This window comes from Gordonia sp. NPDC003376, assembly GCF_053589235.1.
This window is the reverse complement of sequence record NZ_JBSFRM010000018.1, coordinates 57672-115342: the sequence shown is the minus strand read 5'-3', so window position 1 is coordinate 115342 and position 57671 is coordinate 57672. Positions and strand designations below refer to the sequence as shown.

48 protein-coding genes and 1 pseudogene (2 of these 49 cut by a window edge) are annotated in these 57671 nt (G+C 69.1%); 35 read left to right on the top strand and 14 right to left on the bottom strand.

Features of this window, described 5'->3' with window-relative positions:
• Positions 1 to 471 carry the 3' portion of an ATP phosphoribosyltransferase gene (gene hisG, locus ACWDUA_RS17860; RefSeq protein WP_449752337.1) on the top strand. 375 nt of this gene lie to the left of the window's left edge, so 471 of the gene's 846 nt are visible here — the last part of the coding sequence; the start codon falls outside the window, past its left edge; its stop codon occupies positions 469 to 471.
• Between the two features lie 40 nt (positions 472 to 511).
• Here the strand turns inward: hisG and ACWDUA_RS17855 are convergent, their stop codons facing one another.
• On the bottom strand, positions 512 to 1366 hold the full coding sequence (locus ACWDUA_RS17855; RefSeq protein WP_449752336.1) for a thioesterase family protein: 855 nt from the start codon (positions 1364 to 1366) through the stop codon (positions 512 to 514).
• A gap of 233 nt (positions 1367 to 1599) precedes the next feature.
• On the opposite strand from ACWDUA_RS17855, the gene ACWDUA_RS17850 reads away from it, so the two are divergent.
• Complete coding sequence (locus ACWDUA_RS17850) at positions 1600 to 3204, top strand: PE-PPE domain-containing protein (RefSeq protein ID WP_449752335.1); 1605 nt, start codon at positions 1600 to 1602, stop codon at positions 3202 to 3204.
• 97 nt (positions 3205 to 3301) lie between these two features.
• Here the strand turns inward: ACWDUA_RS17850 and ACWDUA_RS17845 are convergent, their stop codons facing one another.
• Positions 3302 to 4204: a RecB family exonuclease gene (locus ACWDUA_RS17845; protein ID WP_449752334.1), complete on the bottom strand. Its 903-nt coding sequence runs from the start codon at positions 4202 to 4204 to the stop codon at positions 3302 to 3304.
• Positions 4205 to 4317: 113 nt separating this feature from the next.
• On the opposite strand from ACWDUA_RS17845, the gene ACWDUA_RS17840 reads away from it, so the two are divergent.
• The 3 genes from ACWDUA_RS17840 (at position 4318) to ACWDUA_RS17830 (ending at position 9735) form a co-directional block, all read left to right on the top strand.
• On the top strand, positions 4318 to 5148 hold the full coding sequence (locus tag ACWDUA_RS17840) for a tRNA (adenine-N1)-methyltransferase (RefSeq protein ID WP_449752333.1): 831 nt from the start codon (positions 4318 to 4320) through the stop codon (positions 5146 to 5148).
• A 184-nt stretch (positions 5149 to 5332) separates the two neighbouring features.
• Positions 5333 to 7111, top strand: a complete 1779-nt coding sequence (gene arc, locus ACWDUA_RS17835; protein WP_449752332.1) for a proteasome ATPase — start codon at positions 5333 to 5335, stop codon at positions 7109 to 7111.
• Positions 7112 to 7191: 80 nt separating this feature from the next.
• Positions 7192 to 9735 (top strand): FHA domain-containing protein, encoded by a 2544-nt coding sequence (locus ACWDUA_RS17830; RefSeq protein ID WP_449752347.1) that lies wholly within the window; start codon positions 7192 to 7194, stop codon positions 9733 to 9735.
• Between the two features lie 86 nt (positions 9736 to 9821).
• Here ACWDUA_RS17830 and glgP read toward each other — a convergent pair whose 3' ends face one another.
• Complete coding sequence (gene glgP, locus ACWDUA_RS17825) at positions 9822 to 12374, bottom strand: alpha-glucan family phosphorylase (protein WP_449752331.1); 2553 nt, start codon at positions 12372 to 12374, stop codon at positions 9822 to 9824.
• A 93-nt stretch (positions 12375 to 12467) separates the two neighbouring features.
• Here glgP and dop point away from each other — a divergent pair, with 93 nt between their 5' ends.
• The 11 genes from dop (at position 12468) to ACWDUA_RS17770 (ending at position 24727) form a co-directional block, all read left to right on the top strand.
• Positions 12468 to 13967 carry a depupylase/deamidase Dop gene (dop, locus tag ACWDUA_RS17820; protein ID WP_449752330.1) on the top strand — a complete coding sequence of 500 codons (1500 nt, stop codon included), beginning with the start codon at positions 12468 to 12470 and terminating at the stop codon, positions 13965 to 13967.
• 200 nt (positions 13968 to 14167) lie between these two features.
• Positions 14168 to 14359: a ubiquitin-like protein Pup gene (locus ACWDUA_RS17815; protein ID WP_449752329.1), complete on the top strand. Its 192-nt coding sequence runs from the start codon at positions 14168 to 14170 to the stop codon at positions 14357 to 14359.
• Positions 14356 to 15231 carry a proteasome subunit beta gene (gene prcB / locus ACWDUA_RS17810; RefSeq protein ID WP_449752328.1) on the top strand — a complete coding sequence of 292 codons (876 nt, stop codon included), beginning with the start codon at positions 14356 to 14358 and terminating at the stop codon, positions 15229 to 15231. Before ACWDUA_RS17815 ends, prcB begins: the two co-directional genes overlap by 4 nt.
• Positions 15228 to 16037 carry a proteasome subunit alpha gene (prcA, locus tag ACWDUA_RS17805; RefSeq protein WP_449752327.1) on the top strand — a complete coding sequence of 270 codons (810 nt, stop codon included), beginning with the start codon at positions 15228 to 15230 and terminating at the stop codon, positions 16035 to 16037. The genes prcB and prcA overlap by 4 nt, the downstream gene beginning before the upstream one ends.
• A gap of 88 nt (positions 16038 to 16125) precedes the next feature.
• Entirely contained in the window at positions 16126 to 17484 is a 1359-nt protein-coding gene (pafA, locus tag ACWDUA_RS17800; RefSeq protein ID WP_449752326.1) for a Pup--protein ligase, read from the top strand.
• Between the two features lie 17 nt (positions 17485 to 17501).
• Positions 17502 to 18515: a helix-turn-helix transcriptional regulator gene (locus ACWDUA_RS17795; protein WP_449752325.1), complete on the top strand. Its 1014-nt coding sequence runs from the start codon at positions 17502 to 17504 to the stop codon at positions 18513 to 18515.
• Positions 18515 to 19498 (top strand): helix-turn-helix transcriptional regulator, encoded by a 984-nt coding sequence (locus ACWDUA_RS17790; RefSeq protein WP_449752324.1) that lies wholly within the window; start codon positions 18515 to 18517, stop codon positions 19496 to 19498. Before ACWDUA_RS17795 ends, ACWDUA_RS17790 begins: the two co-directional genes overlap by 1 nt.
• Before the next feature lie 25 nt (positions 19499 to 19523).
• The gene (gene tatA, locus ACWDUA_RS17785) at positions 19524 to 19781 is read left to right on the top strand and encodes a Sec-independent protein translocase subunit TatA (protein ID WP_449752323.1); all 258 of its coding nucleotides are present in this window, start codon (positions 19524 to 19526) and stop codon (positions 19779 to 19781) included.
• 10 nt (positions 19782 to 19791) lie between these two features.
• Positions 19792 to 20757 carry a twin-arginine translocase subunit TatC gene (gene tatC / locus ACWDUA_RS17780; RefSeq protein ID WP_449752322.1) on the top strand — a complete coding sequence of 322 codons (966 nt, stop codon included), beginning with the start codon at positions 19792 to 19794 and terminating at the stop codon, positions 20755 to 20757.
• Between the two features lie 99 nt (positions 20758 to 20856).
• Entirely contained in the window at positions 20857 to 23685 is a 2829-nt protein-coding gene (locus ACWDUA_RS17775; RefSeq protein ID WP_449752321.1) for a DEAD/DEAH box helicase, read from the top strand.
• Between the two features lie 157 nt (positions 23686 to 23842).
• Positions 23843 to 24727: a DUF4333 domain-containing protein gene (locus ACWDUA_RS17770; RefSeq protein WP_449752320.1), complete on the top strand. Its 885-nt coding sequence runs from the start codon at positions 23843 to 23845 to the stop codon at positions 24725 to 24727.
• 51 nt (positions 24728 to 24778) lie between these two features.
• On the opposite strand, the gene ACWDUA_RS17765 is transcribed toward ACWDUA_RS17770, so the two are convergent.
• Positions 24779 to 25744: a 5'-3' exonuclease gene (locus ACWDUA_RS17765; protein ID WP_449752346.1), complete on the bottom strand. Its 966-nt coding sequence runs from the start codon at positions 25742 to 25744 to the stop codon at positions 24779 to 24781.
• Positions 25745 to 25851: 107 nt separating this feature from the next.
• On the opposite strand from ACWDUA_RS17765, the gene ACWDUA_RS17760 reads away from it, so the two are divergent.
• Positions 25852 to 26970: a M24 family metallopeptidase gene (locus tag ACWDUA_RS17760; protein WP_449752319.1), complete on the top strand. Its 1119-nt coding sequence runs from the start codon at positions 25852 to 25854 to the stop codon at positions 26968 to 26970.
• A 35-nt stretch (positions 26971 to 27005) separates the two neighbouring features.
• Here the strand turns inward: ACWDUA_RS17760 and ACWDUA_RS17755 are convergent, their stop codons facing one another.
• Positions 27006 to 27407 carry a PPOX class F420-dependent oxidoreductase gene (locus ACWDUA_RS17755; RefSeq protein WP_449752318.1) on the bottom strand — a complete coding sequence of 134 codons (402 nt, stop codon included), beginning with the start codon at positions 27405 to 27407 and terminating at the stop codon, positions 27006 to 27008.
• Positions 27408 to 27453: 46 nt separating this feature from the next.
• Here ACWDUA_RS17755 and ACWDUA_RS17750 point away from each other — a divergent pair, with 46 nt between their 5' ends.
• Genes ACWDUA_RS17750 through ACWDUA_RS17735 form a run of 4 tightly spaced genes read left to right on the top strand, consistent with a single transcriptional unit; the run spans position 27454 to position 31080 of the window.
• Complete coding sequence (locus ACWDUA_RS17750) at positions 27454 to 28224, top strand: SDR family NAD(P)-dependent oxidoreductase (RefSeq protein ID WP_449752317.1); 771 nt, start codon at positions 27454 to 27456, stop codon at positions 28222 to 28224.
• The gene (gene cbiE / locus ACWDUA_RS17745) at positions 28221 to 29567 is read left to right on the top strand and encodes a precorrin-6y C5,15-methyltransferase (decarboxylating) subunit CbiE (protein WP_449752316.1); all 1347 of its coding nucleotides are present in this window, start codon (positions 28221 to 28223) and stop codon (positions 29565 to 29567) included. The genes ACWDUA_RS17750 and cbiE overlap by 4 nt, the downstream gene beginning before the upstream one ends.
• Positions 29564 to 30343, top strand: a complete 780-nt coding sequence (locus ACWDUA_RS17740; RefSeq protein WP_449752315.1) for a cobalt-precorrin-4/precorrin-4 C(11)-methyltransferase — start codon at positions 29564 to 29566, stop codon at positions 30341 to 30343. Before cbiE ends, ACWDUA_RS17740 begins: the two co-directional genes overlap by 4 nt.
• A complete protein-coding gene (locus tag ACWDUA_RS17735) occupies positions 30340 to 31080 on the top strand; it encodes a cobalt-precorrin-6A reductase (RefSeq protein WP_449752314.1) in 741 nt (246 codons plus the stop codon). Before ACWDUA_RS17740 ends, ACWDUA_RS17735 begins: the two co-directional genes overlap by 4 nt.
• A 638-nt stretch (positions 31081 to 31718) precedes the next feature.
• On the opposite strand, the gene cobJ is transcribed toward ACWDUA_RS17735, so the two are convergent.
• From cobJ to cobG, 3 genes are read right to left on the bottom strand one after another with little or no spacing between them, the layout of a single operon-like run.
• A complete protein-coding gene (gene cobJ, locus ACWDUA_RS17730) occupies positions 31719 to 33290 on the bottom strand; it encodes a precorrin-3B C(17)-methyltransferase (RefSeq protein WP_449752313.1) in 1572 nt (523 codons plus the stop codon).
• A 2-nt stretch (positions 33291 to 33292) separates the two neighbouring features.
• A complete protein-coding gene (locus tag ACWDUA_RS17725) occupies positions 33293 to 33916 on the bottom strand; it encodes a precorrin-8X methylmutase (protein ID WP_449752312.1) in 624 nt (207 codons plus the stop codon).
• Between the two features lie 54 nt (positions 33917 to 33970).
• Entirely contained in the window at positions 33971 to 35134 is a 1164-nt protein-coding gene (cobG, locus tag ACWDUA_RS17720; RefSeq protein ID WP_449752311.1) for a precorrin-3B synthase, read from the bottom strand.
• 251 nt (positions 35135 to 35385) lie between these two features.
• Between cobG and cobN the strand changes: the two genes are divergently transcribed.
• The 5 genes from cobN to ACWDUA_RS17695 all read left to right on the top strand — a co-directional run bounded on the left by cobN (position 35386) and on the right by ACWDUA_RS17695 (position 43766).
• A complete protein-coding gene (gene cobN / locus ACWDUA_RS17715) occupies positions 35386 to 39018 on the top strand; it encodes a cobaltochelatase subunit CobN (protein ID WP_449752310.1) in 3633 nt (1210 codons plus the stop codon).
• A gap of 83 nt (positions 39019 to 39101) precedes the next feature.
• Positions 39102 to 39620 carry an FxsA family protein gene (locus ACWDUA_RS17710; protein WP_449752309.1) on the top strand — a complete coding sequence of 173 codons (519 nt, stop codon included), beginning with the start codon at positions 39102 to 39104 and terminating at the stop codon, positions 39618 to 39620.
• Between the two features lie 36 nt (positions 39621 to 39656).
• Complete coding sequence (locus ACWDUA_RS17705) at positions 39657 to 41282, top strand: amidohydrolase (protein WP_449752308.1); 1626 nt, start codon at positions 39657 to 39659, stop codon at positions 41280 to 41282.
• Positions 41283 to 41386: 104 nt separating this feature from the next.
• A complete protein-coding gene (lnt, locus tag ACWDUA_RS17700) occupies positions 41387 to 42976 on the top strand; it encodes an apolipoprotein N-acyltransferase (protein ID WP_449752345.1) in 1590 nt (529 codons plus the stop codon).
• Positions 42963 to 43766, top strand: coding sequence for a polyprenol monophosphomannose synthase (locus ACWDUA_RS17695; protein WP_449752307.1), 804 nt, complete (start codon positions 42963 to 42965; stop codon positions 43764 to 43766). The genes lnt and ACWDUA_RS17695 overlap by 14 nt, the downstream gene beginning before the upstream one ends.
• A gap of 95 nt (positions 43767 to 43861) precedes the next feature.
• On the opposite strand, the gene ACWDUA_RS17690 is transcribed toward ACWDUA_RS17695, so the two are convergent.
• On the bottom strand, positions 43862 to 44206 hold the full coding sequence (locus tag ACWDUA_RS17690; RefSeq protein WP_449752306.1) for an RNA polymerase-binding protein RbpA: 345 nt from the start codon (positions 44204 to 44206) through the stop codon (positions 43862 to 43864).
• Positions 44207 to 44404: 198 nt separating this feature from the next.
• Here ACWDUA_RS17690 and ACWDUA_RS17685 point away from each other — a divergent pair, with 198 nt between their 5' ends.
• The 5 genes and pseudogenes from ACWDUA_RS17685 to ACWDUA_RS17665 form a co-directional block, all read left to right on the top strand.
• Positions 44405 to 44716 (top strand): hypothetical protein, encoded by a 312-nt coding sequence (locus ACWDUA_RS17685; protein WP_449752305.1) that lies wholly within the window; start codon positions 44405 to 44407, stop codon positions 44714 to 44716.
• A gap of 299 nt (positions 44717 to 45015) precedes the next feature.
• Positions 45016 to 45237 (top strand): DUF3263 domain-containing protein, encoded by a 222-nt coding sequence (locus tag ACWDUA_RS17680; RefSeq protein WP_449752344.1) that lies wholly within the window; start codon positions 45016 to 45018, stop codon positions 45235 to 45237.
• A gap of 70 nt (positions 45238 to 45307) precedes the next feature.
• Positions 45308 to 45616, top strand: a complete 309-nt coding sequence (locus ACWDUA_RS17675; RefSeq protein ID WP_449752304.1) for a hypothetical protein — start codon at positions 45308 to 45310, stop codon at positions 45614 to 45616.
• Entirely contained in the window at positions 45613 to 46356 is a 744-nt protein-coding gene (locus tag ACWDUA_RS17670) for a VOC family protein (RefSeq protein WP_449752303.1), read from the top strand. The genes ACWDUA_RS17675 and ACWDUA_RS17670 overlap by 4 nt, the downstream gene beginning before the upstream one ends.
• Positions 46357 to 46436: 80 nt before the next feature.
• Positions 46437 to 46739, top strand: a pseudogene (locus ACWDUA_RS17665) (hypothetical protein); the annotation flags it as partial.
• Positions 46740 to 46894: 155 nt separating this feature from the next.
• On the opposite strand, the gene ACWDUA_RS17660 reads toward ACWDUA_RS17665, so the two are convergent.
• From ACWDUA_RS17660 to ACWDUA_RS17640, 5 genes are all read right to left on the bottom strand, one after another.
• Positions 46895 to 48202, bottom strand: coding sequence for a PucR family transcriptional regulator (locus ACWDUA_RS17660; RefSeq protein ID WP_449752302.1), 1308 nt, complete (start codon positions 48200 to 48202; stop codon positions 46895 to 46897).
• Complete coding sequence (locus tag ACWDUA_RS17655) at positions 48199 to 49626, bottom strand: phytoene desaturase family protein (RefSeq protein WP_449752301.1); 1428 nt, start codon at positions 49624 to 49626, stop codon at positions 48199 to 48201. Before ACWDUA_RS17655 ends, ACWDUA_RS17660 begins: the two co-directional genes overlap by 4 nt.
• Positions 49623 to 51467, bottom strand: coding sequence for a DUF3556 domain-containing protein (locus tag ACWDUA_RS17650; RefSeq protein WP_449752300.1), 1845 nt, complete (start codon positions 51465 to 51467; stop codon positions 49623 to 49625). The genes ACWDUA_RS17655 and ACWDUA_RS17650 overlap by 4 nt, the downstream gene beginning before the upstream one ends.
• A gap of 137 nt (positions 51468 to 51604) precedes the next feature.
• Complete coding sequence (locus tag ACWDUA_RS17645) at positions 51605 to 53080, bottom strand: class I adenylate-forming enzyme family protein (protein ID WP_449752299.1); 1476 nt, start codon at positions 53078 to 53080, stop codon at positions 51605 to 51607.
• Between the two features lie 174 nt (positions 53081 to 53254).
• The gene (locus ACWDUA_RS17640) at positions 53255 to 53962 is read right to left on the bottom strand and encodes an acetoacetate decarboxylase family protein (RefSeq protein ID WP_449752298.1); all 708 of its coding nucleotides are present in this window, start codon (positions 53960 to 53962) and stop codon (positions 53255 to 53257) included.
• Positions 53963 to 54121: 159 nt separating this feature from the next.
• On the opposite strand from ACWDUA_RS17640, the gene ACWDUA_RS17635 reads away from it, so the two are divergent.
• The 4 genes from ACWDUA_RS17635 to ACWDUA_RS17620 form a co-directional block, all read left to right on the top strand.
• The gene (locus ACWDUA_RS17635) at positions 54122 to 54580 is read left to right on the top strand and encodes a MaoC/PaaZ C-terminal domain-containing protein (protein WP_449752297.1); all 459 of its coding nucleotides are present in this window, start codon (positions 54122 to 54124) and stop codon (positions 54578 to 54580) included.
• An 82-nt stretch (positions 54581 to 54662) separates the two neighbouring features.
• Positions 54663 to 55097: a helix-turn-helix transcriptional regulator gene (locus ACWDUA_RS17630; RefSeq protein ID WP_449752296.1), complete on the top strand. Its 435-nt coding sequence runs from the start codon at positions 54663 to 54665 to the stop codon at positions 55095 to 55097.
• A gap of 19 nt (positions 55098 to 55116) precedes the next feature.
• Positions 55117 to 55527 (top strand): VOC family protein, encoded by a 411-nt coding sequence (locus ACWDUA_RS17625; protein WP_449752295.1) that lies wholly within the window; start codon positions 55117 to 55119, stop codon positions 55525 to 55527.
• A 45-nt stretch (positions 55528 to 55572) separates the two neighbouring features.
• Positions 55573 to 57671, top strand: partial view of an ATP-binding cassette domain-containing protein gene (locus ACWDUA_RS17620; RefSeq protein WP_449752294.1) — the 5' portion only. 310 nt of this gene lie beyond the right edge of the window; only the first 2099 of its 2409 coding nucleotides appear in the window; the start codon lies at positions 55573 to 55575; the stop codon falls past the right edge of the window.

Below are 57671 nucleotides of genomic sequence, written 5' to 3'. Positions count from 1 at the left end.
TCCCGCGGTATCACCGCCGACATCATCCGGCTCGACGGCGCGGTGGAGATCTCCATCCAGCTCGGGGTCGCCGACGCGATCGCCGACGTCGTCGGATCCGGTCGCACACTGCGTCAGCACGGTCTGGCCGCGTTCGGTGAGATCCTGTGCGACTCCGAGGCGGTGCTGATCAGCCGGACCGGGGTGGAGCCGGCCAAGCACGCCCGGCAGTTCATCAAGCGCGTCCAGGGCGTGGTGTTCGGCCAGCAGTACGTGATGATCGACTACGACTGCCCGCGCGCCATCCTGGAGCAGGCCAGCGCCCTCACCCCGGGCCTGGAGTCACCGACCGTGGCCCCGATGGCCGACCCGGACTGGGTCGCGATCCGTGCGATGGTCCCGCGCAAGAACCACCAGCAACTGATGGACGACCTGTCCGAGCTCGGCGCCCGCGCGATCCTGGCCTCCGACATCCGTTCCTGCCGCTTCTGAGGCGATTCATCGGAAGTGGTGCGGGCCCGGTCCGCTCGGCTCAGCGCCCGTCCAGCAGGGCGGTCTGGGCCGAGCGGCCGATGAATCCGTCGAGATCGTAGAGGTCGGCGAACGACGCACCGAAACCGTCACGGCCGGTTGCCATCTCGGCGTCGATGCCCAACCACTGGCCCCGGGGGACGGCAGTCAGGTGCACGGTGGTGTCGGTGTTCATCCACGACCACTGCCCGGGATCGAGTCGCGTCCCGACACCGTTGGCGACGTCGACGACGGTCATGATCGACTCGAGATCGCTGATCTGCTCGCCCTCGACGAGCCCGACCGCGGGGCGTAACCACACCGCCGCGGTCTGACCGGTGCGGCCCGGCAACACCGCGCAGTGCACTGCGCCGATGAATCCTTCTGTGCCCCAATCGACTCCGAGCGACGGGTCGGCGGTCACGCCGCGCCGGATGTCGAGGTCGTCGGGGAGCGGGTGCAGCGGTGGCAGGGGCTGACCGGTGATCGCGGCGGTGTCGTCGGCGCGCATCAGCCATGCCGAGGCGCGGGCGGCGACGCGATAGCCGCCGTCCGGCCGGCGGACCTCGAGCTCTGCGGTGACCATGCTGATCCGTCGTCCGGGACGCGCCACCCGCGCGCGCACCCGATTGACGTCGAGGCCGACCGCGCCGATCAGATCGACCGTCACCCGGGTGAAGTGCAGGCCGGGATCGGATGCGGTGCGTTCGAGTGCACGCATGAGCAGACCGGTCGGGGGGCCGCCGTGCTGGATGTCTGTCGACCACGGGCTGACGGTTGCCGGCGTCGGCTGGAAGTACTCGTACCCGGTGCCCGCATGCTCGGTGCCGGGCTCGTCGGGAAGGTCGGGAACCGGCAGGTAGAAGGCGTTGTCCACCCGGGTGAGCCTATGTCACCAGGATTTGGGACACGGCCACGGGTGGCTGTCCGTTGATCGGACTCAAAGTGTTCGGCCGATCGGATGAACTGGCCGATCATGAAGCAAATTCACCTGATTGATCCGAGACGATGAATCTCGTTCAGCACCGGGTATGCCCACGTCGAGATCCCGAAGACGTCCCGCTGTGGTGAATCCGCGGTACGACCGTGGTGGATGATGGGGGAGCCCCGATGAATCGGATTCGCAAGACAGTCGGCAGCACCGCCGTCGGCTGCGCGCTGTGCCTCGGCACGGTGGTCCCGACGGCGTTGTCGTCGACCACCGCACTCGCCGCGGGTCTGTCCACCCAGGCGGGCGACGAGCTGGGGGCGACCGGAGTCTTCCGGCCGACGGACGCCTACGTCGCGGGAACCGGCACCCAGACCGACTGGCTGGGCACCGTGCTGCCCGGACTGGACGACTCCACGATTCTGGTCGTCACACCGGGCACCGACGACGGCACGCTCTACGAGCGAATCCGGGTGTTACGCACCGACGATCGGCCCACCTACATCATCGATTACCCCGAGGCCCTCGGTCCGGTGGTGTCGGGGCGGTCCGGACTGCTGCTGCCGTTCACCGCGCCGACCTACGACGAGTCGCGCGACATCGCCGTCGCCAAGAATCTGCAGGCGATGGCGGCGTTCGGCGCGGACTCCGGCGCACCGCATGTGGTCTACACCGGCTACTCGCAGGGCGCGGAGGCGGTGGGCAACGCCGCCGAGCAGGCGGTGGCCTCCGGTGGGATCGACGAGCAACGGTCGACGATCCTGCTCATCTCCGACCCCCGCAGTCCCTGGGGACTCAAGAAGTTCATCGCCCGGAGTCCCGCCGTCGCCCCGATCGCAGGAGCGGTCGGGGCCGAGTCGAACGGCGCCCGCGATCCCGGCTCCACCGGCGATGACCTGGACGTCGTCTCGGTGATCATCGTCGGCGACCCGGTGTCGAACTTCCAGTGGGTCTGGTACCGGCCGGTGAGTTCGCTGGTCGTCGACCTCGCCGGATTCCTCACCATCCACTCGGGCGGCGGCTCGGAGAACTACGGCACCGTCGATCAATTCGGCGAGCCCACCGAACTGCACAGCACCGACGGCAACACCACCTACCTCGTCTACCACACCACGCACCACCCGCTGACCCTGCTCGCCCAGATGATCCTCACCGATATCGGGATCACCCCGAGCGACGCCGACCTCGAGCGCTGGGACAAGGCCAACCATGCCTTCTATCCGCTCCAGGAACCGACTCCGGCCAACGCCGGTGTCCCGGTGGAGAACGGACCCCGAGACGCCGGTTCACGTGCCGCGGCGCCGACGACGGCCGACTCCACCGACAATCCGCCCGTGACGACTCCGGGCGATGCCACCGAACCGGCCGTGGCGCCACCGGTGCCGGAGGGCCCCGGTGGGCGCCACGGCCTGACCGCCGGTCAGGAGCCGACGGTGACGGTGCCGGACACCGACATCTCCGACCGGGACCTCGGTACCGCCGGCGCGGGACGCCATCGCATCATCGGCACCGGACGCCATGCGGCCCCGGAACCGCCCGACGAGACGGCCCCCACCCCGACCGCATCCGACCCGGCCGGCCCTGTCGGGACCCCGGGCGAGAACCCCGACCAGGGTCCGGGGGCGCGCGCCGACACATCGACCACCGCGACCGACGGCGCCGGAGACGACAGCACCGGAGACGACAGCACCGGAGACGACAGCACCGGGGGTCACGGCCCGGCGGGTGGTGGCGATGTGGCCGGCGACAATGCCGGCGCTGGCGGCACCGAACGGCCGGCAGCCTGAATCGGCTCGCCGGTTCGCCCGGTGCGGGTCCCGTCGCCCGAGCAGGTTCGCCGTGGGCGATGGCCTCATCCGTGCCCCCGACCGTGCGACCGTCGGCTCAGAGCGTGAAACCTGGTGGGGGACCTGGGTATTCGGGTATCTCGCCGCCGAACTCCGGGCACCGTGACCGATGCTCACACGTACGACACATCCAGGACTTCTGGGGCCGGAAGTCCCCGGTGGCCACCGCCTGGCGGATCGCCCGCCAGATCGCGGCGAGAGTGCGGCCGAAGCGTTCGAGTTCGTCGCGGTCGGGCTCGTAGGTGAGCACCTGCCCGTCGGACAGGTACATGAGCTGCAGGCGGTGTGGCACGACGCCACGCAGCCGCAGGATGGCCAGGGCGTAGAACTTCATCTGGAACAGGGCCTTGGCCTCATAGGCCTCGCCGGGTGCGCGGCCGGTCTTGTAGTCGACGACGCGGATCTCACCGGTGGGGGCGATGTCGATGCGATCGATGAAGCCGCGCAGACGTACGTCCCCGGTCTCCAGTTCGACGTGTTCCTCGACGACGGCGGCGTCGAAGGCGGTGGGGTTCTCCATCCCGTAGTAGTTCTCGATCAGTTTGTGGGCCTCGGTGAGGAACGCCTCGTGGCCGTCGGCGCCGATGACGTCGGCGAGTGACGGATCCGCCTCACACATCGCCGCCCAGGCACCCTCGACGAGGAAGTCCGCCGACTCGCGGGTGCGCAGCGGTGCGGGCATGTCGAACAGGTTCTCCAGCGCCGCGTGGACCACGGTGCCACGGGTCTGTGCCTTGGTCGGCGTCTCCGGGAAGCGGTCGATCGCGCGGTAGCGATACAGCAGCGGGCATTGCTTGAAATCGGCCGCACGAGACGGTGACAGTGCGAGTGGACGTCCCACCAGACCACGGGTGCCGTCGGGCACGGGAGTGCCGGATTCGGCAGGGGGGCCGGCGGGACCGGTGGACGGGTCGGACCCGGCGGAAACTGCGAACGTCACATTTGGCAGGGTAGGACGGGGCCCCGACACAGCGGGCGCCCGGCGCGCGACGACACGGAAATCCCTGTCACTCGTGAACCATACGTCACCTCAGCCCCGAGAGGAACACTCTGATGCCGTCGACCGGTCCGTTCGTGGTAGGCGATCGCGTACAGCTCACGGACGCCAAGAACCGGAAGTTCACGGTGGTCCTCGAACCCGGCAAGCAGTTCCACACCCACCGCGGTGCGATCTCCCACGACGACCTGATCGGCGCACCCGAGGGCAGTGTCGTCTCGGCCACGAGCGGCACCGAGTACCTCGCCCTGCGCCCGCTGCTCACCGACTACGTCCTGTCGATGCCGCGCGGGGCCCAGGTCATCTACCCGAAGGACTCTGCCCAGATCGTGACCGAGGGGGACATCTTCCCCGGCGCGCGCGTGCTCGAGGCCGGCGCCGGATCGGGGGCGCTCACCTGCTCGCTGTTGCGGGCCGTCGGCGCATCGGGCTCGGTGCTCTCCTACGAGATCCGAGACGACCATGCCGAGCACGCGCAACGCAATGTCGAGACGTTCTTCGGTGGCGCCCCCGACAACTGGCGTCTGGTGGTCGACGATCTCGCCAACATCGGCACCGACGAGCGGTTCGACCGCATCATCCTCGACATGCTCGCGCCGTGGGAGCCGCTCGAGGTGGTCCGGACGATCCTGCAGCCAGGCGGTGTGCTGATCGTCTATGTGGCAACTGTCACGCAGTTGTCACGGGTGATGGAGGCACTTCGGGACCAGGGCTGCTGGACCGAACCCCGTGCCTGGGAATCGATGGTGCGCGAGTGGAGCGCGGTGGGGCTCGCGGTGCGTCCCGAACACAGAATGCAAGGCCACACCGCCTTTCTGATCACCGCGCGCCGACTCGCCGACGGCACCGTCACATTGCGCCCGCAGCGGCGTCCCACCAAGGGGTGAGGCGGGGCTGACCAGCCTCGCCGCACGACGCCGAAACATCGCGCATACGTTGCGAAGACACAGATTTAACACATCCTCAACACCAGTCCTTGCCCGGTACCCGGCCATTCGGCCGTCTGCCCGGTAGCGTGGAGTCACGGCGCAACACTCCGTTGGGAGTGGTTGCCGGGGAGAGGAGTCAGCAATGACCGAATCTGATCGCCACGACGCTTCGACACCGAATCCGGGCGAGGCCCCGAACACGTCCGAGGACGCGTTCACCCCCGCCTACACACCGCCGCTGGCGCGTGCCGAGCAGGCGGCGTACGGCCGGCCGTCCGACCCCAAGGATCTCCAGGAGCGGGTCGACAACCTGACGGCACGGAACGCCAAGCTGCTCGACACCCTCAAGGAGGCCCGCCAGCAGCTGGTGGCGTTGCGTGAGGAGGTCGACCGACTCGGGCAGCCGCCCAGCGGATACGGCGTCCTCCTCGAGGTGTGTCCCGACCAGACCGTGGACGTGTTCACCTCCGGACGCAAGATGCGGCTGACCTGCTCGCCCAACATCGACGTCGACACCCTGCACCGCGGCCAGACGCTGCGGCTGAACGAGGCCCTGACCGTCGTCGAGGCCTGCGAGTTCGACACCGTCGGTGAGATCAGCACCCTGCGTGAGGTGCTCGGTGACGGGCAGCGTGCACTCGTCGTCGGCCACGCCGACGAAGAGCGTGTGGTGTGGCTGGCCGAACCACTTCTCGGCGACTTCGACGCCGAGGACGGGCATCGCCGCAAGCTGCGCCCCGGTGACTCGCTGCTGATCGACACCAAGGCGGGATTCGCGTTCGAGCGGGTACCCAAGGCCGAGGTCGAGGACCTGGTGCTCGAGGACGTGCCGGACGTCGGCTACGAGGACATCGGTGGTCTCGGCCGGCAGATCGAACAGATCCGTGACGCCGTGGAACTGCCGTTCCTGCACAAGGACCTGTTTCGCGACTATGCGCTGCGTCCACCGAAGGGCGTCCTGCTCTACGGCCCGCCCGGATGCGGGAAGACGCTCATCGCCAAGGCCGTCGCGAACTCGCTCGCCAAGAAGATCGCCTTGGCGCGCGGCGACGATGCCAAGGAGGCGAAGTCGTACTTCCTGAACATCAAGGGTCCGGAGCTGCTCAACAAGTTCGTCGGTGAGACCGAGCGGCACATCCGCCTGATCTTCCAGCGTGCCCGGGAGAAGGCGTCCGAGGGAACCCCGGTCATCGTGTTCTTCGACGAGATGGACTCGATCTTCCGCACGCGTGGTTCCGGTGTGTCCTCCGACGTGGAGACCACCGTCGTCCCGCAGCTGCTCAGCGAGATCGACGGTGTCGAGGGCCTCGAGAACGTGATCGTGATCGGTGCCTCCAACCGTGAGGACATGATCGATCCCGCGATCCTGCGCCCCGGCCGCCTGGACGTGAAGATCAAGATCGAACGTCCCGACGCCGAGTCCGCGATCGACATCTTCTCCAAGTACCTCACCGTGGGATTGCCGGTGCATGCCGACGACCTCGCGGAGTTCGGCGGGGATCGCACGGCGTGTGTCAACGCGATGATCGAGAAGGTCGTCGAGCGGATGTACGCCGAGAGCGAGGACAATCGCTTCCTCGAGGTCACCTACGCCAACGGCGACAAGGAGATCATGTACTTCAAGGACTTCAACTCCGGTGCGATGATCCAGAACGTCGTCGACCGTGCGAAGAAGTACGCGATCAAATCGCAGCTGGACACCGGTACACCGGGTCTGCGGGTGCAGCACCTGTTCGACTCGATCCTCGACGAGTTCGCCGAGAACGAGGATCTGCCGAACACGACCAACCCGGACGACTGGGCGCGGATCTCCGGCAAGAAGGGCGAGCGGATCGTCTACATCCGGACGCTGGTCACCGGCAAGAGCTCGGGTGCGAGTCGCGCGATCGACACCGAGACCAACACCGGTCAGTACCTCTAGTCGGCTGACCGGCCGACGAGTACGGGACGCCGTCGCCTGCGACACACTAGAGTCTCTCGGTGATGAACAGCAGCGTCTCGATGGTCCGGGGCCGAGTCACCGTCGGCGGGGTGACCCACTCCTTGGGTGGGTCACCCCGCGTCGCGGTGGGGCGAACGCCGGACAACGATCTCGTCGTCAACCATCCACTGATCTCCCGCAGGCACCTGCTGATCGAATGGCGGGGAACCGGGTGGTGGGTCGTCGACGCCGGCAGCACCAACGGATTCTTCGTCGGCGGTAACCGGGTCGACGAACTCCCCCTGAACGGATTCACGACCTTCCGGATCGGTGACCCCACCACCGGGCCGATCGTCGAGGTGGTCCTCGACACCGCCGGCGGGCCCGGACTGCCGGGTCGGCCGCCGGCGTCGGGGGCGTTCCCCGGCCAGAACCCCACACCGGGCTCGGGTCCGATCCACGGGGTCGGCCCGCACCGTCCGGCCGCCCCGCCCGGGTCGGGTCCGATCCGACCGCCCATGCGCGTGCCGGCACCGGGGACCTACCAGCCCGGTTCGGCCCGGCCCGGCCCGGTCGGGGAGATGCCGCCGGAGTTACAGGATGCGCCACACCTGCAGGCGCTCAAGCAGAACGTGTCGGCGATCTACCAGTTGCCCGGCCGCGGACCGGCCCCCCGTCGGGAGACCATCTCGCTGACCGGTGTGCAGACCATCGGCCGCACCCCCGACAACGACATCGTCGTCAGCGATGTGCTCGCCTCCCGACGGCATGCCCGGGTGCTGACCCAGGCCGACGGCCTCTACATCGAGGATCTCGGCAGCGTCAACGGCACCTACGTCAACGGGCATCGCGTGCAGCGCACCCGCCTGTCCGACGGCAACGTCGTCACCATCGGCAACAGCGACCTCGTCGTCTCCGGCGGTTCGCTCATGCGTGGCCAGGCCCAGGATGTCGTCGCCGGCGGTCTGCAGGTGCACGGCGTCGGTCTCGTCGTGGACGGCGGCAAGCACCTTCTGCAGAACGTCGAGTTCAGCGCCGGGCCGGGCACCCTCACCGCGGTGATCGGCCCCTCCGGCGCCGGCAAGTCGACGGTGTCGAAGATCGTCGCCGGACTCAACTCGCCGACCAGCGGACAGGTGACCTTCGAGAACCGCAGCGTCCACGACGAGTACGACGCGCTGCGCACCCGGATCGGGATGGTCCCGCAGAAGGACGTTCTGCACCACAAGCTGACCCTGCGGCAGGCGCTGCGATACGCCGCCGAACTCCGGCTGCCGCCGGATCTGTCGAAGTCCGACCGCGACAACGTGATCAACGGTGTGCTCGCCGAGCTGCAGCTGACCGAACATGTCGACACCCGTGTGGAGAAGCTCTCCGGTGGCCAGCAGAAACGTGCGTCGGTGGCGATGGAGCTGCTCACCGGCCCGTCGCTGCTGATCCTCGACGAGCCGACATCCGGCCTCGACCCGGCACTGGACCGTCAGGTCATGTCCACCCTGCGGCGTCTCGCCGACGCCGGCCGTGTGGTGCTGGTGGTCACCCACTCGCTCACCTATCTGTCGATGTGCGATCAGGTGCTGCTGCTCGCGCCGGGCGGTAAGACCGCCTACTGCGGTTCTCCGGATCAGGTCGGTGCGGCGATGGGGACCTCCGACTGGGCCGAGATCTTCTCGTTCGTCGCCGACCAGCCGGACACCGCGCACATGCGGTATCTGCAGGGCCGGCGCGCGCCGACGCCGCCCCCGCCGCCGCGACCACCGGGCCCGCCGATCCCGGTGCCCCAGACCAGCTTCGGCAGGCAGTCGAGCACCATCGCCCGACGCCAGGTCCGCCTGATCTTCGCCGACATCGGCTACCTGGTGTTCCTGGTCCTGCTGCCGGTGGTGCTGGGTCTGCTCACCCTGGTGATCCCCGGCTCGACCGGCTTCGGGAAGGCGCTCGCACCGCCCGGTTCACCGCCGGGTACCCCACCCAAGGACGGTGCCGAGGCCATCCAGGTGCTCGTGGTCCTCGTGGTCGGGGCGGCCTTCATGGGGGCTGCCCTCACCGTGCGAGATCTGGTGGGCGAGCGCGACATCTTCGAGCGTGAGCGTGCCGTCGGTCTCCGTCCCGGCGCCTACCTGTGGGCGAAGGTCGTCGTGTTCTTCATCGCCGCGATCGCCCAGACCGCGGTGATGGTGGCGATCACCTTCGCCGGGCGCGGCCTGCCCGAGATGGGTGGACCCGGGGTGCCTCCGCCGGTCGCACTGTTCGTCGCGGTCGCCGCGCTGGCGTGTGTGTCGACCCTGGTGGGTCTGGCCATCTCGGCGGCGGTGAAGTCCAACGAGCAGGTCATGCCGCCGTTGGTGATCGTCGTGATGGTGCAGCTGGTGTTCTGCGGTGGTCTGTTCAAGCTCGACGGCCCGGGGCTACAGCAGCTGTCGTGGATCTTCCCGTCCTTCTGGGGCTATGTGGGTGCCGCCGGCGCGGTGGATCTCGACCAGATCAATCCGGCCGCACCCCAGCGCATCCCGTTGTGGGAGACATCCTGGGCCCACACCGCCCTGGCGTATGGTGTCCTGCTGCTGATGGCGGTGCTGCTGTATCTGTTCACCTACTCGCGGTTGCGCCTGAAGAAGCGCTGACCGACACCCACCGTCGCCACACCGACGACGATGCCCCGTCACCGGAGAGGTGGCGGGGCATCGTCGGTGTCGCGGGTCGTCGACCGTTACGGTGCCGCCGGATAGGCCACCAGGCCCAGCTCGGCGTTGTCGGCGAGCAGGCTGTGGGTCGGCAGTACCCGCGCGGTGTAGCCGACGACCCCCGATTTGAGCGGGTGGACCACCGTGGCGTAGCGCGTGCGACCGGCCGCGTCGGCGTCACCCACCGGCGACATCGTGGTCAGGATCGGGTGGCTGATCTCGCCCTCGTCGTCGACCCGGCCGAGCACCGCCTGCACCGCCACGTCGTCGGGGGAGAGCTCGCCGAGGGCGACCTGCGCGGTGAGTTGCAGCGCCTCGGCACCCGACTCGGAGTCCTCGTCGATGGCTGCGATCGCCACCGCGGGCCAGGCCGCGGTCAGCCGGGCGCGGTAGGCGGCGAGGTCGCGGGCCCCGGCGTAGTCGTCGGCGACCGCAGCGGTGTAGGCCTGTGCGGCCGGGGTGTACAGCTCGTCGGTGTAGTCCCGAACCATCCGCGACGCCAGCACCTTGGGCCCGAGGACGCTCAGCGTGTGCCGCACCATCGCGACCCAGCGTTCGGGCAGACCGGTGTTGTCACGGCCGTAGAACAGCGGGATCACCGAGTTCTCGAGCAGTGAGTAGAGTGCCTCCGCCTCGAGGTCGTCGCGACGATGCTCGTCGGTGACGCCCTCGGCGGACGGGATCGCCCACCCGTTGTCGCCGTCGGCCATCTCGTCCCACCAGCCGTCGAGGATCGACAGGTTCAGTCCGCCGTTCAGCGCCGACTTCATCCCGGAGGTTCCGCACGCCTCCATCGGTCGCACCGGATTGTTCAGCCACACATCACATCCGGCGTAGATGTGGCGGGCCATCGAGATGTCGTAGTCGGGCAGGAAGACGATGCGGTTGCGCAACGCCGGGTCCTCGGTGAACCGCACCACCTGTTGGATGAGGGCCTTGCCCCCGTCGTCGGCGGGATGTGCCTTGCCGGCGACCACGAGCTGGATCGGCCGATCGGGGTCGGTGAGCAGCCGACGCAGTCGGTCGGGGTCGCGCAGCATCAGGGTCAGGCGCTTGTAGGTCGCGGCCCGTCGAGCGAACCCGATGGTCAGCACCTCGGGATCGAAAAGATCTGCGGTCCAGCCCAGTTCGACCTCGCTGAACCCGCGTTCGCGGCCGCTGGCGTGGGCGCGGCGACGGACCTCGTCCACGAGCTGGGCGCGCAGCTCCTGGCGGGTCTTCCACAGAGCGCCGTCCGGTAGGTCGGCGTAGCCCGCAGCAGCGGAGTCCTCGTCGTGACCGACGAGCTCTCGCCACGGACGTGCCACCCAGGTGAAGCCGTGAACGCCGTTGGTGACCGACCCGATCGGCACCTCGTCGGCGTCGAATCCGGGCCACAGGCCGGCGAACATCTCGCGACTGACCGCACCGTGAAGCTGCGACACACCATTGGAGCGCTGGCCGAGACGGAAACCCATGTGCGCCATGTTGAACACACCGGGGTCGCCCTCCGAGCCCAGTTCCAGGACGGTGCTCGCAGGCAGCCCGGGCAACAGCCGCGACGACCCGGCGTCGTCGGCGTCGAGGTAGTACGAGACCAGATCCCTGGGAAAGCGGTCGATGCCCGCGGGGACCGGGGTGTGGGTGGTGAAGACGTTCGATGCCCGCACCACCGACTCGGCGCAGTCGAGGTCGAGACCGGAGACGACGAGCTCACGGACGCGCTCGGCACCCAGGAACCCGGCGTGACCCTCGTTCATGTGGAAGACGGTCGGCTCCGCGCAGCCGGTGATGCGCACGTACTCGCGCAGCGCCCGGACACCGCCGATGCCGAGCAGGATCTCCTGCTTGATCCGGTGATCCTGGTCGCCGCCGTAGAGGCGGTCGGTCACCAGGCGCAGCTCGTCGTCGTTGGCCGGGATGTCGGAGTCGAGCAGCAGCAACGGGATCCGGCCCACGGTCGCCACCCAGATCTGGGCGTGCAGCACACGGCCACCGGGGACCGAGATGGTCACCGTCACCGGGCGGTCGTCGGCGTCGGTGAGCAGGCTCAGCGGCAACACTCCCGGATCGTTGACCGGGTAACGTTCGAGCTGCCAGCCGTCGTGCGACAGGCTCTGCCGGAAGTACCCGGACCGGTAGAACAATCCCACGCCGATCAGCGGCAGACCGAGGTCGGAAGCCGCCTTGAGGTGGTCGCCGGCCAGGATGCCCAGACCGCCGGAGTAGATCGGCAGGACCTCGGTGATCCCGAACTCCATGGAGAAGTAGGCGATGCCCTGGGGCATCTCCCGCCCGGCCTCGGCCTGCTTGCCGAACCACTGCGGTGCCGACCGGTAGGTGTCGAGTTCGGTGCGCAGGTCGCGCAGCCGAGTGCGGAACCCCTCGTCCTCGGCGAGTTCGTTCAGGCGCGCCGAGTCGATCTCGGCGAGCAGTCGTAGCGGATCGCCGGACGCGGCCCACAGGGCCGGATCGATCGTCGCGAACAGATCCTGGGTGGCCGTGTGCCACACCCAGCGGAGGTTGTGGGCGAGGACGGCGAGGTCGACCAGCGGTGTGGGCAGGGGAACTCGGACCGTGAACCGGCGGAATGCTTTCACAGGTGCCAACGCTACCGAGTACGGGGCCGACCTGCGACCGATGCGATGGTGGTGCGTGCGCCGTTCACGAGCAGGACATCTAGGCTCGTTCCCATGCAGCGAATCATCGGTACCGAGGTGGAGTACGGGATCTCCGCACCCGGCGACCCGACCGCGAATCCGATCATGACGTCCACACAGGCCGTTCTGGCGTATGCCGCGGCCGCCGGGGTGCCCCGCGCCAAGCGCACACGCTGGGACTACGAGGTCGAGTCGCCTCTGCGCGACGCCCGCGGATTCGACCTCGGGCGGGGTGGTGGACCGGCCCCGATCATCGATGCCGACGAGATCGGTGCGGCCAACATGATCCTGACCAACGGGGCGCGCCTCTACGTCGACCACGCGCACCCGGAGTACTCCGCGCCGGAGGTCACCGATCCGCTCGACGCGGTGCTGTGGGACAAGGCGGGCGAGCGGGTCATGGAGGCCGCCGCCCGGCACGTCGCCAGCGTGCCCGGTGCCCCGCGACTTCAGCTGTACAAGAACAACATCGACGGTAAGGGCGCCTCGTACGGCACCCACGAGAACTACCTGATGAGCCGGGATACGCCGTTCACCGCGGTGATCAACGGGCTCACCACCTTCTTCGCCTCCCGGCAGGTGATCTGCGGGTCCGGCAGGGTCGGGATCGGTCAGTCCGGCGACGAGGCCGGCTACCAACTGTCCCAGCGGTCCGACTACATCGAGGTCGAGGTCGGGCTGGAGACCACACTGAAGCGGGGCATCATCAACACCCGCGACGAGCCGCACGCCGACCCCGAACGGTATCGCCGGCTTCACGTGATCATCGGCGACGCCAACCTCGCCGAGACCGCCACCTACCTCAAGGTGGGCACCACCGCCCTGGTCCTCGACCTGATCGAGGCCGGCGTGGACCTCTCCGATCTCGAGCTGGCCCGCCCGGTGCAGGCCGTGCACACCATCAGCCACGACCCCTCGCTGCAGGCGACCGTCGCGCTCACCAGCGGTCGGGAGCTCACCGGCCTCGCCCTGCAGCGGGAATACCTCGATCGTTGCATCACCTTCCACGAGCGCGAGAACTCCGACGACGAGCGCGTCGTCGACGTCCTGCACACATGGGCCGACGTGCTCGACAAACTCGAACGCGATCCGATGGAATGTGCCGACATCCTCGACTGGCCGGCCAAGCTGCGGATCATGGAGGGCTTCCGCCAACGCGAGGGGCTCGGCTGGTCGGCGCCGCGGCTGCAGCTGATCGACCTGCAGTACTCCGACGTGCGACTGGACAAGGGGCTCTACAACCGGCTCGTCGCCCGGGGTTCGATGAAGCGCCTCGTCGACGAGGCGGACGTGATGCGGGCGATCACCGAGCCACCCACCAACACCCGCGCCTACTTCCGTGGCGAGTGCCTGCGCCGCTTCGGTGCCGACGTCGCCGCCGCCAGCTGGGACTCGGTGATCTTCGACCTCGGGGGCGACTCGCTGGTCCGCATCCCGACGCTGGAACCGTTGCGCGGCAGTCGCGCCCACGTCGGGAAGCTACTCGACTCGGTGAATTCGGCGGCGGACCTCGTCGACCAGCTCACCACCTGATCGCCGCCCGGCGGTCAGGCGGTGTGGGACCGCTGACCACCGCCGGGCGATCATCCGGACTTCTCCTCGTGTTCTGCCCGACCTGAACCGACTCTCGCCGGTAGTGTGGACCTACCGACGGGAGTCGGGATGCACGACCGGCAACGAGTTTGCACCGCGCGGCGGCCGCCGGGCCGCCGCCGAGAGAAGGGGCCAGGCAGATGGCGCAGGAACAGACCAAGCGTGGTGGCGGCGACGATGACGGCGAGCTCGGCCCCGACGGCGGTGCGGGCCAGGAACGTCGGGAGAAGCTCGCCGAGGACACCGATGATCTGCTCGACGAGATCGACGACGTGCTCGAGGAGAATGCCGAGGACTTCGTCCGCGCCTACGTGCAGAAGGGCGGCCAGTGAGCGACAGGTTCGGTTCACTGCCCGGCAATCCCACTGATCGACCCGCACCGAGCCTCGGCGCAGACATCTCCTCGTTCTCCGACTACATCCGGGCGCACGCGCCCGAGCAGTTGCCGTCTGTCCGCGCCGACCGGATGGCCGCGATGACCGGCGGTGATGCCTCCGAGATCCCGCACGGCACCACGATCGTGGCGGTCAGCTTTCCCGGCGGGGTGATCCTTGCCGGTGACCGGCGGGCCACCATGGGCAATCTGATCGCCACCCGCGACGTGCAGAAGGTGTATATCACCGACGAGTATTCGGCCGCGGGGATCGCCGGCACCGCCGGGATCGCGATCGAGATGGTGCGGCTGTTCACCGTCGAACTCGAGCACTACGAGAAGATCGAGGGCGTCCCCCTCACCCTGGACGGCAAGGTCAGTCGCCTCGCATCGATGGTGCGCGGGAACCTGGGCGCGGCCATGCAGGGCCTCGCCGCGATCCCGCTGCTCGTCGGATACGACATCGACCACGACGACCCGTCCGAACGGGGCCGGATCTTCTCCTTCGACGTCGCCGGTGACCGGCACGAGGAGTTCGGCGGGTACACCGCGATCGGTTCCGGTTCGGTGTTCGCGAAGTCGTCGCTGAAGAAGCTCTACCGTTCCGACCTCGACGAGGCAGGAACGCTCGCGGTGGCCGTCGAGGCGTTGTACGACGCCGCCGACGACGACACCGCCACCGGTGGACCCGACATCGTCCGCAGGATCTTCCCGACCGCCGTGGTCGTGGGTGCCGACGGCGCCCGGGAGATCGACCGGACCGACATCGAGTCCGCGGCCCGCGCGATCGCCGACCGCCGCGCCGCCGAGCACGAAGGAGATGTGCGGTGACGTTCCCGTACTACGCCAGCGCCGAGCAGATCATGCGCGATCGTTCGGAACTGGCCCGCAAGGGAATCGCGCGGGGACGCAGCGTCGTGATCCTGACCTACGCCGACGGTGTCCTGTTCGTCGCGGAGAACCCGTCCAACACACTGCGCAAGACCAGCGAGATCTACGACCGCATCGGCTTCGCCGCGGTCGGCAAGTACAACGAGTTCGAGAGCCTGCGCAAGGCCGGGATCCAGCTGGCCGATCTGCGTGGCTACAGCTACGACCGCAACGACGTGTCGGCGTTGTCGCTGGCCAACACCTACGCCAATGCGCTCGGCTCGGTGTTCACCGAGCAGGCCAAGCCGTACGAGGTGGAGTTGTGTGTGGCCGAGGTGTCACGACCGGGAAAGCCCCGTCCATCCCAGCTCTACCGGATCTCCTACGACGGCTCGATCGCCGACGAGACCCGATTCCTCGTGATGGGCGGTGCGACCGAGTCGATCGCGGCGGCGCTGCGGGAGTCCTATCAGCCCGATCTGCCGTTGGCCGGTGCGCTCGGCATCGCCGTCGCGGCGCTGTCCACGCCCGCCGACACCGGCAGTTCCGGCCAGTCCGCCGCACCCCGGGAGCTGAACCCGTCGGATCTGGAGGTCGCGGTGCTCGACCGCAACCGGCCCCGGCGCGCCTTCAAGCGGCTGACCGTGGCGAGGGTGGAGGAACTGCTCCCGGCCCCGCCCGTCGAGATCACCGACACGGGGACCACCGACACGGGGACCACCGGTGCCGGGGCGACCGGCGGTGAGGGGAGTGACAGTGAATCCTGAACCGAACAAGGCCAATCCTGAACGGGGCGCGGGGAATCCGCCGCGCGCCAACCGCCTCGGCCGGGCCTTTCACGAGTAGGGTTGAACCGTGCAGCGTCGAATCATGGGTATCGAGACCGAGTTCGGTGTCACGTGCACCTTCCACGGTCACCGTCGGCTCAGCCCCGATGAGGTGGCGCGTTACCTGTTCCGGCGGGTGGTGTCGTGGGGTCGGTCCTCCAACGTCTTCCTCCAGAACGGCGCCCGGCTTTATCTCGACGTCGGGTCGCACCCGGAATACGCGACCGCCGAGTGCGACGGGCTGATCCAGCTGATCAACCACGATCGCGCGGGGGAGCTCGTCCTCGAGGACCTCCTGGTCGATGCCGAGCAGCGACTGGCCGACGAGGGCATCGGCGGCGACATCTACCTGTTCAAGAACAACACCGACTCCGCGGGCAACTCGTACGGCTGCCACGAGAACTACCTCGTGGTGCGGGCGGGCGAGTTCTCCCGGATCTCCGATGTCCTCCTGCCGTTCCTGGTGACCCGGCAACTGATCTGTGGGGCGGGCAAGGTGCTGGCCACCCCGAAGGCCGCGACGTTCTGCCTGTCGCAGCGCGCCGAGCACATCTGGGAGGGCGTGTCGTCGGCCACCACCCGGTCACGGCCGATCATCAACACCCGAGACGAACCGCATGCCGACGCCGAGAAGTACCGCCGTCTGCACGTGATCGTCGGCGACTCGAACATGGCGGAGATGACCACCATGCTCAAGGTCGGCTCCGCGGCACTGGTCCTCGAGATGATCGAGGCCGGCGTGACATTCCGGGACTTCGCACTGGACAACCCGATCCGTGCGATCCGCGAGGTCAGCCACGATCCCACCGGACGGCGTCCGGTGCGACTGGCCGGCGGCCGTCAGGCGACTGCGCTGGAGATCCAGCGTGAGTACCATGCGCGTGCCATCGAACACCTCGTCAACCGGCAGCCGGATCCGGAGATGGACATGGTGGTCGACCTGTGGGGTCGGGTGCTCGACGCGGTCGAGGCCGACGACTTCTCGAAGGTCGACACCGAGATCGACTGGGTGATCAAGCGCAAACTGTTCCAGCGCTACCAGGACCGGTACTCGATGGAGCTCTCGGATCCGAAGATCGCCCAGCTCGACCTGGCCTTCCACGACATCAAGCGGGGCCGCGGCGTGTTCGATGTGCTCACCCGCAAGGGGCTGGTCCGGCGGGCCACCACCGACGAGGCGATCGCCACCGCGGTCAACGAGCCACCGCAGACCACGCGGGCGAAGCTGCGGGGCGACTTCATCTCGGCCGCACAGAAGGCCGGCCGGGACTTCACCGTCGACTGGGTACACCTGAAGCTCAACGACCAGGCCCAGCGCACCGTCCTGTGCAAGGACCCGTTCCGCAGTGTGGACGAGCGCGTCGATCGCCTGATCGCCTCCATGTGAGCCGTAGGGTCACAGGCGTGGCAACCAAGGCTTCCGCGACGCGGATCTCGAAGGTGGAGCGTCAGCTCAATCTGGTGATCTGTCTGCTGACGACACGTCAGTACGTGACCGCCGACTACATCCGACGCAATGTCGCCGGCTACCAGGACGACGACCGGTCCGCAGAGGCGTTCAACCGGATGTTCGAGCGGGACAAGACCGAACTGCGTGAGCTCGGGATCCCGCTGGTCACCGGCCAGTCGGTGGGCGGACACGGCAGCGACGGCTACCGGATCAACCGGGACAGTTACGACCTGCCCGACATCACCCTGGATCGCGACGAGGCCGCCGCGATCGCCATGGCCGCGGCGCTGTGGGACACCCCGGAGATCTCGGCGATCTCGCAGACCGCGGTGCTGAAACTCCGCGCTGCCGGATTCGACGTCCGCGCCGAGGACGAGATCGGGGTGTCGGCGGCCGATGCAACCCGATCGATGGGGTCGGAGGCCAGCCTCGGTGCCCTGCTCGCCGCGATCGACGCCCAACAGGCGGTCACGTTCACCTATCGTGCGGGCAGCACCGCGGCCGGCATGAGCCGCACCCTGGAGCCGTGGGGTGTGGTGACCCACCGCGGACGCTGGTATGTCGTCGGCCACGACCGTGATCGTGCGGACACCCGCACGTTCCGGTTGAGCCGCATATCGGAGGTCACCCCGCTGACCGAACCCGATCCGGTGGCGGTCCCGGAGGGGACCGATCTGCAGGCGATCGTCACCGCGGCGGTCGACTCCGCGGTCGGGTCCGACGGACGAGTCGCCGGCATCTGGGTGGCCGCCGGGCGCGCCGCCGGGTTGCGCCGGCTGGCCCGCGCCTCCCGAACCCTCGAGTTCGACGGTGAGGTGGGATCGCTGCTCGACATCGAGATCAGGTCGCTCTCGGCGCTGACCCGGCTGGTCCTCGGCGCCGGTCCCGACGCCGTGGTGCTGTCCCCGCCGGAACTCCGCTCGGCCGTGATCGACGCTCTCGACGAGCTGACCGGGGCGGAAGCGTGATGGTCACCGCACAACCGTCCCGGCTGAACCGGCTGCTCGCGCTCGTCCCGTACTTCCTCGCGCGCAACGGGATCTCGGTGGAGCAGGCCTCCGCCGACCTGGGCGTCACCCCGAAGCAGCTGACCAAGGACCTCGAGCAGCTGTTCGTCTGTGGATTGCCCGGCTACTATCCCGACGACCTGATCGAGCTGGAGTTCAGCGAGGGACATGTCCACGTCGGTTTCACCGCCGGGATGGACCGACCGCTGCGGCTGACCCCGAGTGAGGCGAGCATCCTGCTGATCGCGTTGCGTGCACTGCTCGACACCCCCGGTGCGGTAGATCGTGAGGCCGCGGGTCGCGCGATAGCGAAGATCGAGCTGGCGGTCGGTTCGCCGGCGCTCGGGCCCGGGCGACTGTCGGTGGCCGCCCCGTCGGCGGGGGTGGGGGAGAGCAGTGAGGAACCCCGCTACCGCGCGGTCCGGGAAGCGGTCCGAGAGCACCGCGCCCTGGAGATCGACTACTACTCGGCGTCGCGCGACACCGTGGCGCGTCGAATCGTCGACCCCATCTCGCTCGAGGCGGTCGAAAACCACACCTATCTCCAGGCATGGTGCCGGAGCAGCGAGGGCATCCGGCTGTTCCGGTTCGACCGGATCGACGCTGCCACCGTGCTCGACGAGGCCGCCGCTCCACCGGCCGCGGCCGGACCGACACAATCGCCGATCCTGTCGGAGAACCCCGGGTTGCCATCGGTGGTGATCGAGATGGACGCCGACGCGCAGTGGATACTCGACTACTACGACCTCGAACCGATGGAGAACCTCACCGACCGCCCGGACCCGTCGTCGCCGGTCCGCGCCCGGCTGGTCTACGGCTCGGCCGAGTGGCTGACCCGATTCCTCCTCGGTTTCGGCGGCCGGGTTCGTGCGGTCGACGAACCGGACATCGGTCGGGACGTCGCCCACAGCGCCGGGCGGGCCCGCGCGCGCTACGATGGTTGACGAGACGAATCAAAGGGGCTTTCCGATGGGTGCATTGTCGTGGTGGCATTGGGTGATCGTATTGGTCGTCCTGGTGCTGCTGTTCGGTTCCAAGAAGCTGCCCGACGCGGCACGCGGTCTGGGACAGTCGCTGAGGATCTTCAAGAGCGAGGTCCAGGAGATGCAGAAGGACGGCACCACCGAGGCGCCGTCGTCCCAGGTCGAGACGCCGCGTGAGCTGCCTGCTTCGGACAAGTCGGTGGACGCCGGCCCGGTGACCGACAACACGAAGAAGTCCGCCTAGGCGAAGCCCGGTGCGGATTCCGTTCGACCCGAGGCACCGCAAACGCAAGATCAACCCCGACGGCACGATGCCGTTGGTGGAGCATCTGCAGGAGTTGCGTTCTCGCCTGCTCATCTCACTCGCCGCGATCGTCGTCACGACGATCTTCGGCTTCGTCTGGTACTCCCATGGCATACCCGGTGTCGGGTCGCTCGGTGATCTGCTCCGGGAGCCGTACTGTTCGTTGCCGGCGTCGTCACGTGCGACGCTGACCCCGGACGACAGTTGTCGTCTGCTCGCGACAGGTCCGTTCGACCAGTTCATGCTGCGCCTACAGGTTGCGCTGACCGCAGGTCTGGTCCTGGCGTGTCCGGTGTGGCTGTATCAGCTGTGGCAGTTCATCACGCCGGGCCTGCACCAGAACGAACGCAAGTATGCGATCAGTTTCGTCAGTGCCGCTGCGGTCCTGTTCGTCGCCGGTGCGGTGCTGGCCTACATGGTGGTCGCCAAGGCCTTCCATTTCCTGCTGACCGTCGGCAACGACGTGCAGGTCACCGCACTCGCCGGCGACCAGTACTTCGGGTTCATGATCCACCTGCTGATCATCTTCGGAGTCAGCTTCGAGCTGCCCTTGCTGATCGTGGCGTTGAACCTGGTCGGTGTGCTGACCTATGCGCGCCTCAAGGCGTGGCGGCGTGGCCTGATCTTCACCATGTTCCTGTTCGCCGCGATCGTGACCCCGGGCCAGGATCCCTTCACCATGCTCGCGCTCGCGCTGGCGCTGACCGTCCTGCAGGAGATCGCCATCCAGATCGCGAGGCTCAACGACCGTCGCCGCAACCGGGCGTCGTCGGACTGGGCCGGCCTGTCCGACGACGAGGCGAGCCCGCTGCCCGAGCCCTCACCGCGACCGACGGCGTCGACGATCCCCGTTGCCACCCCCGCACCGGCACGGTCCTCGGTGCGCGACCGCGCCACCTTCGACGACGTCCTTTGAGTACTGTGCCGGGGTGGGGTGTGCCCCGGCGGGCCGGACACCGCCGACGCATCGCCTCCGGCAGGCGCATCGGGTGCCGGAGGTGACATGCTGGAGGCGATGACTTCCAGCGATCATGTTCTCGAGCAGCCCGCTGTCCCGACCGCGTTCGACGAGTTCGCCGCACGGCTCGACTTCCGTCTCGACGACTTCCAGAGCCGCGCCTGCCAGGCCCTCGAATCCGGACACGGCGTGCTGGTGTGCGCGCCGACCGGTGCAGGCAAGACGATCGTCGGCGAGTTCGCCGTCCACCTCGCCCTCGCGGGTGGCACGAAGTGCTTCTACACCACGCCGATCAAGGCGCTGAGCAACCAGAAGTACCACGATCTCGTCGAGGTACACGGGGAGGCGGCGATCGGCCTGCTGACCGGTGACACCTCGATCAACTCCGATGCCCCGATCGTGGTGATGACCACCGAGGTGGTCCGCAACATGATCTACGCCCGGTCACCGGCACTGCGCGGACTGTCACACGTCGTGATGGACGAGGTGCACTTCCTCGCCGACCGCTTCCGCGGCGCGGTGTGGGAAGAGGTGATCCTGCATCTCGAACCGTCGGTGCGGGTGGTGAGCCTGTCGGCCACGGTCAGCAATGCCGAGGAGTTCGGTGACTGGATCCAGACCGTTCGCGGCGACACCACCGTCATCGTCGACGAGCACCGGCCGGTGCCCCTGTCGCAGCACATGCTGGTCGGGAACCGGCTGTTCGACCTGTTCGACCCACACCCCCATGACCATGGTGGCCGTGCCAAGGTGAATCCGGAGCTCAAACGGCACATCCGGCACAAGATCCTGCTCGCCGACGAGCACGACACCAGGCGCGGCGGCCACCGGTCGGGGCGCGGTCGGGGCGGTGGTCGGGGCGGTGGGTTGCCGCGTCCCCAGGTGGTGGCCCGGCTCGAACGAGAAGGGCTGCTGCCGGCGATCGGGTTCATCTTCAGTCGTGTGGGGTGTGATGCCGCCCTCGCCCAGTGCCTGCGGTCGGGACTGCACCTGCTGACGCCCGAGCAGGTGGTCGAGGTCGACGAGGTGGTCGACCGGCATCTCACCGAACTGTCGCCTGCCGACGCCGACATCCTCGGAGTGGAGGAGTGGCGGGCCGGGCTGCGCCGCGGCTTCGCCGCGCACCACGCGGGTCTGCTGCCGACCTTCCGGCACACCGTCGAGGAACTGTTCGTCCGTGGCCTGGTACGGATGGTCTTCGCCACCGAGACACTGGCGCTCGGAATCAACATGCCGGCCCGGTCGGTGGTCCTCGAGCGGCTCGTCAAGTTCAACGGCGAGGCACACGTCGACCTCAGCCCCGGCGAGTTCACCCAGCTCACCGGCCGCGCCGGGCGTCGTGGCATCGACGTGGAGGGACACGCCGTGGTGGTGTGGACCCCGGAGATCGTGCCCGAACAGGTCGCCGGCCTGGCCGGTGCGCGTACCTTCCCGCTGCGCAGTTCGTTCGCCCCCGAGTACAACATGGCGGTCAACCTGCTCGGCCGGCTCGGACTCGAAGGGTCGCGGGACCTGCTCAACCGGTCGTTCGCGCAGTTCCAGGCCGACCGGTCGGTGGTCGGTGACGCCCGCAAACTCGATGAGCAGTCGGTCCGGCTGCGACGACTCGACGTGCAGCTGACCACCGCCGCCGAGATGCGGGGGATCGACCCCGGCGTGGTGACGACAGGTGGCGCCGATACCCCCGACGACCCGTACGGCGACGACCCCCATGCAGGATTCCTCGGCTACATCACGCTGCGCGAGGACATCCGCCGCCGGGAGCGGGAGGTGCGATTCGAGCGGCGTACCAACACCCACGAGAACATCGCCGCCGAACTCGCCTCGCTCAAGCGCGGCGCGGTGATCGGGCTCCACGGGGGCCGTCATCGCGGTCTCGCGGTGGTGCTCGAGACCGCCGGGCACCCCGCCGACCCCCGTCCGCTGGTGCTCGTCGAGGACGGCTGGTGCGGTCGCGTCGGTATCCGGGACTTCGTCAACCCGCCCGAGGTGCTCGGCGGCATGCGACTGCCCAAGAACCCTGACCGCCGGACCGGGCGCGGTCGGCGCGACCTCGCGTCGGCACTGCGGTCGACCGGGATCGAGGTACCCAAGGGTCGCAGTGGCAAACGTGCCACCGCCGGTGAGGACGCCGAGCTGGGACGGTTGCGGCAGCGTCTCCGCTCGCATCCGGCGCACAGGATCGACGGGTCGGACGATCTGTTCCGGCTCGCCGAACAGCGCAATCGAGTGCTGCGGGACATCGTCAACATCGAACGCCGGATCGGCGAACGTACCTCCACCCTTGGCGTGACCTTCGACCACATCGTCGGGGTGCTCAGCGAACTCGGGTACGTCGAGTACGTGAAGGGTGCCGTCCAGGTGACCCCCACCGGCGTCCTGCTCAGCCGGATCTACAGCGAGAGTGATCTGCTGGTCACCGAGTGCATCCGTGCCGGTGTCTGGGATCGGCTCGGCCCCGCCGACCTCGCCGCCGTCGTCGCGTCGATGGTCTTCGAGTCACGCCGTGAGTCCTACTCCGGGGCCGATGTCATGCCGGGTAACACCGCGTTGCGCACGGCGATCGCCGAGACCGTCGAGATCTGGCGCGATCTCACCACCGTCGAGAACCGTCATCGGGTCGCGCCCACCCGTGAACCCGACACCGGGTTCTCCATTGCGGTGTCGTTGTGGGTGTCGGGGCGTTCGCTCGCCGAGTCCCTCGCCGCCGCAGGAGAACGCGGCCAGCTGCTGTCCCCGGGCGACTTCGTCCGCTGGAACCGGCAGGTGGTCGATCTGCTCGAGCAGATCCGGCTCGGGGTGGGCGACGATTCTCCGCTCGCGGCGTCGGCCCGTTCGGCGGTCGGAGCGATCCGACGAGGTGTGGTGGCCGCAGAACTCAGTTGAGCGGACGGGACCCGGGTGAGCGACGTCGGTGGGGGAAGACGCCATCCGACGGACACCACGACGACGCGTGGTCTCGAGTCGGTGTCTGCGCCCGATTGCTGCGGTACGGTTGCGCACAGCAGCACGCCGGAGTGCTCCGACCAGAGGCGGGAGACAGATGAGCCACCCGAACGACCCGAACGCGCCCAGCACTCCGCCGCCGGGCGGAGACGGTGAGGAGCGCACCGAGGTCGTGCAGGTTCCGGGTACGCCGCCGCTGACGCCTCCGGGCGGCACCCCACCCACGACGCCCGCGCCGCCGACAACCGTCACCCCGCCCCCGGGATATGCCCCACCGGGGTACGCGACACCACCCGGCCAGGCGAGCAGCCCGTACGGAGCTCCGGCTGCGGCGCCGGGCTCACCGGGGAATTACAACCCGACCCAGGTGGCCCCGACCGGGCAGCCGGGCCGGCCCGGTGACGTCGGGCAACCGGGCGGTTACGGTCAGCCCGGGGGTTACGGTCCGCCGGCCGCCTATGGCCAACCCGGCGGTTACGGTCAGCCGGCAGCCTTTGGTCAGCCGAGTCAACCCGGTACCGGGGGCTTCGGGCAGTTCGCCCAGCCCGGTCAGGCACTGCCCATGCCGGGGCAACCCGGGCAGGGTCAACCGGGACCGGGGCAGGGGCAGTTCGGGTACGGACAGCCCGCCGACCAGTTCGCCGGCATGGCGACCCCCTCCCAGAAGAAGGGCCCGTGGCGCATTCTCGTCGGCGTCGGGGTCCTGCTGATCATCGCCGCGGTGGCGATCGTGGTGACCGGCTGGTTGTGGTGGTGGCCCCGTGAGCTCGATCAGAATGCTGCGCAGGACGGTGTCAAGAGCGTCCTGGTCGAGCAGTACAAGATCGACAACGTCTCCGACGTCAGCTGCCCGTCCGGCCAGCGGGTGAAGCAGGGCAACTCGTTCACCTGCTCGCTCACCGTCGGCGGTCAGAAGCAGCAGGTCAAGGTGACCTTCCTCGACGATGACGGCAAATACGAGGTCGCGCGTCCGACCAGCTGACCTGCCACCTGCCCGATCCCATCCGAGCGCTCGCGCGGCAGCGCCGCGTGGTCAGCGTGTGGTCGTGAAGTCCCAGCCCAGCGCCTTGGACAGTCGGGTGACCGACGCGCCGATACCGAGTTCGGTGACGAGGTCGGCCAGCCGGGCCGGGTCCGCCGGTGCCGCCGGCAGCGGGTCGGGCCCACTGCCGACGGTGTCGGCGTCGGTGCGCACGAACACCACCGGACGTGCCACCCCAAGGTAGTCGGTGGCGGCGATCATCGCCTTGCGGGCACGTGTCGCGAGCCCCGACCCCGGGTCGACGGCCGCCGCCTCGAGGGCATCCAGGTCGCCGTATTCGCTGATCAGCTTGGACGCGGTCTTCTCACCGATCCCGGCGACCCCGGGCAATCCGTCGGACGGGTCGCCGCGGAGGATGGCCATCTCGGCGTAGGCGGATCCGGCCCGTGCCACCGGTACCGCGTACTTCTCGGCCACCTCGAGCGGGCCCATCAGCTCGGCCTTGGCCAGGCCACGGCCGACATAGAGCACCCGCACGGCCACCGGATCGTCGGTCACCACCTGCAACAGGTCGCGGTCTCCGCTGACGACCAGCACCGGATCGGTGGTCTCGGCGAACGCGAGGGTGCCGATCACGTCGTCGGCCTCGCAGCCCTGCGCACCCGACGTGGCGATCCCGGCGGCAGCGAGTACGTCCATGATCATGTCGACCTGCGGGGTCAGGGTGTCGGGCACCTCCTCGACATCGGCACCAGCTCGATGACCGTCGGCGGCGACGGTTGCGGCCTGCGCCACCCGATGCGCCTTGTACGACGGGATCAGCTCGGTCCGGAACGCCGGCCGCCAGTCGAGATCGAGGCAAACGACCAGCCGGGTCGGCGACTCACGGTTCACCAGATTCGCGATGGTGTCGATGAACCCGCGCACCGCGTTCACCGGACGGCCGTCCGGGGCGGTCATCTTCTCCGGCAGGGCGTAGAACGAGCGGAACCACAGGCTGGCCCCGTCGAGCAACATCAGCGATCCGGTCATGCCCACACTCTGTCATCCCGGCCCGACACGCGGCCATCGGATCCCGACACGGCTCGGCGAGGTTCGGCATGCCGACGCGTAGGCTGCCCTCCATGACCACCGCCCCCCGCTTCGGTTCGGATGTCTACGGCACGCGCCTGGCCCGCGCCGCCCGCCTCACCGCCGACGCAGGCCTCGACGCCCTGATCGTCTCGCCGGGACCGGATCTGCGATATCTGCTGGGATCGCGCGCCGACACCTTCGAACGGCTCACCGCGCTGGTGGTACCGGCGGACGGTGCACCACGGCTCGTCGTCGCGCGCCTGGAGGTGCCGTCGCTGACGGAGTCGGCGGCCGTCGACCTCGGTCTCGAGGTGGACGACTGGGTCGACGGCCAGGATGCACACGCCCTCGCCCTCGGCGCCCTCGGTATCGGGGCCACCGTCGCGGTGTCCGAGGCGATGCCCGCACTGCACGTGATCCCCTTTGCCGAGAAGATCGGCGCCACACCACAATTGGCGACACCGGTGCTGCGGGAGCTGCGAATGGTCAAAGACGACGCCGAGATCGAGGCGCTGCGTACCGCCGGAGCAGCGATCGACCGTGTCCATGCGCGGATGGCGGAGTTCCTGCGACCCGGACGTACCGAGCGGGAGGTGGCCGCCGACATCGCCGCCGCGATCGTCGAGGAGGGCCACACCGGTGCCGAGTTCGTGATCGTCGGCTCCGGCCCCAACGGCGCCGACCCGCACCACGAGTACTCCGACCGGGTCGTCGAGGCCGCCGACATCGTCGTGATCGACATCGGGGGACCGGTGGAACCCGGCTACAATTCGGACTCGACCCGGACCTATTGCTTCGGCGAACCGTCCGCCGAGATCGCCGATACCTACGCCGCGCTGCAGCACGCCCAGGCCCTGGCGATGGCGGCGGTGCGTCCCGGGGTCAGCGCGGAGTCGATCGACGCCGCCGCGCGCGACGCGCTGCGCGAGCAGGGGCTGGCCGACGTGTTCATCCACCGCACCGGACACGGGATCGGGCTGTCGGTGCACGAGGAGCCCTACATCGTCGCGGGCAACGACCTCGTGCTGCGACCGGGGATGGCTTTCAGTGTGGAACCGGGCGTGTACTTCGCGGGCCGCTGGGGTGCCCGGATCGAAGACATCGTGGTGGTCACCGATGACGGTGGTGAGCCCCTCAACACCCGACCGCACGATCTCGTCGTCCTGTAGCGAGCCGACTCCACGGGTGCGCCGTCGGGAGCGGGTCAGCCCAACAGCGTGCGGGAACCCATCACCCGCTCCACCTGCACCTCGATCACCACACGCCGGGGGTTGGGCTTCGGTTGCCGGTACCGGGCGGCATAGCGGCGTTCGGCATCGGTGACCTGATCGGGTTCGCGTCGGATCGTCGCCTTGCCCTCCAGGGTGAGCCAGCGCGGGCCGTCCACATGGGTCAGGGCGGCGTATCCGCCGCGCTCGACGTTGCGGACCTTGTGGCTGCCGTCGACGGTGATCACCCGCGCCACGGCCGCCTCGGCGTCGTAGGTGAACCCCACCGCCACCACATGGGGTGTGCCGTCGGCCCGCAGGGTGGCCAGGCTGGCCAGGTGGTACTCGGACAGGAACGCGAGTGCGGCCGGGCCGAGCTGGGCGTGCGAGCGTGACATGGCCCCAACCCTACGGGCGGTCGGCGGCCGGTGGGATACTCACCCCGTGACCTCGCATCGCAGCGCCCCGGGTTCCATCGTCGTGTTCGGTGGACGCAGCGAGATCGGTGTCGCGCTGGCCACCCGGCTGTGCGCGGACCGGACGGTGGTACTCGCGGCCCGGCGTCCGGACGACCTCGCAGATCAACGGGCGGCGCTACTCGGTGCCGGTGCCCGTTCGGTGGCCACGGTCGGCTTCGATGCCGACGACACCGCTTCGCATCCCGCCCTGATCGAGCAGGTCGTCGCCGACCACGGGCCCATCGAGGCGGCGATCATCGCCTTCGGCATCCTCGGCGACCAGACCCGCGCCGAGGCCGATGTCACCCACGCGATGCAGATCGCCCACACCGACTACCTCGCGCAGATCAGCGTGCTGACACCGCTCGCCACCGCACTCCGCACTCAGGGGTCGGGGACTCTGATCGTGTTCTCGTCGGTGGCGGGTGTCCGCGTCCGGCGCGCCAACTACGTCTACGGTTCCACCAAGGCCGGTCTCGACGGATTCGCCAGCGGACTCGCAGATGCCTTGTACGGCACGGGCGTTCGGTTGCTGCTCGCGCGTCCCGGGTTCGTCGTCGGGGCCATGACCGCGGATCTGATGGCATCCGGGGTCCAGCCCGCACCGTTCTCGGTGACCGCCGATCAGGTCGCCGACGCGGTGGCACGCGCGTACCGGAAGGGACGCGGCGAGGTGTGGATCCCGGGTCTGCTGCGTCCGATGTTCTTCGGGATGCGCCTGCTCCCTCGCGCGATCTGGCGGCGACTGCCCCGATGAGCGAGATCGACCCACGGACACCGGAATCCGGCTCCCCGGGCCCTGTTTCCCCGGGTGGTGTCACCCCGAGCATCGTCGTCGTCGGGATCGGCGCCGATGGATGGGACGGCCTGTCCGGCCGCGCCCGCCGGGCCCTGCAGTCGGCGACGACGATCATCGGGTCGCGTCGGCAGCTCGATCTCCTCCCGCCGCTCCCGGCCGCCCTCGTGGCATGGCGGTCACCCATGTCGGCGCACCTCGCCGAGGTGGCCGGCCGCGTCCGGTTCAGCCACGCCCGGGCCGATACCCCGATCGATACCGCCCGAACCGCCACGGCGTCGGACACCGATGATGCGCCGGTGCACATCCTGGCCAGTGGCGACCCGATGTTCCACGGCATCGGCACATCCCTGGTCCGGGAAGTGGGCGCCGACCGCGTCACGGTCATCCCGGCGGTGTCCAGTGCCGCGTTGGCCTGTGCGATGCTCGGCTGGGATGCCGCGCACACACCGGTCGTGAGCACCGTCACCGCACCGGTGTCGGTGGTCGCGAGCGCCGTCTCCGGGGGCAACCGTTTCCTGATCCTGAGCCGCGATGGCACCACGCCTGCCCAGGTCGCGGATCTGTTGACCGCCCTCGGGTTCGGCGATTCGCCGATGACGGTCCTGGAGCAGCTGGGCGGCCCTGCCGAGCGCCGGCATTCTGCGCGCGCAGTCGCCTGGGACGAGGCACTCGTCGACCCCCTGAACATCGTCGCGGTGGAGTGTGTCGGCCCGCGGCGCACCCTGCTGCCGGGCCGACCGGACGACACCTACTCCCACGACGGTCAGATCACCAAGTCCACCGTGCGTGCACTCACCGTCTGCGCGCTCGCGCCGGCCGGTGCACAGGTGTTGTGGGACATCGGTTCCGGGTCGGGCAGTGTCGCTGTCGAGTGGCTGTGTGCCGACGCCGGCGGGCACGCCGTGGCCTTCGAGGTCCGCGCCGACAGGTCTGCCCACATCCCCGACAACGCGGACCGTTTCGGGGTCGGTCATCGGCTCCGGGTGCTCGGCGGGTTCCCGCAGTCCCTCACCGACTCCATTCCACGACCCGACGCGGTGTTCATCGGCGGGGGTCTCGACGAGCCGCTGCTGGAACGGGTCTGGGCCGAACTCGGTGTGGGCGGCCGGCTCGTGATCAACGCGGTGACCATCGAGAGCCAGACCCTGCTGACCGCGTGGTCCGCCCGCCACGGTGGCGTGCTACGCCGGATCGGCGTCGAGACCGCTGCGCCGCTCGGCGTTTTCACCACCTGGCGACCCGCGCTTCCGATCGTGCAGTGGATCGTCGACAAGCGCCCGGATGGGGGAGAGTCACCATGACCGTCTACATGATCGGTGCCGGTCCCGGCACCGCGGACCTGCTCACCGTGCGCGCGGCCCGCATCCTGGCGCGTTGTCAGACCTGCGTCGTCGCCGGATCGCTGGTCCCCGACGACGTGCTCGACCTGTGCCCTCCGGGCGCCACGATCGTCGACACCGCGCAGATGCGGCTGGCCGACATCATCGAGCACATCGTCGCCGCCGACGCCGCAGGCCACGACGTTGCGCGCCTGCACTCGGGCGATCTGTCGTTGTATTCGGCGCTGACCGAACAGGTCCGGGAACTGAAGGCGCGTGGCCTGGAGGTGCGGTCGGTTCCGGGCGTCCCGGCCTTCGCTGCGGCGGCGGCCGTTCTGGAGACCGAGCTGACGGTGCCGGGGATCGGGCAGAGCCTGCTCATCACCCGGGTGTCGACGCTGTCCACCGACATGCCGCCGGGGGAGGACCTCGCCGAACTCGCGGCCACCGGCGTCACCATGGCGTTGCATCTCGCCGCACATCGCGCCGAGCAAATCGTCGAGGCGCTGACCCCGCACTATGGTGCGGACTGTCCCACCGCCACCGTCGCGTTCGCGTCCCGGCCCGAACAGCGGACCGTGCGGTGCAGGCTCGTCGAGCTCCCGGATGCGTTGGCGCGGGCCGGAATCCGCAAGACCGCGGTGATCTTCGTCGGCCGGGTCCTCGACGGGATCGACAACCCGGACCGGCTCGACAGCTATCTGTACTCGCAGTCACGGATGACCAAGCTGCGCAACGACTCCCAGGCACATCCGTGACGGTCCTGATCCTCGGTGGGACCGGTGAGGCCCGCGCCCTGGCCCGCTCACTCGACGACGACGGTGTGGATCTGATCAGCTCCCTGGCAGGCCGGGTCGCCGACCCGCGACTGCCGGTCGGTCCGGTCCGCATCGGCGGCTTCGGCGGCATCGGGCCGATGTCGGAGTGGTTGCGCAACAACGGAATGTGTGCGGTCGTGGACGCCACCCATCCGTTCGCCGCCACCATCACCACCCACGCGGTGGCCGCCTGCGCCGACGCCGGTGTTCCGCTCCTGCGGCTGCGTCGTCCGGCGTGGGAGTCCGGACCGGAGGACGACTGGCACCGCGTTCCCACCCTGGCCGACGCCGCCACGACCATCGGTGTCGGTCCCGCCCGGCGGGTGCTGCTCACCACCGGACGACAGGACGTGGGCGAGTTCGCGGGCGTCGACTCGGCATGGTTCCTGATCCGCGTCGTCGACCCGCCGACCGCGAGTCTTCCGGCCCACCACGAGATCCTGCGTTCCCGCGGGCCATATCACCTGGACGCCGAGCGAGAGCTCCTACGCACACATCGGATCGACACCCTGGTGACCAAGGACAGCGGCGGGGAACTGACCCGCCCGAAGCTCGACGCAGCACGCGAACTCGGTGTGCGCGTGATCATGGTGGATCGCCCGACCGAACCGGCGGGGCTGCGCACCGTGGACGCCGTCACCGATGCCCACACCTGGGTGAACCAGCAGCTGAGCTGACCGATCTCGTCATGGTGTTGGCCAAGGCCCGTCGGATCGGAGTGGTTGGTTACCGGCTCGATCGTCAACGGGTGGTGGATCGTTGGTGGTTGAGCCGTCGAGGAGCGGAGCGACGAGACGTGTCGAAACCTCGGTCGGCGGGGCTCGCGCCGTGACCACCTCAGGGGTGGGCGGCATTCGGCGTGGGCTGCGGAGATTTCGACTCGGGTCCTCGCCCTTCGGGCTCGGTCCCGGCTCAATCATCAACGGGTGGTTGATGGTTGACTGATCCCGCGAGCTATCGAAGGAGGCTCACGTCTCGATCATCAACGGGTGGTTGGTAGTTGACTGTTCCAGACAACTGTCGGGGATTGGCCTCGCCTCGATCATCAACGGGTGGTTGGCGGTTGACTGTTACCGCGAGCTATCGAAGGAGGCTCACGTCTCGATCATCAACGGGTGGTTGATGGTTGACTGCTCCCGCGAGCTGTCGACGGAGGCTCACGTCTCGATCATGAACGGGTGGTGGATCGTTGGTGGTTGAGCCGTCGAGGAGCGGAGCGACGAGACGTGTCGAAACCTCGGTCGGCCGGGCTCGTGCCGCGACCACCTCAGAAGTGTTCACGAACTCATCGCGCCGCGCCTGAACGCGAGGTCACTCAACCGGCGGGCGACTCCGTCGACCGGGCATACCCCGAGTGGCTGCGTGGGGTGAAGACCAGATCCCCGGCGGCGCGGTGCGCCACGCGGGTCGCCGACGACCCGATGATCACCAGCGTGCGCATGTCCACGACCGACGGGTCGAACTCGCCGACGGTGGTCACGGTGAGCGACTGCGTCGGACCGCCGACATCGCGTCCGAGAACCATCACGCGGTCGGCGTCGACGGTCTCGGTGAGGATGTCCTTGAGGGCGGGAACCTGCCAGGCGCGGCTTGCCGAACCCGGGTTGTAGATCGCGATCACCAGGTCCGCCGACAACGCATGACGGATCCGGTCGGCGATCACCTCCCACGGCTTGAGCCGATCCGACAACGACACCACGGCGAAGTCGTGCCCGAGTGGCGCACCGACTGCGGCTGCCACGGCATTCGCCGCGGTCATCCCCGGGACCACGCGCACCGGGACCTGCGCCCAGCGCGGTTCGGATGCCACCTCGGCGACGGCGGTCGCCATGGCGAACACACCCGGGTCACCAGACGACACCACCGCCACGCGTCCCCCGCGGGACGCGAGATCCAGTGCGAACTCGGCACGTTCGGCCTCGACCCGGTTGTCACTCGCGTGCACACGCTGTCCCGGGCGGGGCGTCACCCGCGCCAGGTACGTCGTGTACCCGATCAGGTCGGTGGCCGCATCGAGCTCACGGGTCACCTCGGGGGTCGTCCACTCCGCCGATCCCGGACCCAGTCCGACGACGACGACCTCGCCCGGCGAATCCGAATCGACCTCGCGCAGTGGATTGTTGGTGCGTCCGGGGACGACGATCATCGAGAAGTACGGCACGGCAGCGGGATCCACCTCGCGTGCGGGCGCCACCTTCTGAACGTCGGTGGAGGCCCGTTCGACGTACCACGCCTCGTCCAGCCGGCCCGCCTCGTCGAGGGCGTCACGCACCCGGGTGAACGTGCGACCGAGCTTCATCACCGCAAAAGCGTCTGCGCGACCGAAGAGTTCACGCATGCGGGCCTGGGGCAGGGTGCCGGGCACCACGGTGAGGGTCTCCTCGCCCTCGACCAGTGGCACCGCGATGGCCGCCGACGACGCACTCACCGACGTGACCCCGGGGATGATCTCGGCACGGAACTCGCCGGACAGTCGCTTGTGCATGTGCATGTAGGAACTGAAGAACAGCGGGTCGCCCTCGGCGAGTAACGCGACGTCGCGCCCGGCCCGCAGATGCTCCGCCAGCACCGCGGCGCTCTCGGCGTAGAAGTCCTCCAGCGCACCGGCATAACCACCGGGATGCTCGGTGGTCTCGGTGGTCACCGGATACATCAGGCGTTCTTCGATCTGCCCGTCCCGCAGGTACGGTTGCGCCACCGACCGTGCGATGCTCCGGCCGTGGCGGGCGCAGTGATAGGCCACGACGTGGGCGGCGTCGATCACCCGCGCGGCCTTCACCGTCACCAGTTCACTGTCGCCGGGACCGAGGCCCACTCCCCAGAGGGTGCCCGATCCGGGCGTACCGGGGTCGGTGACGTGCGAGTTGTCGGATACCGGGTCGGACACGCTCATTCCTCCGGGCTGGCGAGTGCGTTGACGGCGGCCGCGGTGATCGCCGATCCGCCGCGGCGGCCGGTCACGGTGATGAACTCGAGGTCGGTGCGCGCGGCCAGTTCGGCGCAGGACTCGGCGGCCCCGACGAATCCGACGGGAGCACCGACGATCGCGGCGGGCCGCGGTGCGCCGGCGTCGATCATCTCGAGCAGCGCGTAAAGGGCGGTCGGGGCGTTGCCGATCGCGACCACCGCGCCATCCATCTCCGATCGCCAGAGTTCCAGCGCGGCAGCGGTTCTGGTGGTTTCCAGGCGGGCGGCGAGCACCGGCACGCGCGGATCGTGGAGATGGCACAGGACATCGTTGTCGGCGGGCAGGCGCTGACGTGTCACACCGCTTGCGACCATCGTCGCGTCGCACAGGATCGGGGCGCCGCCGGTCAACGCCGCCCTCGCCGCCGACACCACGCCCGGCGTGGCCATCACGTCACGGGTCAGGTCGGTCTGTCCGCACGAGTGGATCATCCGGACGACCACTCCGGCCACATCCGGCGCGAACGCCGACAGATCGGATTCCTCGCGGATGATCGAGAATGATCGGCGATAGATCGCGGCGCCGTCCCGCAGGTACTCGCTCATGGTGACGACCAGCCTAGGCCACCGGCGGAAGCGGGCGTGCCGGTGCCCGATCGGCTACCGCTGCTCCCGGCGATAGCCGTCGGCGGTGGCCTCCACGCGGAGATGTGGACCGGGTGGGGTCCCGCAGCCGCGTGCACACCCCACCCAGTGCTCGCGGGCGGTGATCGGCTCCCCGGACGACACGTGCTGCAGTACATCGGCCCGCACCGGCGACAGGCCTTTGGCGCAGCCCGGCGATCCGGCGCAGCAACTGACCTGGGCCCACGGCGATGACGCATCGAAGATGAGTCCCATCGGGGCCAGCACCCGCACGACGGTCTCGGCCACACCCTCGGTCAGATCGCAGAGGAGGATCTCGCGGTCGGGGGTGACCACGATCGGTGCCTCGACGGCGGCCAGGAACTCGCCCAGCCGGGCGGGCAGCCGCCCCAGTTCCACCACGGCCCCGAGCAGGATCCGCTCATCGTCCTGGGCGAACCAACCGACGAGCGGGTCGGTCGGTGCCGTCGGAATGGCCTCGTCCACCGGCGCCGACAGCCGGCCGCGTGCCCGCGCGCCCAGTTCTGCCCGTGCCGCGGCATCCAGGTCACGGATCCGCCAGGCACGTCCGTCGCGCCCCACCTCGACCATGTCGGCGGCGACGGCGGTCAGCGCCGCCGGGATGTCGGCCACATCCGTCACCGACCCGACGACCTGGCCGTCGAGCACGATGTCGGCGGAGGCTTCCGGGCCCGGACGGTCCCGCAGCAGCGCAGCCGCATCGGGACCGCGGGACACGATGTCGCCGTGCCCGTCGTCGAGTCCGAACAGGAACCGGCCGGACAGGCCGGCGAGGGCGGTGTCGGCGCGGATCGCGGCGTCGAGCGCCGACGCGGTGGGCCGCAGGTCGCCGAGCCCGCCGATCCGCCCGGTCGTGGCGCTGACCTCGATGTTGCGGACCTTCTCGTGGCTGCTGCTCGGCACCAGATCGGCGTCGGTGAGCGCGTCGGCAACCGCGTCGACGTCGCCGATGCCGCGGATCTGGAGATTGGCGCGTCCGGTCAGTTCGATGAAGCCGTCACCGAACTCGGCGGCGACCCGGGCGACGGTCTGCATCTGACCGGGTCGGATCGTCCCGCCGAGCAGCCGAATCCGTGCGAGGGCACCGTCAGCGGCGGGGTGCGGATCGAACACCCCGGGGCACCGGTCGTGGGCTGGTCGTCGGTCCGGGTCGGTCACGTCCACCAGCGTAGGCCCGCGCGGGTGCGGGGTTCGCGCCGCCGTTCACCGATCGGGTCGGCCGGTGCGGTGGGGCACCCCCGGGCTGCACTAGGCTCGAATCCACCCAGCGTGCAGAAGCCGGTGCGAGTCCGGCGCGGTCGCGCCACTGTGTCGGTGTCCGGTGTGTCCGGATCGCCGAAGTCAGACCTGCGGGCTGGGTACACCGACCCCGTGACCGGGCGCGCCACCCCGGATGAGGAGTTCCGTTCATGATCCTGCTGTTGTCCACCTCCGACACCGACCTGATCACCGCGCATGCCGGTGACGCCGAGTTCGCCGTCGCCAACCCGGCGCGTCTGCTCGTCGACGACGTCGCCGGTCTGGTCTCGGCCGCCGACCTCACCGTCGTCCGCATCCTCGGTGGCCGGCGCGCATGGGAAGACGGCCTCGACGCGGTGCTCGCGGTGGGGCGGCCGGTGGTGGTGCTCTCCGGCGAACAGCAGCCCGACCCCGACCTGATGGCGCTGTCCACCGTCCCGGCCGGCGTCGCCGCGCAGGCACACAACTATCTCGCCGCCGGCGGCGTACCGAACCTGGTGAATCTGCACAACTTCCTGTCCGACACCGTCCTGCTCACCGGACTCGGCTTCGTGGAGCCGGTGCAGACCCCGGCGTGGGGTGTGCTCGAGCGCGTCGCCACCACCGCCGTCGCCGACGATGCACCGACCATCGCGGTGCTCTACTACCGGGCGCAGCACCTGGCCGGCAACACCCGCTACGTCGACGCCCTCTGCGGGGCGATCGAGGCCGCCGGCGCACGGGCGTTGCCGGTCTACTGCGCGTCCCTGCGCACCGCACCGGACGAGCTGATCGCGCTGCTGGGCACCGCCGACGCGCTGGTGGTGACGGTGCTCGCCGCGGGCGGAGCCACCCCGGCCACCGCGTCGGCCGGCGGCGACGACGAGGCGTGGAACATCGAACGTCTTGCCGCACTGGATATCCCGATCCTTCAGGGCCTGTGCCTGACCGGTCCGCGAGCCGACTGGGCGGCCAATGACGACGGGTTGTCGCCGCTGGATGTGGCCACCCAGGTCGCGGTGCCGGAGTTCGACGGTCGGATCATCACCGTCCCGTTCTCGTTCAAGGAGTTCGACGAGAACGGGCTGCCCTGGTACCAGCCCGACACCGAGCGCTGCGCCCGTGTGGCCGGCATCGCCGTCGCCCATGCCCGTCTGCGGCACACCGCTGCCGCCGACCGCCGGATCGCGATCATGCTGTCGGCATATCCCACCAAACATGCACGCATCGGCAATGCCGTCGGCCTCGACACCCCGCGTAGCCTGCTGCGGTTGCTGTCGGCCTTGCGCGCCGCGGGCTACGACCTCGGCGCCGAGTCCGGAGCGGATGCGATTCCCGGTCTGGCCGAAGACGATTCCGATGCCCTGATCCACACGATCATCGCCACCGGCGGCCAGGACCCGGACTGGCTGACCGAGGAGGCTCTGGCCGCCAACCCGATTCGGGTGTCGGCCGCCGACTACGCCGCCTGGTTCGCCACCCTGCCCGAGGGACTGCGCACCGGCGTGATCGAGCACTGGGGGCCGCCGCCGGGAGAGATGTTCGTCGACCGCTCGGTCAACCCCGACGGTGACATCGTCGTCGCCGCACTGCAATTCGGGAACATCGCGATCATGGTGCAGCCGCCGCGCGGGTTCGGTGAGAACCCGGTCGCGATCTACCACGACCCCGACCTCCCGCCGTCGCACCACTACCTGGCGTCCTACCGCTGGCTGGCCGGTCGCGGCGGTGCCGCCGACGTCCCGGGTTTCGGGGCCGACGCGGTGGTGCACGTGGGCAAGCACGGCAACCTGGAATGGCTGCCCGGCAAGACCCTCGGCATGTCCGCCGACTGCGGCACCGATGCCGCCCTGGGCGATCTGCCGCTGGTCTACCCGTTCCTGGTCAACGATCCCGGCGAGGGCACCCAGGCCAAGCGTCGGGCGCACGCGGTGCTCGTCGATCACCTGATCCCACCGATGGCGCGTGCCGAGTCCTACGGCGACATCGCCCGGCTCGAGCAGCTCCTCGACGAGCACGCCAACATCTCCACCCTCGACCCGGCCAAGCTGCCCGCGATCCGCCAGCAGATCTGGACCCTCCTGACCGCGGCCAAGATGGACCACGATCTCGGTCTCGCGGAGCGGCCCGATGAAGAGGTCTTCGACGACATGCTGCTGCACGTCGACGGCTGGCTGTGCGAGATCAAGGACGTCCAGATCCGTGACGGGCTGCATGTGCTGGGCGAGCCGCCGGTCGATGCCGCCGAGGTCGACCTCGTGCTCGCGATGCTGCGGGCCCGCCAACTGTGGGGCGGCACCAGCGCCCTGCCCGGATTGCGTGAGGCCCTGGGCCTGGTCGAGGGCAGCGGCGCGGCCGCCCGCACCGATGTCGACGACGTGGAGGAGATCGCCCGCGGGCTGGTCCAGGCGTGCGCCGACGGCGACTGGTCGGCGGACGCGGTGACCGCCGCGGCGGCCGGCCGGCCCGATGCCGTGGCCGCCATCCTGCGGTTCGCGGCCACCGAGGTGGTGCCACGGCTGCGGCAGACCGCCGGCGAGATCCCGCGGGTGCTGCACGCCCTGGAGGGCGGGTTCATTCCGGCGGGACCGTCCGGCTCGCCGTTACGCGGGCTGATCAACGTGCTGCCCACCGGTCGCAACTTCTACTCGGTCGATCCCAAGGCCGTCCCCTCACGGCTGGCCTGGGAGACCGGTCGGGCGATGGCCGACTCGCTGCTCGAGCGCTACCTCACCGATCACGGCGAGTATCCGGCTTCGGTGGGCCTGTCGGTGTGGGGGACCTCGGCCATGCGCACCTCCGGCGACGACATCGCCGAGGTATTCGCGCTGCTCGGTGTCATGCCGATCTGGGACGAGGCATCGCGCCGCGTGAGCTCCCTGGAACTCATCGACCTCGCCGAGCTCGGCCGTCCCCGGATCGACGTCACCGTCCGCATCTCCGGGTTCTTCCGCGATGCCTTCCCGCACGTGGTGACGATGCTCGACGATGCGGTCGCCCTCGCGGCGGGTGCCGACGAACCCGACACGGAGAACTTCGTCGCCGCCCACGCCCGGGCGGCGCTCGCCGAGCACGGTGACGAACGTCGCGCCACCACGCGGATCTTCGGCTCGAAGCCCGGCACCTACGGCGCCGGCCTGCTGCAGCTGATCGACTCCCGCGACTGGCGCACCGACGAGGACCTCGCGCGGGTCTACACCGAGTGGGGCGGCTACGCCTACGGCCGTGACCTCGGCGGGGTCGCCGCGGTCGACGACATGCGCGCGGCCTATCGGCGGATCGCGGTGGCGGCCAAGAACACCGACACGCGCGAGCACGACATCGCCGATTCCGACGACTACTTCCAGTACCACGGCGGCATGGTGGCCACCGTCCGGGCGCTCACCGGCCACTCGCCGGAGGCCTACATCGGCGACTCCACCCGCCCCGACGCGGTGCGCACCCGCACGCTGACCGAGGAGACCAGCCGCGTGTTCCGGGCGCGGGTGGTCAACCCGCGGTGGATCTCCGCGATGCAGCGGCACGGTTACAAGGGTGCCTTCGAGATGGCCGCGACCGTCGACTACCTGTTCGGCTACGACGCCACCACCGACGTGGTCGCCGACTGGATGTACGAGAAGCTCACCGAGGCGTATGTGCTCGACGCGGACAACCGTGAGTTCATGACGCAGTCCAATCCGTGGGCGCTGCACGGCATCGCCGAGCGGCTGCTCGAGGCCGTCGAACGCGGCATGTGGCACGAGCCGCCGGCACAGCTGCTCGACGATCTGCGTGCGGTGTATCTGCAGACCGAGGGTGACATCGAGGGTCGCGACGAGGACTGAGTGGTGACGCGAACGGGGTGCCGGGAGAAAAACCGGCATCCCGTTCGTTGTGCCCACAACACACCCCTCGGGAAGGCACGATCATGCGTCTGGCAGCTGTACTCCTCTATCTCGCCATCGAGATCGGCGCATTCGTGGCGATGACGATGACCCTCGGCTTCGCCTGGGCGGTCCTGATCAGCATCGCCGCGGCGGTCGCCGGATTCGCCATGCTGCGCTGGCAGGGCGCCAAGGTGTTCGGGAGCCTGCGCCGGGCCGCCCGCAACGAGGTCGACCCCACCGCTCCGCTCGCCGACACCGCACTGGTCGCCGGGGCGTCGTTCCTGCTGATCGTGCCGGGCGTGGTCTCCACGGCGCTGGGCATGATCGCCCTCACCCCACCGGTGCGTCACCTGCTCCGGCCCGCGGTCGCCGCCTTCGGTGCGCGTCGTGTGGTGGTCGCGATGGACCGCGCGGGGATCTACGCCACCGGGTTCGCCCGCGGGACGGTGATCGACGGCACCGTCGTCGACGACCCCACCGTGATCGACGGTGACGTGATGAGCACCACCGGGCCGGGAACGGGTCTGTCCGGAGACCGGGAACTGCCGCGGGGTCGCTGACAGATCACATCCTCGATCAGGGCACACTGGACGACCGTGACTACCGAACTCCTCCTGGGCGGTCTGGTGTATTCGTCGAGCGTCCCGGACGCCACCGCGTTGGCCGTCACCGACGGCATCGTCACCTGGGTGGGCACCGACTCCGTCGGCCGCGCGCTGCATCCCGACGCCCAGGTCACCGACCTCGCCGGACGGTTCGTGGCGCCGGCCTTCGTGGACTCCCACGTCCACCTGACCTCCACCGGTCTGGCCCTGTGCGGGCTGACCCTCAACGAGGCCGACGGCCGCGCCGACGTGCTCGCACGGCTGGCCGCCGCGGTCGCCGTCACCGCCCCGGACGAACTGCTCTGGGGACTCGGCTGGGATTCGTCCACCTGGGACGGCGCCGACGCCGACGACCGACGTGCGCCGACCACCGCCGAGATCGACGCGGTCGTCGGTGACCGGCCGGTGTACCTGGCCCGTGTCGACGAGCACTCGGCTCTCGCCTCGACCGGCCTGCGGCGTCTGGTGCCCGACCTCACCACCGCCGAGGGATACGAACCCGAACTCCCGCTGATCGCCGCTGCCCACCATCTGGTGCGTGGCGCCGCGCAGCGCCTCATCACGCCGGCGATGCGTACGCGGATGCAGCGCACCGCCCTCGATGCCGCCGCCGCGGCCGGCATCGTGATGGTCCACGAGAACGGTGGACCCGACATCACCGGACTCGACGACTTCGTCGCCCTGGCCACCCTCGACCATCCGGTGGGTGTGCGCCGCCTGTGGGGCCAGGCCGCACGCAGCCCGGAACACGCCACTGAGCTGATCGGCGCCACCGGGGCGCACGCCCTGGCCGGAGACCTGTTCATCGACGGCGCGATCGGCTCGCACACCGCCTGGCTGAGCGAGCCGTACACCGATGCGCCGGGGGAGTGCGGGATCACCCACATCGACCCCGACACCGTCCGCGCGCACATCCACGCCTGCACCGTCGCCGGGATCCAGGCCGGCTTCCACGTGATCGGCGACGCCGCGGTGAAGACCGCCGTCGCCGCATTCGACGCCGTCGCCGAGCAACTCGGTACGCCCGCGGTGGCCCGGTGTGCGCACCGTCTCGAGCATGCCGAGATGGTCGATGCCGCCGACGCCGCGGTCCTCGCGCGCTGCGGCGTGATCGCCGGGCAGCAGCCGTTGTTCGACGCCGAATGGGGCGGGGCCGACAAGCTCTACGCCCGTCGCCTCGGCGTCGAGCGTGCCGCCACACTCAACGATTTCGCGATGCTCGCCAAGACCGGCGTGGCGCTGTCGTTCTCCTCGGACTCCCCGGTGACACCGATGAGCCCGTGGGCCACCGTGCGGGCCGCGGTGCACCATCACCGCCCGGAGAGCGCCCTCTCGGCGCGTGGCGCCTTCTCCGCGTGCACTCGGGGCGGCTGGCGGGCCGGCGGCGTCCACGACGGCCTGACCGGCACCCTCGAGCCCGGCGCCCCGGCGCACTATGCCGTGTGGGAGGTCGACGACCTCGTGGTCGCCGGCTCGCACGCCCGGGTGCAGCGGTGGTCCACCGACCCGCGGTCGCGGGTGCCCGCACTGCCCGACGTCAGCCCCGGTGCCCGGCTACCCCGGTGTGTGCGGACCGTCCGTGACGGACAGGACATCTTCGTGGGTACCGATCGGTGAGCCACCCGTCGACGCACGGGTGGACCGGCCTGCGTCTGCCCACCCTCCAGCCGCGCGCGGCGTTGCTGGTGCGCACCGTGGCCGCCGCCGCGGCCGGTGCGGCGATGTGGACGTCGTTCCCGCCGCGGGACTGGTGGTACATGGCGGTGCTGTCGCTCGGCGTGCTCTACGCACTGCTGGGCCAGGGGCGTCCGCGTGTGCGGACCGGTGCATGGATCGGCTTCGTCTACGGGCTCGGTTTCTTCATCCCGCTGTTGCCGTGGATCGGCGTGTACGTCGGCCCGCTGCCGTGGCTGGCGCTCGCCGCCGCACTGGCCGGCTGTCTCGCGGTGTTCGGTGCCTGTGCCACGATCGCCCTGCGACTGCCGTTCCCGCCGGTGTGGTTCGCCGCCGTCTGGGTGCTGGTCGAGGCGGTGCGGTCGGCGTTCCCGTTCGGCGGCTTCCCCTGGGGTCGCACCGCGTTCAGCCAGGTCGACGGTCCGCTGCTGCCCCTCGCGTCGGTCCTGGGCACCGCGGGGGTGAGCGGCGCGGTCGCGCTGTTCGGTGCGTGCCTGGCCTGGGTGGTGCAGTTGTTGCTCTTCCGGCACGCCGCCCCGGGTGCACCGACCCACGGATCGCTGGTCCGTCCAGGTGTGGTGGCGGTGGTCCTCGCCCTGCTCGGGCCGATCGCGGCCATCGGGTTGACCCCCGACACCCTCGACCGCAACGTCTCCGGCACATCCGCGCAGGTCGCCGCCGTGCAGGGCAATGTGCCGCGCCTGGGTCTGGACTTCAACGCGCAGCGTCGGGCGGTGCTCGACAACCACGTGCGCAGCACCTTCGGACTGGCCGACGCGATCGACTCGCACGCCGCCGCGCGCCCGTCGTTCGTGGCCTGGCCGGAGAACGCCTCCGATATCGACCCGCTCGCCAATCCGGATGCCGCCGCCGAGATCACCGAGGCGTCGGTGGCGGTCGGCGCACCCATCCTGGTGGGCACGCTGGTCCGGGATGCCGACGGCCGACCCACCAACACCGTCCTCGTGTGGGATGGCGAGAAGGGCCCGGTGGGGCGCTACGACAAGCACATCATCCAGCCGTTCGGCGAGTATCTGCCGTGGCGTCCGTTCTTCCGGTTGTTCTCGTCGTATGCCGACATGGCGGGCAACTTCCGGCCGGGCACCGGGTCGTCGGTGTTGCAGGTACCCACCGATTCGGGCACGATCCCCGTCGGGGTGGCGACCTGCTGGGAGGTGGCCTTCGACCGGGCCGCACAGACCGCCGTCGACCAGGGCGCCCAGATTCTCTACGTCCCCACCAACAACGCCACCTTCGGCCGCACCGACATGACCTATCAGCAACTCGCGATGTCACGATTCCGTGCCGTCGAGCACGGCCGGGCGGTTATCGTTGCCGCCACGAGCGGGGTCAGCGCGCTGGTCGAACCGGACGGAACGGTCACCGCGCAATCGGGGATCTTCACCGCCGCGGTGCTCTCGGCCCGGATGCCACTGCGCGGTGAGACCACCATCGCGACCCTGCTGGGGGCATGGCCGGAGCGCGTGATCGCGGGGGCTGCACTGGTGGCGCTTTTGTTTGCGATGGCAACGCGTACTAGGTTCTCTCAGAGGTTCACGACCGGGCGGCGCCGGAAGACCAGCCCAACCGGAGCAGTACAACACAAGTCAGAGGAGTTCGCCGGTGACGAACAGTGAGGGATCGCCCGCGACCGGAATCGGTGTCCAGCCGGTGGTCGCGGCCGACGGCGCGGGGGCGCTGGTCGTCATTCCCACCTACAACGAGCGGGACAATCTTCCGCTGATCGTCGGACGCCTTCAGGCCGCCCTGCCGGGCATCCACGTCCTGGTGGTGGACGATTCCAGCCCGGACGGCACCGGTGACGTGGCCGACGAGCTCGCCGGCGCCGACGATCTCGACCGCCTCCACACCATGCACCGTGTCGAGAAGGACGGCCTGGGTAAGGCCTATCTCGCCGGGTTCGCGTGGGGACTCGCCCGTGATTACCGGGTCGTCATCGAGATGGACGCCGACGGCAGCCACGCGCCCGAACAGCTGTCGGGTCTGCTCGACGCGATCAACGGCGGCGCCGACCTGGCGATCGGCTCGCGCTATGTGCCGGGGGGCAAGCTGGTCAACTGGCCGCGCCGCCGCGAGATCCTCTCCCGTGGCGCCAACACCTACGCGCGGCTCGCGCTGGGCGCCGGGATCCACGACATCACCGCCGGGTACCGGGCGTACCGCCGCGAGGTGCTCGAGAAGATCGACCTCGGCTCCGTGGAGTCGGCCGGATACTGCTTCCAGATCGACCTGGCGTGGCGTACGGTGCAGGCCGGTTTCACCGTCCGGGAGGTGCCGATCACCTTCACCGAACGAGAGATCGGCGTGTCCAAGATGAGCGGCGGGGTCATGTCCGAGGCATTCCTGAACGTGGCGCGATGGGGACTGGCGAGCCGTCTCGCCCAGCTGGGCATCCGACGCGGCTGAGCCGACACACCCGAGGACACGGACACAGACGGCACGGCCGGAGAGATGAAACCCTCTCCGGCCGTGTCGTCTGTGGTGCCCCGTGGGGCGATCGATCAGTTGCCCACGCCGCGTCGACGCTGCTTGAGCAGATCGAGACGCTCGTTGAGCAGCACCTCGAGCTCTTCCTCGCTGCGACGCTCGAGGAGCATGTCCCAGTGCGTGCGCGGCGGCTTGACCTTCTTCTCCTCGGTGACGGCACCCTCGAGGATGGTGCCCTCCATACCGTTCTTGCACGGCCACTTCGACGGCACCTCGGCGTCGTCGGCGAAGGGGACGTCGAAGATCTCACCGTTGTCGGTGCGGTACTGAACGATTCGTCGGGGCGCGAGATCGTGATCACGATCGGTCTCGTAGCTCACCGCACCGAGGCGGCTACCCCGAAGTACTCGATCTGCCATGCTGCGTTCCTTCCGGGTTCTCGTCGCTGAACAGGCCCATTCTACCCGCTGGCCGGGCCGGACCCGTCCGGGTGGACGAGTGGACGATCCGGGCGGGTCGGACCCGTGGGCGCGACCGGCCGCACGGTACCGTCTGTTGTCGTGGAGACGACCCGAACCCGGCAGCGCCCTTACGCCTGTGCGTGGTGCGGGTCGACGATGGTCGATTCCGAGATGGGTCGTCGTCGCAAGTACTGCAAACGGTCCTGCCGGCAACGCGCCTATGAACAGAGAGCGCAATTGACCGGGTCAACTATTCCCGGAGCGTCCGGATCCGGCATCGTCATCCCGCCGGATGCGGTGATCCTGACCGCCGCCGACGTGGCGGATTTCGGTGACCGGATGTTCGCCCTGCGATGTGCCGCAGAGGATCTCGCGACCGCGGTGGACGAGGACGCGGACACCGCGACCCTGGCCGGACTCGCTGCGGAACTGCTCGCCCGGGCGCGCGAGGCCGAGCGGCTCCGGTGATCCGGACGATGCGATCGACACGGCCGCAGCGACACGCGTGATCCTCGCCACGAACACCGGTCGGCAGGGTTAACCTCGAGGCTGACGAAATGTCTGTCCTCGGTCACCCTCACGGTGTACAAAGGACGTCACTCGAGCACCGAACCCCGACCGTTCCCGGAGAGTCTCGCGGGGCACGACGAGGTGATCGCGCAACGGAGTTCACCGACATCCACACATGGCTTGGGGGCCACATGAGCGCACACAACAGCACCGCATTCACCACCGCCACGATCACCGACGACTCGGTCGGTGGCGGCATCGACACCACGCAGCAGAAGATGCTGGACTTCGAGACCAATTGGTACTCCCTCGGCGGCGGTTCGTCGTCGGAGATCACCGAACAGTTCGGCCTGACCGACCGCGACTTCTTCACCGAGGTCGACCGCCTGGTCGACACCTCTCCGCCGGCATCGCTGAGCAGCGCCGAGCTGCGTCGCATGCGGCGCGTGATCCGTCATCGGCTGTGGATGGCCGGCTGAGCACACCCGGGCCCCGGCGGGTAGCGTTCGGGTATCACCCGTATCCGGATCCGAGAGTGCTGCACATCCCATGGCCACCTTCTCCGACGACGAACTCGAGGAGTTCTATCGCCGGATCGAGATCCTCACCGAACTGACGCCCGAGCGGCGCGCACCGCGCCGCGCGGTGCCGATCGTCGACTGCCCGACCCCGTACAAGGACGCCTTCGTCTCCGAGGCCGCGGCCCGCGAGGGTGTCGACCGGATCCGTCAGGCCGGCCGACGGGCACCCGACCTGCGGTGCTACCAGTGCCGGTGCGGCCGGTGGCACGTCACGAGTTCCCCACCTCGCGACGATCTCCCACGTCGCGTCGACCACCGCCGAGGACGTCGCCGATGACATCACGCCCGCCCCGAGTTCCCGACCGGCACCCGACCGCATCGGAATCGGATGCGGTGGCCGTGCTCGACCTCGTCACCGCCGACCCGGCCGGTTCGGCAAAGGCCTACCAGCAGCTGCTCGGTCATGTCACCGCCGACGCCGACATCCATGTCGGGAATGCGCGAATCCGGTTGCACGACAAGGAGTCGGACGATCCACACCGGGTCCTGTTCACGACCACCGACGCCGACGCGCACGTCCGATTGCTGCAACGACGCGGACTCGACCTGCACAACCGGCGGGTCGACGAATGGCATGCCCCGGACCTGCCGGTCGGCGTCATCACCCGCGCACCCGCGGCGCTGCCGGCCCGGGCTGACGACATCGCCGGTCTCGATCACCTCGTCTTCGAGAGCATCGACCGCGATCACGCCGTGGCCCTGTTCGGATCGACCCTCGGACTCGACTTCCGGCTCGACCGTCAGGTGTCGGCGGGATTGCGTCAGCTGTTCTTCCGGGCAGGCGATCTCGTCGTCGAGGTGGTCCTCGCCGACGGCGCACCGGCCACCGAGCCCATCTCGCTGTGGGGGATCGCCTGGCGCAGCCACGACGTGACGGCCACCCACCGTCGCCTCACCGATCTCGGTGTCGGGATCTCGGAGGTACGAACCGGCCGCAAACCCGGCACGGCCATCGCCACCGTGCACGACCCGCTGCTCGCCACCCGGACCGTGGTGATCGGGCCCCTGCCCGACTGACCGTTCGGCCGACCGCCGGTACCGGGAGTCGGGCCCGGCTGGGCTTGGACCATGATCGAACATATGATCTATCCATGGGGATGGCTCGGATCGGCGGCGACAGTGGACGACCGCACCGGCCGGCCTTCATCCGGGTCGGTCACCGGGCGGTGCAGATCGACCTCAATGCGCTGTATCCGCAGACCCCGCACCACAGCGGGACCTATCACCCCGACGGACTGCAGGTGCGCAAGATCGTCACCGGGGTGCTCACCGAATGGGCGTTGTCGGAGTGGGGCGAGTGGTACGGGAAGGTGACCTACACCCTCACCGCCCGCGACCGTCAGGAGTCGGTGACCCATTGGGTGCCCGGCTGGGCGCTGCGGCCCACCGATGTGCATCCCACCGACGGCAGTCGCAGATCCACCGACGGCAGTCGCAGATCCACCGACGGCAGTCGCAGATACACCGACGGCCGTCGCAGATACACCGATGGGCGACCGGACGATCCCCAATCACGGTCGCCGCAGCGCTGAACCGGGTCAGGGCTGAACCCGGGTCAGGCCGGAGTGCCGATGACCGCCGTCCCGAGGAGTTCACAGGCGGTCAGGGCGAGCGCGAGATCGAGGCGATCACGGTCGGGTGGTACCTCGGCGAGAGCCTTGCCGACGCGGTACTTGACCGTGTTGCGGTGCAGGTTGAGCTGGGCCGCGGTGTGGAGATGGCTGTCGCGGGTGGCGAAGAAGACCGCGAGCGTCTCGCGCAGCGTCGCCGCCGTGGGCGTGTCGTCGGCGAGCGGTCCCAGGATCTCGTGTGCCCAGGCCCGGGTCGCGTCGAGGTCCTGGGCGAGCATGGAGACCACCGCGATGCCGCGGTCGTCGAACCCCACCACCTGTCCGGTGACGCTGCCGGGCATCGACGCCACCGAGTACGCGGCGTATGCCTGCCGGTGCGACCGCCGGAACCCCGCGACTCCGTCGCCGGCGAGACCGATGGCCACCCGGACCCGGGTGTCGGATCCCGACGCCGACGGCAGCACGCCGCCGGGGATCTCGGGGACGCGTCCCGCGGCGAGCCGCCCGGATCGGACGCCGAACGGAATCCACAGCCACGCCGTCGTCCGGTCGATGGCGGTGATGATGGGCCGGGACTCGGCCCGGACGGCCACAGCGAGGTCGCGGGCCACCCGGTCGAGGAATCCCGCGTGACGCGGGTCGGTGGCATCGGTCCACACGATCGCGGCGAGGTGCCGCTGGGCGAGCCGGTAGCCCGTCTCGGATTCGAAGGCGTGGGGATCGGCGTCGGGGGAGTCCAGCAGCCGTCGGATCGCCGCCGCGGCCACATTGGCATCGGCACCGAGCCAGCGTCGGCGTTCGGTCTCGTATGCCTGGAACACATACCTGGTGATCCAGTCGATGTAGTCGAACATCACGTCGGAGATGTGTCGGGTCACCGCCATCGCGCGGTCCGCCGGTAGTCCCAGCTCCTCGATGATCGCGAAGCAGGTCATCATCACGCTGTTCTGGCCCAGGTGATAGGCGCGGACCAGCGAGTTCGACGGCACGTCGCGCTGGGCGAGTCGCAGCGCGTACTCGACCGCGGCCGTCGTCGGCTGAAGGTGGTCGATCGGGATGTCGTTGGCCAGCACGTGGATGATCGTGGACACGTTGCCCTGCACGCTCGCGTGCAACATCTCGACGAGGTTCGGATCGGAGTCCAGGTGGTCGATCTCCCGCGCCATCATTCCGGTGAGGTCGGTGACGATCTCCGGTTCACGCTCGCGCAGTCGTGTGGCGATCGCGGCGACCTGGTCCAGCAGTTCGGCACTCGCGGCCGCCGCCCCGGGATTCGGGGACATCGATGTCATGGCCACCTCCGTCGGTCGAGTCCGGCCAGCGCCGACCGCGCGGCGTGGTATCCACACAGGCCGTGGACGCCCGCGCCGGGCGGTGTCGCCTGGGAACAGAGATACACCCCGTCCACCCCGAGTGTGTAGGGGTTGTACGCCGGCCGCGGCCGGAAGATCATCTGCAGCCCGTCGTTGGCCCCGCCGATGATGTCGCCGTCGGCGAAGTTCGCGTTGTGTCGCTGCAGCTCGGTGGTGCCGGTGCTGTGTGTGGCGACGATGCGATCCCGGAAGCCGGGGGCGAACCGTTCGATCTGCGCGGTGATCACCCCGGTGGCGTCCCCGTCGAATCCGCGTGGCACATGGGCGTAGGCGTAGACCGGGTTGAGCCCGCCGTGGCTGCGGGAGGGGTCGGCGACGTACTGCTGTCCGAGGAGCACGAACGGGCGATCCACCATGACCCCGGCGGCGCGGCGGCGCTCGGTGTCGGCGATCTCGTCGAAGCCGCCGCCGAGGTGCACCGTGCCGGCCCGGGCGCAGGCCGGGTTGCGCCACGGGATGTCACCGTCGATCGCATAGTCCACCTTGTACGCCGACGAGCCGATCCGGTAGCGCCCCAGACCGCGGGCGATCCGGCCGGGCATGAGGTCGCCGTAGAGCGAGAGTGCCTGTGCGGGGGACAGATCGAGCAGTACCAGATCGGCGGACGGGAGGTCGTCACGGCTGCGTACCGGGGTACCGGTGACGATGGTGCCGCCGAGTTCGTGCAGGGCGGCGGCCGCCGCCGCGGTGATCGCCCCGGATCCGCCCTCGGCCACCGGCCACCCGTACCGATGTCCGCTCGCGGTGATCATCATGCCCAGCGATGCGGTCAGCGGCCGGTCCAGCCGGGTGAACGCATGTGCGGCGATCCCGCCGAACAGGGCACGCCCCTCGTCGGTGCGGAACCACCGTGCCATCACCGTCGCCGGTAGCATCGCCCGCGGCCCGAACGCCCCCAGCCGCAACGGATGTCGGGGAATGTGCACGATCGGCCGGAGCAGATCGGTGGCGAGGTCGTCGAAGCCGCCGACCAGATCACCGAAGGCCGCACGCCACCTCCGTCCGTCGGCGCCGAGTCCGGCGGCGGTCTCGGTGATCGACCGGTGGAGCAGTCCTGCCCGGCCGTCGTCGAGCGGATGGGCGCAATCGATCGGGGGGAGCAGCCACCGGAGTCCGTGGCGGTCGAGGTCGAACCCCTGCCAGAACGGGGAACCCACACCCAGCGGATGGAATGCCGAGCAGTGATCGTGGATGAGCCCGGGAACGGTGAGCTCCCCCGAGCGGGCGCCGCCACCCACCTCCTCCTGCGCCTCGAGCACCGTGACCTCGACCCCGCTACGGGCCAGGTGTAGGGCGGCGGCGAGCCCGTTGGGCCCGCCGCCGACGACGACCGCTGTGGTCATCGGGTTCCCTGTGCCGGGGTCGGGACAGCCGGGGTGGTGGTCGGGGTGGTGCCGGCGCCGTCGGGGTCGGCGACGATCCGATCGGTGGTGGCCATCGACCACTCGACGTCGACGGGGATCGGGCCGTTGGGCAGCCACGGCTGTTCGGCGACGGCATCGGCCACCCGGTAGGTGCCGGTCTCGATCACGCCGAGTGCCGCGTCGATCACCTTGTACCGCTGGGTGCCCTTGTGGATCGGCTGGGACTCGATCCACGCGATGGTGAATTCACCGGGTGCGAAATCACAGCGCCGCTGCAGGGCGGCGATGAGCCTCTCGTCGTGTAGGTGACCGTCGCCGAAGTTGAACGCCACCAACGAGTTACAGGAGAACTCCGCCTCGCGGAGGGTATAGGTGTCGATGTCCGGGCCGAGGTGACGCAGCATCAGCGAATACAGCCCGCGTCCCTGACTGTGCAGAGAACGCCACGCGAGCATCTGGTGCATCACCACGTCGGCCACCTCCGGGGTGTACATCGAGAGCAACTGGGTACGGGTGTTCTTTGATGACCGGACCACATGCCGGTCGAGTTTATCCTCGGCGCCGGGTGCGAAGGCCCAGGTGGCCGAAGCCCAGTTGCCCGCGTACTGACGCATCGACGGCAGGAACGACACCAGATCGGGGCGCAGGTTGCCCAGCACGGGGAAGAAGCACAGGCCGATCGTGATCGCGACCATCACCCACGGCATGGTGGTGTCGCTCAGCGCGTAGCCGTCCCAGGCGGGGTGGCCCCAGAACAGGAAGATCGTCGCGTAACCGAACAGCAGATTCCATTCCAGCGGCACGGCGAGCGGGAAGGTCGAGAAGATGAACAGGTGGAAGCCGACCATCAGGATCACCGCGGCCAGGGTCAGCCACTTGTTCGTGGAGAACAGCAGCACGAGCGGGGTGCCGATCTCGACGATGGTGCCCAGCACGTGGCCGATCCCCGACGCCAGGCGTGACGGCCGCATGTCGGTGGGGAAGTTGCGATAGTGGGCGCGCTTGATCGACCTGAACGGCAGCCACGGCGTGTTCGACAGCATCGGTGGGATCACCATCGAGAAGTGATGGCCCAGTTTGGAGACACCGGCGCCGACCCAGACCACGACGATGAGGAGTTTGAGCGCAAGGATCATGTCGACGAAGGGCAGGAACGCGAAGAAGATCACCGCGGGCAGGTACTGCTCGGAGCGGGCAGCGATGAAGATGACCTTGTCGCGTAGGCCGATCACCACCAGCAATGCGATCAGCGGGTACATCAGTGCCGGGTTCACCAGGCCGTGATCGTCGGCCGTCACCGCATCGAGCGACGAGGAGGCGACGCCGGGGAGTGCGAGTGCGACGACGAGGTTCACCAGCAGCGCCGCATACAGCACGACGTCGCCGACGGTTCGGGTGTCACCCGAGGTGAACGGCACCCGGGCGGGCCATGGCGGTAGCCGAATGGTGTTCGGCCGCAACCAGAACAGGAATCCTCCGGTCATCGGCTTGAAGTGACCGGCCAGTGGCCCCCAGGAGCCGCCGAGGCCGAGTGCCTCCAGCAGCATGGTCCACAGGACGGCCTTCTGGTAGACGATGGCCTGATCCCACCAGGCCCCGACGTCGAGGACGTTGAACCCGGAGGTGAACGTCGCAACACACAGTCCGCCGGCGACGAACAACAGGCCGCACTTGAGCAGATAGATGATGTGGATGAGTTTGGGTGTGCCGAAACCGTATTCGGCCCAGTGCAGGCCGAGGATGCGGATGCGTTCGAGGAACGGACGCGCCAGGAAGGTCTCGGGATCCACCGGTGGTGAATCGGGTGTGGTCAGTCCCATGGGATGTCCTTCGTGTCGTCGGGGAGGGGGACTACTGGTGGTGAGAATGTGGGCGAACGGATGTGGTCGTGTGCAACCGGAACGAAACCGGTCGTCGTACAGGACAGGCGAAAGGTCGGATGACCCGAAGGCCGTCGTCAGGAGTCGGACGGGACGAGATCGCGCCGCAGTCCGGGCTTGTCGATCTTGCCGACGGGGTTGCGTGGCAGGGACTCGACGACGTGAATCCGGCTGGGCCGCTTGCTCTTGGTGAGCAGGGGCTCGAGATGCGCGGTGAGAGTTGCGGTATCGGCGTCGGCGCCCGGGTAGGTCACCACGAAGGCCACCGGGACCTCCCCGTAGAGATCGTCGGGTGCGCCGACCACGGCGCATTCGAGGACGGCCGGATGGGCCGCCAGGGCGTTCTCGATCTCCTTGGGGTACAGGTTCTCTCCGCCCCGGATGATCATGTCCTTGATCCGGTCGACCAGGGTGAGATAGCCGTCGGCGTCGAGGCGCCCGACGTCGCCGGTGTGCAGCCATCCGTCGACGACGGTCTGCGCCGTGGCATCGGGCCGGTCGAGATAGCCGCACATCACGTTGGGTCCGGCGATCACGACCTCACCGATTCGTCCGGTCGGCACGTCGTCGCCGGCCACGTCGACGATGCGGATCTGCTGCCCGGGCAAGGCGGGGCCGACCGTGCCGAGTCTGCGAGGGCCGTGCAGGGGGTTGCAGGCCGATGCGCAGGTGCCCTCGGTGAGACCGTAGCCCTCGACGATCGGGATACCGAAGGTGTGCTCGACGCGGTCGAGCAGTTCCTTGGAGACCGGGGCGGCCCCGCAGATGGCGAACCGCAGTGAGTCGAGGTCCGGCGCGGCGCGGTCGGTGCCGGCATTCGCGACGAGCAGGGCGTAGATCGTGGGGACGGCGGAGAAGTAGGTCGGCCGCAGCCGTGCGACGTCGCCGAAGAACCGAGAGACCGAGAAGTGACCGGTCACGCTGATCTGGCCACCGGCCAGGATCGGTGCGAGCACACTGACGCAGATCGCGTTGACATGGAACAGGGGCAGGACCAGCAGGGCGTGATCGGTGGGCCCCATGTCGAAGTGCCGGGCCATCGTCGAGCCCATGTAGTGCAGGTTGGCGTGGGTCAGCCGAACACCTTTCGGCCGGCCGGTGGAGCCCGAGATGTAGATGAGCAGCGCGTCGGCGTCGGGCGCCGGACCGGCGGCGGGTGCCTGCCACCCATCGGTGGGCCGGTCGGTGAACTCGTCCACGTGCAGGTGGATCCGGTCGGGATCGGACCCGCCGGCGCTCGTGCCGACCACCACTCGCGCTCCGGCATCGGACAGCTGGTACTCGGCCTCGTCGTCGGTGAACGTGGGATTGACCGGGGTGGCGATCGCGTGCAGCCGCCAGGCCGCCATGAGTGTGATCAGCAGTTCGACGCGGTTGGGCAGGAAGGTGGCCACGACGTCGCCGCGACCGACCCCGAGGTGGTCGAGACGTTCGGCGCACGCCTCGACGCGTGCGGCGAAATCCCGGTAGGTCAGCTCGATCCGGTCGTCACGGACGCAGGGTGCCGACCCTCGGGCGGCGAGGTCCCAGGCGAAGTAGGAGGGGGAGATCACGGGCGTGCCTTTCGGTCTGTGTGATCCCAGACACTATGGACGACCTGTGTGATCTGATACGGCCTGGCGGGCCAGACTTTCGGGAGGCCGTTGTCCCCGGAGGACAAACGCCGAGCTCACCGCGCCGCGGTCGGCTCCACGTCCGTGTGACGGCGCGGGGTGGATGCCCCGGTGTCAGTCGTGGGAGACCTTGGTACCGAACAGGACGGCGGCGTCGGTGGCCGCGAGATCACCGATCCGGCGGCGGCCGCCGAGATATCCGAGCGGACCGTCGGGGGCGAACTCCCATGTGGCACGCAGGGTGCGCAGGTGCCCGACGATCCGGTTGGTGGAGTACGACCGCACCCCCCCGAGGACCTGCGCGGTGGGCAGCGGGACCTGGCGGGTCCCGGGCAGCACGCGTCGTCCGGGTCGGGCGGTCATCGACGCCACCGGCGCGCCGTCGATACGCATCACCGTGCGGACCGTCGGGCCGTCGGTGCCGCGTTCGAACTCGGCGAGATGTTTGGGGATTCCCCAGAGTTCGCGGCCACCGGTGCGGGAGTGCGGGCTCGTCACCCAGATGTGCGGGATGCTCACGCCCGCGCCATGGCGTACCGAGATGACCGGGAACGAGGTGAGCAACTCCTCGTACTGCAACACGCCGCCGTCGGTGTAGTGCACGAATGCCGCCACGACGACGATGTGCTTGCCGATCACGAGCGGACGCGAGCCCACCGGTACGACGTCGAGGGTGTCCGCCGGGAGTGCGGCGACCGGCACGAGGAACGCCGATGCGAGCAGGTCACCGCCCAGGTACCAGGGTTCAGGAGGGTAGGGCACACCGTCGGCACCGAGGTGCCAGTCGCGGTCGATCGAGACAGCACCGACGGTGCGTGCCATGTCTGTGTCCTTCCCCCCGAAAAAGGACTCCGACCGAGATCGCCGGGTCGGGGGTCTGGCAATCTCGATCGGAGCCAACCATGACATCGACGGCGCCGCGAGCGGCGTTACATCGAGTCGCCGAAGTCTAGCGCGTCAGGCGCGGAACAGGAGCCCACGATGGGAGAGATCATCTACGCGGACGACCTGCGGGTCGGTGAGGTCCACGATCTGGGTCCGCACACCGTCGGCGAGGCCGAACTCGTGGAATTCGCCTCCGCGTGGGATCCGCAGTCCTTTCACACCGACAGGGCCGAGGCCGAGGCGGGTGGCTTCCACGGGCTGATCGCGAGCGGGATCCACACCCTGGCGATTGCCCAGCGCCTGTCGGTGACGCAGGTGATCGACTCCTGGAGCGTGATCGCGGGACGTCGGCTACGCGAGATCACCTTCACCGCGCCGGTGCGGCCCGACGACACCCTCACCGGAACGTTCCGGATCGACGCGATCGACGTCGAGGAACGTCGGGGTCGTGCGCTGATCAGCTATGCGATCGACCTGCGCAACCAGCGGGGCATCGGTGTGATGCATGCAGACGTCGAGGCCTATGTCCGGACGCGGTCCGTGGCGACCGACTGAGGGCGGCGAGCCGACTCGCCGGGCAGACCCCGACAACTCCGATGGTGCCGGCCTGTCGGCCACCTGTGTCACCATGGCGGTCATGACGTCACGGGCCGACCCCGAGCAGCGACTCCGCGACCTGACGCGGCTGCGACGGGTCCGCGACCGGATCGACCGTGAGTACGCGCACCCCCTCGACGTCGAGGCACTCGCCCGGGGTGCGCACATGTCGGCCGGGCATCTGAGTCGAGAATTCAAGCGGGCCTACGGCGAAACGCCCTACTCGTACCTGATGACGCGGCGGATCGAGCGTGCGATGACGCTGCTGCGTCGCGGCGACCTGAGCGTCACCGATGTGTGCTTCGAGGTGGGCTGTTCCTCGCTGGGCACCTTCAGCACCCGCTTCACCGAGTTGGTCGGGATGTCCCCGCGTGAGTACCGGACGCGGGCCGCCGACGCCACCGCGGGCATCCCGGCATGCATCGCCAAACAGGTGACGCGACCGGTCAGGAATCGAGAAGTGAGGGCCGTGTGAGGCGGCTAGCGTGGACGGCATGACCATCACCATCCAGTACACCTTCCTGCCGCAGACCGATCCCGAGGCCGCGCTCGGCTTCTACCGGGACACCCTCGGATTCGAGGTCCGCAACGACGTCGGCTACGAGGGGATGCGGTGGCTGACCGTCGGTCCCGCCGACCAGCCCCAGACCTCGATCGTGCTGCATCCACCGGCCGTCGATCCCGGCATCACCGACACCGAACGGGAGACCATCCTCGAACTGATCGCCAAGGGCACGTACGGTGCCGCGCTCACGCTGTCCACCGACGACCTGCAAGGTCTGTTCGACCGGCTGCAGGCGTCCGGCGCCGACGTCGTGCAGGAACCGATGGACCAGCCGTACGGTGTGCGCGACTGCGCCTTCCGTGACCCCACCGGCAATCTGCTCCGCATCAACCAGTCCTGACCCCGCCGCCCGCCGATTCCCGTCCACACCCGACCCGGAGAAACCTTGAGCCGCACCGCGTCCCCGTCCACCCCACGCTCTGCCGCTGCACGTACCGACACCCCACATCCTGCCGACCTCCACGACACCATCCGGGTGCACGGCGCCCGTGAGAACAACCTGCGCGATGTCGACGTCGAGATCCCGAAGCGACGTCTCACCGTGTTCACCGGGGTGTCCGGATCGGGTAAGAGCTCGCTGGTGTTCGCCACCATCGCGGCCGAGTCACAGCGGATGATCAACGAGACCTACAGTGCCTTCGTACAGGGCTTCATGCCCAGTCTCGGGCGGCCCGACGTGGACGTCCTCGAGGGGCTGACCACCGCGATCATCGTCGACCAGGAACGGATGGGCGCGAATCCGCGCTCGACCGTGGGCACCGCCACCGACGCCAATGCCATGTTGCGAATCCTGTTCAGCCGGTTGGGAACCCCGCACATCGGTTCGCCGCAGGCGTTCTCGTTCAACGTCGCCTCGGTCAGCGGGGCCGGCGCGATCGAGGTGGAGCGGGGTGGCCGAAAGGTCAAGGAGCGCCGGGAGTTCGCCGTCACCGGTGGCATGTGCCCACGCTGTGAGGGCCGCGGTGACGTCTCCGACTTCGACCTCACCGCCCTCTACGACGCCGAGAAGTCGCTCAACGAGGGTGCCCTACTCATCCCCGGGTACACCATGGACGGCTGGTACGGCCGGATCTTCCGGGGCTGCGGCTTCTTCGACCCGGACAAACCGATCAGCAAGTTCACCAAGCGCCAGCTCGACGCCCTGCTCTACAAGGAACCGACCCGCATCCAGGTCGACGGCATCAACGTCACCTACGAGGGACTGATCCCCAAGATCGGAAAGTCGATGCTGTCGAAGGACCGTGAGGCGATGCAGCCCCACATCCGCGCCTTCGTCGACCGCGCCATCACCTTCACCACCTGCCCGGACTGCGACGGCACGAGGCTGTCGGAGGCGGCCCGGTCGTCGACGATCGCGGGCAAGAGCATCGCCGACGTCTGCGCCATGCAGATCACCGATCTGGCCGAGTGGGTCCGCGGACTCGACGAGCCCTCGGTGGCCCCACTGCTGACCTCACTCGGCGAACTGCTCGACTCGTTCGTCGAGATCGGCCTGGGGTATCTGTCGCTGGAGCGCCCGGCCGGCACGTTGTCGGGTGGGGAGTCACAGCGCACCAAGCTGATCCGACACCTCGGATCGTCGCTGACCGACGTCACCTATGTCTTCGACGAGCCCACCATCGGGCTGCATCCGCACGACATCGCCCGGATGAACGAGCTACTGCTGGCGTTGCGCGACAAGGGCAACACCGTGCTCGTCGTCGAACACAAGCCGGAGGCGATCGCAATCGCCGACCACGTCGTCGACCTCGGTCCCGGCGCCGGCGCCGGCGGTGGGCAGATCGTGTTCGAGGGCACCGTCGACCAGTTGCGTGGCGCCGACACGCTCACCGGCCGTCACCTCGACGACCGTGCCTCGCTGAAGGCCGAGGTGCGCACCCCCACCGGAACCCTCGAGGTGCGGGGCGCCGACACCCACAACCTCCGCGACGTCGACGTCGACATCCCGCTCGGGGTGCTCGTGGTCCTGACCGGGGTCGCCGGATCGGGTAAGAGTTCGCTGATCTCCGGGTCGGTGGCCGGACGGGACGGCGTGGTGTCGATCGACCAGGGCGCCATCAAGGGTTCGCGACGCAGCAATCCGGCGACCTACACCGGGCTGCTGGAACCCATCCGTAAGGCCTTCGCCAAGGCGAACGGTGTGAAACCTGCTCTGTTCAGTGCCAATTCGGCCGGGGCCTGCCCCAACTGCAAGGGTGCCGGGGTGGTGTACTCCGACCTCGCGATGATGGGCGGGGTGTCGTCGCCGTGCGAGGTCTGCGAGGGCAGGCGGTTCCAGGCAGAGGTACTCGAGTACACCTTCGGTGGGCGCAACATCGACGAGGTGCTGACCATGTCCGTGGCGGCGGCCGAGGAGTTCTTCGCCGACGGCGATGCGAAGGTGCCTGCGGCGCACAAGATCCTGCGGCGTCTCGCCGATGTGGGCCTCGGCTATCTGACCATCGGTCAGCCGTTGACCACATTGTCCGGCGGTGAACGGCAACG

What these genes read in the sequence shown, in the direction of transcription:
- ACWDUA_RS17685 (WP_449752305.1), top strand. Translation starts at nt 44,405, where the DNA reads ATGGTCGATTCCGAGATGGGTCGTCGTCGCAAGTACTGCAAACGGTCC.
- ACWDUA_RS17725 (WP_449752312.1), bottom strand. Translation starts at nt 33,916, where the DNA reads ATGAGCGAGTACCTGCGGGACGGCGCCGCGATCTATCGCCGATCATTC.
- ACWDUA_RS17660 (WP_449752302.1), bottom strand. Translation starts at nt 48,202, where the DNA reads ATGACATCGATGTCCCCGAATCCCGGGGCGGCGGCCGCGAGTGCCGAA.
- ACWDUA_RS17830 (WP_449752347.1), top strand. Translation starts at nt 7,192, where the DNA reads ATGGTCCGGGGCCGAGTCACCGTCGGCGGGGTGACCCACTCCTTGGGT.
- ACWDUA_RS17740 (WP_449752315.1), top strand. Translation starts at nt 29,564, where the DNA reads ATGACCGTCTACATGATCGGTGCCGGTCCCGGCACCGCGGACCTGCTC.
- lnt (WP_449752345.1), top strand. Translation starts at nt 41,387, where the DNA reads ATGTGGACGTCGTTCCCGCCGCGGGACTGGTGGTACATGGCGGTGCTG.
- ACWDUA_RS17775 (WP_449752321.1), top strand. Translation starts at nt 20,857, where the DNA reads ATGACTTCCAGCGATCATGTTCTCGAGCAGCCCGCTGTCCCGACCGCG.
- ACWDUA_RS17690 (WP_449752306.1), bottom strand. Translation starts at nt 44,206, where the DNA reads ATGGCAGATCGAGTACTTCGGGGTAGCCGCCTCGGTGCGGTGAGCTAC.
- ACWDUA_RS17755 (WP_449752318.1), bottom strand. Translation starts at nt 27,407, where the DNA reads ATGTCACGCTCGCACGCCCAGCTCGGCCCGGCCGCACTCGCGTTCCTG.
- ACWDUA_RS17655 (WP_449752301.1), bottom strand. Translation starts at nt 49,626, where the DNA reads ATGACCACAGCGGTCGTCGTCGGCGGCGGGCCCAACGGGCTCGCCGCC.
- ACWDUA_RS17850 (WP_449752335.1), top strand. Translation starts at nt 1,600, where the DNA reads ATGAATCGGATTCGCAAGACAGTCGGCAGCACCGCCGTCGGCTGCGCG.
- arc (WP_449752332.1), top strand. Translation starts at nt 5,333, where the DNA reads ATGACCGAATCTGATCGCCACGACGCTTCGACACCGAATCCGGGCGAG.
- ACWDUA_RS17650 (WP_449752300.1), bottom strand. Translation starts at nt 51,467, where the DNA reads ATGGGACTGACCACACCCGATTCACCACCGGTGGATCCCGAGACCTTC.
- ACWDUA_RS17760 (WP_449752319.1), top strand. Translation starts at nt 25,852, where the DNA reads ATGACCACCGCCCCCCGCTTCGGTTCGGATGTCTACGGCACGCGCCTG.
- ACWDUA_RS17630 (WP_449752296.1), top strand. Translation starts at nt 54,663, where the DNA reads ATGACGTCACGGGCCGACCCCGAGCAGCGACTCCGCGACCTGACGCGG.
- ACWDUA_RS17815 (WP_449752329.1), top strand. Translation starts at nt 14,168, where the DNA reads ATGGCGCAGGAACAGACCAAGCGTGGTGGCGGCGACGATGACGGCGAG.
- ACWDUA_RS17770 (WP_449752320.1), top strand. Translation starts at nt 23,843, where the DNA reads ATGAGCCACCCGAACGACCCGAACGCGCCCAGCACTCCGCCGCCGGGC.
- dop (WP_449752330.1), top strand. Translation starts at nt 12,468, where the DNA reads ATGCAGCGAATCATCGGTACCGAGGTGGAGTACGGGATCTCCGCACCC.
- ACWDUA_RS17625 (WP_449752295.1), top strand. Translation starts at nt 55,117, where the DNA reads ATGACCATCACCATCCAGTACACCTTCCTGCCGCAGACCGATCCCGAG.
- ACWDUA_RS17840 (WP_449752333.1), top strand. Translation starts at nt 4,318, where the DNA reads ATGCCGTCGACCGGTCCGTTCGTGGTAGGCGATCGCGTACAGCTCACG.
- tatA (WP_449752323.1), top strand. Translation starts at nt 19,524, where the DNA reads ATGGGTGCATTGTCGTGGTGGCATTGGGTGATCGTATTGGTCGTCCTG.
- ACWDUA_RS17635 (WP_449752297.1), top strand. Translation starts at nt 54,122, where the DNA reads ATGGGAGAGATCATCTACGCGGACGACCTGCGGGTCGGTGAGGTCCAC.
- ACWDUA_RS17670 (WP_449752303.1), top strand. Translation starts at nt 45,613, where the DNA reads ATGACATCACGCCCGCCCCGAGTTCCCGACCGGCACCCGACCGCATCG.
- cobN (WP_449752310.1), top strand. Translation starts at nt 35,386, where the DNA reads ATGATCCTGCTGTTGTCCACCTCCGACACCGACCTGATCACCGCGCAT.
- ACWDUA_RS17790 (WP_449752324.1), top strand. Translation starts at nt 18,515, where the DNA reads ATGGTCACCGCACAACCGTCCCGGCTGAACCGGCTGCTCGCGCTCGTC.
- ACWDUA_RS17710 (WP_449752309.1), top strand. Translation starts at nt 39,102, where the DNA reads ATGCGTCTGGCAGCTGTACTCCTCTATCTCGCCATCGAGATCGGCGCA.
- ACWDUA_RS17765 (WP_449752346.1), bottom strand. Translation starts at nt 25,744, where the DNA reads ATGTTGCTCGACGGGGCCAGCCTGTGGTTCCGCTCGTTCTACGCCCTG.
- ACWDUA_RS17640 (WP_449752298.1), bottom strand. Translation starts at nt 53,962, where the DNA reads ATGGCACGCACCGTCGGTGCTGTCTCGATCGACCGCGACTGGCACCTC.
- ACWDUA_RS17675 (WP_449752304.1), top strand. Translation starts at nt 45,308, where the DNA reads ATGGCCACCTTCTCCGACGACGAACTCGAGGAGTTCTATCGCCGGATC.
- cbiE (WP_449752316.1), top strand. Translation starts at nt 28,221, where the DNA reads ATGAGCGAGATCGACCCACGGACACCGGAATCCGGCTCCCCGGGCCCT.